Annotated in this window: 56 protein-coding genes; 35 read left to right on the forward strand and 21 right to left on the reverse strand. The window is 71.9% G+C overall.

Annotation, left to right across the window (positions count from 1 at the left end; genetic code table 11):
- Positions 1-354 precede the first annotated feature (354 nt).
- From VGX25_RS28820 to VGX25_RS28855, 8 genes are all read left to right on the forward strand, one after another.
- Positions 355-555 carry a hypothetical protein gene (locus VGX25_RS28820; protein ID WP_326921072.1) on the forward strand — a complete coding sequence of 67 codons (201 nt, stop codon included), beginning with the start codon at positions 355-357 and terminating at the stop codon, positions 553-555.
- A 22-nt stretch (positions 556-577) separates the two neighbouring features.
- Entirely contained in the window at positions 578-1,162 is a 585-nt protein-coding gene (locus VGX25_RS28825) for a TetR/AcrR family transcriptional regulator (RefSeq protein ID WP_326921073.1), read from the forward strand.
- A 54-nt stretch (positions 1,163-1,216) separates the two neighbouring features.
- A complete protein-coding gene (locus VGX25_RS28830; RefSeq protein WP_326921074.1) occupies positions 1,217-1,741 on the forward strand; it encodes a SigE family RNA polymerase sigma factor in 525 nt (174 codons plus the stop codon).
- Positions 1,738-2,742: a hypothetical protein gene (locus tag VGX25_RS28835; RefSeq protein ID WP_326921075.1), complete on the forward strand. Its 1,005-nt coding sequence runs from the start codon at positions 1,738-1,740 to the stop codon at positions 2,740-2,742. The genes VGX25_RS28830 and VGX25_RS28835 overlap by 4 nt, the downstream gene beginning before the upstream one ends.
- Positions 2,743-2,908: 166 nt before the next feature.
- Positions 2,909-3,049, forward strand: coding sequence for a hypothetical protein (locus tag VGX25_RS28840; protein ID WP_326921076.1), 141 nt, complete (start codon positions 2,909-2,911; stop codon positions 3,047-3,049).
- A 48-nt stretch (positions 3,050-3,097) separates the two neighbouring features.
- A complete protein-coding gene (locus VGX25_RS28845; RefSeq protein ID WP_326921077.1) occupies positions 3,098-3,739 on the forward strand; it encodes a hypothetical protein in 642 nt (213 codons plus the stop codon).
- 21 nt (positions 3,740-3,760) lie between these two features.
- Positions 3,761-5,188, forward strand: coding sequence for an adenylosuccinate lyase (gene purB, locus VGX25_RS28850; protein ID WP_326921078.1), 1,428 nt, complete (start codon positions 3,761-3,763; stop codon positions 5,186-5,188).
- Positions 5,189-5,206: 18 nt separating this feature from the next.
- A complete protein-coding gene (locus VGX25_RS28855) occupies positions 5,207-6,028 on the forward strand; it encodes an MOSC domain-containing protein (RefSeq protein WP_326921079.1) in 822 nt (273 codons plus the stop codon).
- A gap of 50 nt (positions 6,029-6,078) precedes the next feature.
- Here VGX25_RS28855 and VGX25_RS28860 read toward each other — a convergent pair whose 3' ends face one another.
- A complete protein-coding gene (locus VGX25_RS28860; protein WP_326921080.1) occupies positions 6,079-6,912 on the reverse strand; it encodes an SAM-dependent chlorinase/fluorinase in 834 nt (277 codons plus the stop codon).
- Positions 6,913-7,089: 177 nt separating this feature from the next.
- On the opposite strand from VGX25_RS28860, the gene VGX25_RS28865 reads away from it, so the two are divergent.
- Complete coding sequence (locus VGX25_RS28865) at positions 7,090-7,794, forward strand: DUF2334 domain-containing protein (protein WP_326921081.1); 705 nt, start codon at positions 7,090-7,092, stop codon at positions 7,792-7,794.
- On the opposite strand, the gene VGX25_RS28870 is transcribed toward VGX25_RS28865, so the two are convergent.
- Complete coding sequence (locus tag VGX25_RS28870; RefSeq protein ID WP_326921120.1) at positions 7,766-8,410, reverse strand: MBL fold metallo-hydrolase; 645 nt, start codon at positions 8,408-8,410, stop codon at positions 7,766-7,768. The two genes, VGX25_RS28865 and VGX25_RS28870, sit on opposite strands and share 29 nt — an antisense overlap.
- 60 nt (positions 8,411-8,470) lie before the next feature.
- Between VGX25_RS28870 and VGX25_RS28875 the strand changes: the two genes are divergently transcribed.
- Positions 8,471-9,982 carry an aldehyde dehydrogenase family protein gene (locus VGX25_RS28875; RefSeq protein ID WP_326921082.1) on the forward strand — a complete coding sequence of 504 codons (1,512 nt, stop codon included), beginning with the start codon at positions 8,471-8,473 and terminating at the stop codon, positions 9,980-9,982.
- A 20-nt stretch (positions 9,983-10,002) separates the two neighbouring features.
- Here VGX25_RS28875 and VGX25_RS28880 read toward each other — a convergent pair whose 3' ends face one another.
- Together VGX25_RS28880 and VGX25_RS28885 are read right to left on the reverse strand one after the other, a co-directional pair.
- On the reverse strand, positions 10,003-10,170 hold the full coding sequence (locus tag VGX25_RS28880) for a hypothetical protein (RefSeq protein WP_326921083.1): 168 nt from the start codon (positions 10,168-10,170) through the stop codon (positions 10,003-10,005).
- Between the two features lie 59 nt (positions 10,171-10,229).
- Positions 10,230-13,232: an AfsR/SARP family transcriptional regulator gene (locus VGX25_RS28885; protein WP_326921084.1), complete on the reverse strand. Its 3,003-nt coding sequence runs from the start codon at positions 13,230-13,232 to the stop codon at positions 10,230-10,232.
- A gap of 233 nt (positions 13,233-13,465) precedes the next feature.
- On the opposite strand from VGX25_RS28885, the gene VGX25_RS28890 reads away from it, so the two are divergent.
- Positions 13,466-13,882: a peptidase inhibitor family I36 protein gene (locus VGX25_RS28890; protein ID WP_326921085.1), complete on the forward strand. Its 417-nt coding sequence runs from the start codon at positions 13,466-13,468 to the stop codon at positions 13,880-13,882.
- A gap of 69 nt (positions 13,883-13,951) precedes the next feature.
- Here VGX25_RS28890 and VGX25_RS28895 read toward each other — a convergent pair whose 3' ends face one another.
- Positions 13,952-15,535, reverse strand: coding sequence for a GMC family oxidoreductase (locus VGX25_RS28895; protein WP_326921086.1), 1,584 nt, complete (start codon positions 15,533-15,535; stop codon positions 13,952-13,954).
- 656 nt (positions 15,536-16,191) lie between these two features.
- Positions 16,192-17,193 (reverse strand): NAD-dependent epimerase/dehydratase family protein, encoded by a 1,002-nt coding sequence (locus VGX25_RS28900; protein ID WP_326921087.1) that lies wholly within the window; start codon positions 17,191-17,193, stop codon positions 16,192-16,194.
- Positions 17,194-17,274: 81 nt separating this feature from the next.
- Here VGX25_RS28900 and purS point away from each other — a divergent pair, with 81 nt between their 5' ends.
- Both purS and purQ read left to right on the forward strand, forming a co-directional pair.
- Complete coding sequence (purS, locus tag VGX25_RS28905) at positions 17,275-17,514, forward strand: phosphoribosylformylglycinamidine synthase subunit PurS (protein ID WP_326921088.1); 240 nt, start codon at positions 17,275-17,277, stop codon at positions 17,512-17,514.
- Positions 17,511-18,191 carry a phosphoribosylformylglycinamidine synthase subunit PurQ gene (purQ, locus tag VGX25_RS28910; protein WP_326921089.1) on the forward strand — a complete coding sequence of 227 codons (681 nt, stop codon included), beginning with the start codon at positions 17,511-17,513 and terminating at the stop codon, positions 18,189-18,191. The genes purS and purQ overlap by 4 nt, the downstream gene beginning before the upstream one ends.
- Here purQ and VGX25_RS28915 read toward each other — a convergent pair.
- Positions 18,152-19,168 (reverse strand): methyltransferase, encoded by a 1,017-nt coding sequence (locus VGX25_RS28915; RefSeq protein WP_326921090.1) that lies wholly within the window; start codon positions 19,166-19,168, stop codon positions 18,152-18,154. The two genes, purQ and VGX25_RS28915, sit on opposite strands and share 40 nt — an antisense overlap.
- A 31-nt stretch (positions 19,169-19,199) precedes the next feature.
- Between VGX25_RS28915 and purL the strand changes: the two genes are divergently transcribed.
- Together purL and VGX25_RS28925 are read left to right on the forward strand one after the other, a co-directional pair.
- Entirely contained in the window at positions 19,200-21,485 is a 2,286-nt protein-coding gene (purL, locus tag VGX25_RS28920; protein WP_326921121.1) for a phosphoribosylformylglycinamidine synthase subunit PurL, read from the forward strand.
- A 216-nt stretch (positions 21,486-21,701) separates the two neighbouring features.
- On the forward strand, positions 21,702-22,409 hold the full coding sequence (locus VGX25_RS28925; RefSeq protein ID WP_326921091.1) for an MscL family protein: 708 nt from the start codon (positions 21,702-21,704) through the stop codon (positions 22,407-22,409).
- Between the two features lie 119 nt (positions 22,410-22,528).
- On the opposite strand, the gene VGX25_RS28930 is transcribed toward VGX25_RS28925, so the two are convergent.
- Together VGX25_RS28930 and VGX25_RS28935 are read right to left on the reverse strand one after the other, a co-directional pair.
- Positions 22,529-22,798: an Os1348 family NHLP clan protein gene (locus VGX25_RS28930; protein WP_326921092.1), complete on the reverse strand. Its 270-nt coding sequence runs from the start codon at positions 22,796-22,798 to the stop codon at positions 22,529-22,531.
- A 76-nt stretch (positions 22,799-22,874) separates the two neighbouring features.
- Positions 22,875-25,472 (reverse strand): LuxR C-terminal-related transcriptional regulator, encoded by a 2,598-nt coding sequence (locus VGX25_RS28935; RefSeq protein WP_326921093.1) that lies wholly within the window; start codon positions 25,470-25,472, stop codon positions 22,875-22,877.
- A gap of 95 nt (positions 25,473-25,567) precedes the next feature.
- Between VGX25_RS28935 and VGX25_RS28940 the strand changes: the two genes are divergently transcribed.
- Positions 25,568-26,329 carry a class I SAM-dependent methyltransferase gene (locus VGX25_RS28940; RefSeq protein ID WP_326921094.1) on the forward strand — a complete coding sequence of 254 codons (762 nt, stop codon included), beginning with the start codon at positions 25,568-25,570 and terminating at the stop codon, positions 26,327-26,329.
- Between the two features lie 294 nt (positions 26,330-26,623).
- Here VGX25_RS28940 and VGX25_RS28945 read toward each other — a convergent pair whose 3' ends face one another.
- From VGX25_RS28945 to VGX25_RS28980, 8 genes are read right to left on the reverse strand one after another with little or no spacing between them, the layout of a single operon-like run.
- Positions 26,624-27,400, reverse strand: coding sequence for an IclR family transcriptional regulator (locus VGX25_RS28945; protein ID WP_326921095.1), 777 nt, complete (start codon positions 27,398-27,400; stop codon positions 26,624-26,626).
- Complete coding sequence (pcaC, locus tag VGX25_RS28950) at positions 27,397-27,777, reverse strand: 4-carboxymuconolactone decarboxylase (protein WP_326921096.1); 381 nt, start codon at positions 27,775-27,777, stop codon at positions 27,397-27,399. The genes VGX25_RS28945 and pcaC overlap by 4 nt, the downstream gene beginning before the upstream one ends.
- Entirely contained in the window at positions 27,774-28,544 is a 771-nt protein-coding gene (pcaD, locus tag VGX25_RS28955) for a 3-oxoadipate enol-lactonase (RefSeq protein ID WP_326921097.1), read from the reverse strand. Before pcaD ends, pcaC begins: the two co-directional genes overlap by 4 nt.
- Positions 28,541-29,659 (reverse strand): 3-carboxy-cis,cis-muconate cycloisomerase, encoded by a 1,119-nt coding sequence (pcaB, locus tag VGX25_RS28960; RefSeq protein WP_326921098.1) that lies wholly within the window; start codon positions 29,657-29,659, stop codon positions 28,541-28,543. The genes pcaD and pcaB overlap by 4 nt, the downstream gene beginning before the upstream one ends.
- Positions 29,652-30,200 (reverse strand): protocatechuate 3,4-dioxygenase subunit alpha, encoded by a 549-nt coding sequence (gene pcaG / locus VGX25_RS28965; RefSeq protein WP_326921099.1) that lies wholly within the window; start codon positions 30,198-30,200, stop codon positions 29,652-29,654. Before pcaG ends, pcaB begins: the two co-directional genes overlap by 8 nt.
- Complete coding sequence (pcaH, locus tag VGX25_RS28970) at positions 30,197-30,907, reverse strand: protocatechuate 3,4-dioxygenase subunit beta (RefSeq protein ID WP_326921100.1); 711 nt, start codon at positions 30,905-30,907, stop codon at positions 30,197-30,199. Before pcaH ends, pcaG begins: the two co-directional genes overlap by 4 nt.
- The gene (locus VGX25_RS28975; RefSeq protein ID WP_414636015.1) at positions 30,904-31,638 is read right to left on the reverse strand and encodes a CoA-transferase subunit beta; all 735 of its coding nucleotides are present in this window, start codon (positions 31,636-31,638) and stop codon (positions 30,904-30,906) included. Before VGX25_RS28975 ends, pcaH begins: the two co-directional genes overlap by 4 nt.
- Before the next feature lie 23 nt (positions 31,639-31,661).
- Positions 31,662-32,477 (reverse strand): CoA transferase subunit A, encoded by an 816-nt coding sequence (locus VGX25_RS28980; RefSeq protein WP_326921102.1) that lies wholly within the window; start codon positions 32,475-32,477, stop codon positions 31,662-31,664.
- A gap of 161 nt (positions 32,478-32,638) precedes the next feature.
- Here VGX25_RS28980 and VGX25_RS28985 point away from each other — a divergent pair, with 161 nt between their 5' ends.
- The 8 genes from VGX25_RS28985 (at position 32,639) to VGX25_RS29020 (ending at position 40,499) form a co-directional block, all read left to right on the forward strand.
- Positions 32,639-33,598, forward strand: a complete 960-nt coding sequence (locus VGX25_RS28985) for an ABC transporter substrate-binding protein (RefSeq protein WP_326921103.1) — start codon at positions 32,639-32,641, stop codon at positions 33,596-33,598.
- Positions 33,595-34,359, forward strand: coding sequence for an ABC transporter permease (locus VGX25_RS28990; RefSeq protein WP_326921104.1), 765 nt, complete (start codon positions 33,595-33,597; stop codon positions 34,357-34,359). Before VGX25_RS28985 ends, VGX25_RS28990 begins: the two co-directional genes overlap by 4 nt.
- Positions 34,356-35,129: an ABC transporter permease gene (locus VGX25_RS28995; protein ID WP_326921105.1), complete on the forward strand. Its 774-nt coding sequence runs from the start codon at positions 34,356-34,358 to the stop codon at positions 35,127-35,129. The genes VGX25_RS28990 and VGX25_RS28995 overlap by 4 nt, the downstream gene beginning before the upstream one ends.
- A 41-nt stretch (positions 35,130-35,170) precedes the next feature.
- A complete protein-coding gene (locus VGX25_RS29000; protein ID WP_326921106.1) occupies positions 35,171-35,956 on the forward strand; it encodes an ABC transporter ATP-binding protein in 786 nt (261 codons plus the stop codon).
- A gap of 8 nt (positions 35,957-35,964) precedes the next feature.
- Entirely contained in the window at positions 35,965-37,422 is a 1,458-nt protein-coding gene (locus VGX25_RS29005; RefSeq protein WP_326921122.1) for an aldehyde dehydrogenase family protein, read from the forward strand.
- Entirely contained in the window at positions 37,422-38,594 is a 1,173-nt protein-coding gene (locus VGX25_RS29010) for a 4-hydroxybenzoate 3-monooxygenase (protein ID WP_414636012.1), read from the forward strand. Before VGX25_RS29005 ends, VGX25_RS29010 begins: the two co-directional genes overlap by 1 nt.
- Positions 38,591-39,712 (forward strand): 5-methyltetrahydropteroyltriglutamate--homocysteine S-methyltransferase, encoded by a 1,122-nt coding sequence (locus VGX25_RS29015; protein WP_326921107.1) that lies wholly within the window; start codon positions 38,591-38,593, stop codon positions 39,710-39,712. The genes VGX25_RS29010 and VGX25_RS29015 overlap by 4 nt, the downstream gene beginning before the upstream one ends.
- 160 nt (positions 39,713-39,872) lie before the next feature.
- Positions 39,873-40,499 (forward strand): LPXTG cell wall anchor domain-containing protein, encoded by a 627-nt coding sequence (locus VGX25_RS29020; RefSeq protein WP_326921108.1) that lies wholly within the window; start codon positions 39,873-39,875, stop codon positions 40,497-40,499.
- Between the two features lie 248 nt (positions 40,500-40,747).
- Here VGX25_RS29020 and VGX25_RS29025 read toward each other — a convergent pair whose 3' ends face one another.
- The 3 genes from VGX25_RS29025 to VGX25_RS29035 all read right to left on the reverse strand — a co-directional run bounded on the left by VGX25_RS29025 (position 40,748) and on the right by VGX25_RS29035 (position 43,408).
- A complete protein-coding gene (locus VGX25_RS29025) occupies positions 40,748-41,440 on the reverse strand; it encodes a response regulator transcription factor (RefSeq protein WP_326921109.1) in 693 nt (230 codons plus the stop codon).
- Positions 41,441-41,521: 81 nt separating this feature from the next.
- The gene (locus tag VGX25_RS29030) at positions 41,522-42,514 is read right to left on the reverse strand and encodes a pentapeptide repeat-containing protein (RefSeq protein ID WP_414636013.1); all 993 of its coding nucleotides are present in this window, start codon (positions 42,512-42,514) and stop codon (positions 41,522-41,524) included.
- A 36-nt stretch (positions 42,515-42,550) separates the two neighbouring features.
- Positions 42,551-43,408 carry a lysozyme gene (locus tag VGX25_RS29035; RefSeq protein ID WP_326921110.1) on the reverse strand — a complete coding sequence of 286 codons (858 nt, stop codon included), beginning with the start codon at positions 43,406-43,408 and terminating at the stop codon, positions 42,551-42,553.
- A gap of 261 nt (positions 43,409-43,669) precedes the next feature.
- Here VGX25_RS29035 and VGX25_RS29040 point away from each other — a divergent pair, with 261 nt between their 5' ends.
- A complete protein-coding gene (locus VGX25_RS29040; protein ID WP_326921111.1) occupies positions 43,670-45,793 on the forward strand; it encodes a putative bifunctional diguanylate cyclase/phosphodiesterase in 2,124 nt (707 codons plus the stop codon).
- Positions 45,794-45,885: 92 nt separating this feature from the next.
- Entirely contained in the window at positions 45,886-46,674 is a 789-nt protein-coding gene (locus VGX25_RS29045; RefSeq protein ID WP_326921112.1) for a M15 family metallopeptidase, read from the forward strand.
- A gap of 7 nt (positions 46,675-46,681) precedes the next feature.
- Here the strand turns inward: VGX25_RS29045 and VGX25_RS29050 are convergent, their stop codons facing one another.
- On the reverse strand, positions 46,682-47,254 hold the full coding sequence (locus VGX25_RS29050; protein WP_326921113.1) for a type VII secretion system-associated protein: 573 nt from the start codon (positions 47,252-47,254) through the stop codon (positions 46,682-46,684).
- Positions 47,255-47,470: 216 nt separating this feature from the next.
- On the opposite strand from VGX25_RS29050, the gene VGX25_RS29055 reads away from it, so the two are divergent.
- The 9 genes from VGX25_RS29055 to arfB all read left to right on the forward strand — a co-directional run.
- Positions 47,471-47,782, forward strand: coding sequence for a hypothetical protein (locus VGX25_RS29055; protein ID WP_326921114.1), 312 nt, complete (start codon positions 47,471-47,473; stop codon positions 47,780-47,782).
- A 34-nt stretch (positions 47,783-47,816) separates the two neighbouring features.
- Entirely contained in the window at positions 47,817-49,184 is a 1,368-nt protein-coding gene (locus tag VGX25_RS29060) for a PPE domain-containing protein (RefSeq protein WP_326921115.1), read from the forward strand.
- Entirely contained in the window at positions 49,181-49,996 is an 816-nt protein-coding gene (locus VGX25_RS29065; protein ID WP_326921116.1) for an ESX secretion-associated protein EspG, read from the forward strand. The genes VGX25_RS29060 and VGX25_RS29065 overlap by 4 nt, the downstream gene beginning before the upstream one ends.
- 49 nt (positions 49,997-50,045) lie before the next feature.
- Positions 50,046-50,378 carry a sterol carrier family protein gene (locus VGX25_RS29070; protein WP_326921125.1) on the forward strand — a complete coding sequence of 111 codons (333 nt, stop codon included), beginning with the start codon at positions 50,046-50,048 and terminating at the stop codon, positions 50,376-50,378.
- Between the two features lie 99 nt (positions 50,379-50,477).
- A complete protein-coding gene (gene purF, locus VGX25_RS29075) occupies positions 50,478-52,007 on the forward strand; it encodes an amidophosphoribosyltransferase (RefSeq protein WP_414636014.1) in 1,530 nt (509 codons plus the stop codon).
- An 18-nt stretch (positions 52,008-52,025) separates the two neighbouring features.
- On the forward strand, positions 52,026-53,099 hold the full coding sequence (gene purM / locus VGX25_RS29080; RefSeq protein ID WP_326921127.1) for a phosphoribosylformylglycinamidine cyclo-ligase: 1,074 nt from the start codon (positions 52,026-52,028) through the stop codon (positions 53,097-53,099).
- A gap of 87 nt (positions 53,100-53,186) precedes the next feature.
- Positions 53,187-53,696, forward strand: coding sequence for a SigE family RNA polymerase sigma factor (locus tag VGX25_RS29085; RefSeq protein ID WP_326921117.1), 510 nt, complete (start codon positions 53,187-53,189; stop codon positions 53,694-53,696).
- Positions 53,693-54,517, forward strand: coding sequence for a hypothetical protein (locus tag VGX25_RS29090; protein ID WP_326921118.1), 825 nt, complete (start codon positions 53,693-53,695; stop codon positions 54,515-54,517). The genes VGX25_RS29085 and VGX25_RS29090 overlap by 4 nt, the downstream gene beginning before the upstream one ends.
- A gap of 16 nt (positions 54,518-54,533) precedes the next feature.
- A partial coding sequence (gene arfB, locus VGX25_RS29095; RefSeq protein ID WP_326921119.1) for an alternative ribosome rescue aminoacyl-tRNA hydrolase ArfB occupies positions 54,534-54,860 on the forward strand: 327 nt, incomplete at its 3' end.

The raw sequence follows: 54,860 nt of genomic DNA on the forward strand, positions 1-54,860 counted from the left end.
GGGGGGCCGACGCCCTCTCAGGTAACAAGTGCAGAAGGCGGCACTTACGACAGTAACGAAACCGCTGCTCCATACGAGTTACCAGACGAAGACGCTGCCGCGGCCGCACCAACGGAGCGTGGCGAACAAGAGAACTTCCCGCCAGAGGGGTCCAAGCAGGGGGACTCCTCGGTTGGGAACGGCGGACCTGCGGGGTCCGCCAGCACTCCTCGTGGGTGCGAACAGGCGGACCGGGAGCTCGCTGCTGCCCTCGCGGGCGAGCTCCCGTCCGCCGCTATATCCGACCGGCTTCCCGCCGACATCCGGTGCGCGACCGGCTCGCGCGGCGTCGCCTACCGCGTCCCCGGCGGGATAGTGTCCCTCGTCGTCAGCCCCAAGGGCTCCGAGCTCCCCAGCCCGGTGGCCGGCCAGCCGGACAACACGGCGGTGCGCGGCGCGTCGACGCCGGACGGCCGGCATGTGCTCCTGGTCAGCGAGCCCGACATCGACGGCGGGGATCCGCCGTACGAAAGCGATCTGCAGCGCATGGTGGACGAGCTGAAGAACCGGGTCTGACCTCTGGCACGATTTGCCGGTCATGACAACCGCAAGTACGCCCAAGGGCGAGCGACGCCGGCAGGCCCTGGTCGAGGCCGCGGCCGCGCTGCTCGTCGAGGGCGGCTTCGACGCGGTCCGGCACCGGGCGGTCGCCGAGCGGGCCGGGCTGCCGCTGGCCTCCACCACGTACTACTTCGAGTCGCTCGACGAGCTGGTCACCGCGGCCGTCGAGCACCACGGCCGCGGCGAGCTGGCCCGCGGCCGGCAGTGCCTCGCCGACCTGGTCACCCGGCAGCGCAGCCCGGGCACCCTGGTCGAGTTGGTGCTGGAGCTGCTGCTCGGGCCGGAGTCCGAGCACGACGCGGAGTCGGTGCTGCTGCGTTACGAGCGGCTGGTCGCCACCGGCCGGCGGCCGTACCTGCGCGCGCTGATGCGTGACCTCGGCGCCGAGTTGCGCGGCCTGCTCAAGGAGATTTTCGTCCGGTCCGGCGCCGACGTGGACGACCACCGCGTCGAGCAGCTCATCTCGCTGGTCGACGGCGCCGTGGTGAACGCCCTGATCGAGGTCAACCCGGACCCGCGCGGCCGGGCGCGGGCGATGCTGGCCGACGCGCTGAAGACCTGACGCGTGCAACCCCGGACCGCCTTCCGTCGTGAGCTATAGGCGGAAGGGAGCCTCATGCGCGAGCGCGACGACGACAGCTTCAAGGAGTTCGCGGTCGGCCACGCGGGCACGTTGCGCCGCACCGCGTTCCTGTTCTGCGGCGACTGGCACCTGGCGGAAGACCTGATGCAGACCACGCTCGTCAAGATCTACCGGTCCTGGTCGAAGGTGCACAAGCAGGAGAGCCTGAGCAACTACGCCCGCACGGTGCTGCTGCGTACCTGGCTGGACGAGCGCCGCCGGCCGTTCCGCCGGTCGGAGCTGTCCGGGGCCGAGTTGCCCGACATGGCCGACGTCGCGGCGGATCCGGAGGTCAGCGCCGGCCGGATGTGGGCGAAGCACCTGGTGCACCAGGCCATGCTGCGGCTGCCGAAGGGGCAGCGCGCGGTCCTGGTGCTGCGGTACTTCGACGACCTCACGGTCGCCGAGACGGCCAGGGTCATGCGGTGCGCGGAAGGCACGGTCAAGAGCCAGGCGGCGCGCGGGCTGGAGACGCTGCGCGCCCTCGTGGCGCGGATGGAAGCCGAGGTGACGTTGTGAGCGAGCAGGAGTTGCGGGAGGGTCTGCGGGCCGCGCTGGTCGACGAGCCGGCGCTGTCGTTCGACCCGGACATGCTGATCACCAGGGCGCGCCGGGAGAGCGCGCGGCGCCGCACCCTGGTCGCGGCCGGGGTGGCCACGACGGCCGTGGCCGTGGCGGCGGTGGCCGTGCCGACGATCATCGGCGTGCCCCGCGCGGTCGGGCCCGCCGGTCCGGGGCCGGACGATCCCGTGCCGGCCACGCCGTGCGCCACGGTCCCCAAGCCCACGATGCCGTTGGAGAAGCTGACGAAGACGCCGCTGCCCACGGACTCCAAGAAGGTGGAGCCGGGCAAGGCGCCCAAGACCGTGGTGCCGCCGGCCGAGCCCAAGGAGCCGGCGCCGTTCGACTGCGTGCCGCTGACCGGGAAGCCGACCCCGCCGTCGGGCGTGGAGCCGCCCAAGCCGGTGCTCGATCTTGACTGGCCGCCGGCCGGCGTCACGCCCGCGCACTACACGGCCGAGCAGCTCCGGCAGCGCGGCACGGAGATGTGGGAGTACTTGAGCAAGCGGTTCGCCGAGGTGGTTCCGGATGCCACCCAGATCGCGCCCGGCGAGTTCGGGGGCGAGGCCGCCGGCGCGGTCGCCGACGGCCAGACCTACCTCGAGGCGTTCACCGGTTTCACGTTGAACAACGCCCGGTCGGCGGTCGACATCTGGATCTCGGCGCCCGGCGCCGAGGGGGTGTCCCCGGTTGAGAACTGCCCGGCGGATGTGCCGCCCGGATGCAAGGTGGACAAGCGCGCGGACGGCAGCTTCCTGGTGATCAAGGAAGAGTCGGGCGGTGCGCGGGAGGCGTCGATCCTGTCGGTCACCCATTACCGCGCCAACGGCACGGCCGTGCGGGCGACGGGCTACAACTACGACCCGACCGCCCACTCGGCGCCGACCTACCTCGAGGACATCCCGGTGACCGTCGACCAGCTGGTCGCCCTGGCCACGGATCCCGCCCTGTCGCTGTAGCCGCCCGTGCCACCTTCGCGATCCGCTTGGCGTAAGTAGCCGCGGTGCGAAGGGAGTGCCCATGCGGAAGGCGGACGAGGACCGGTTCCGGCAGTTCGCCAGGAGCCGGGCCGCGGCCCTGCGGCGCAGCGCGTACCTACTTTGCGGTGACTGACACTCGGGCGGCTTGGCGGTGACGCACCACCGCACCGATGGCGTCGTGGTGCTGGTCCGCACGGCCGTCAAGTCCGTGCACGGGCAGAACGAAACGGTCGTGTCCCAGGAGCGGCTCACCGCGATCGCCACGGATCGCCGGCTGACGTTCTGACCAGCCGATGGTGTGGCGCTGTAGAAACACCTGCCAGTCTTGTCGGCCATGCGGAAGGCAGTAGCCGGCGCGTCCGCCGCCGTGTCCGCGACCGTGTTCCTCGGCGCGGTCGCGGTCCTGCAGGTGGCGCGGGTCGATGACGGTCCGGTGGGGGCCGGATCACCGGTCGGGCCGACGTCGACGCCCACCTCGACGGCGCCCGCCGAGCCGTGCGGGCCGCCGTTGCCCACGCGCACGGTGGATCCGCGCAACAGCACCAAGCGCCCGGAGCCGGCGCTGTTCCCCGGGGCGGTGGAGATCATCGTGCGGCTCGAGCGGACCGTGCCCGAGGTCCTCGCGAGCCATGTGCCCGGTGCGCGGCTCCGGTCGATGGCCTGGATGGCACCGGCCGAGGCCCGCCTGACGAGCGTCTACTGCCTCGTCGGCACCGAGCGCTTCGTCCGGCTGGCGGTCATGCGCGAGCGCGGCACCGACCCCGGCGTCCGGATGGCCGGCCCCGGCCGGCTGCTGCGGAGCACAACCAGGTCCGACGGTTCCCAGGTGCGGGTGTACCGGGTCGACGCCGGGTACGACGAGGGTCAGCTCCTCGTGGCGCACCACCGCACCGACGGGGTGGTCGTCCAGGTGTCCCGGGACCTGCCCGAGGAGCAGCTGGTCGCGCTGGCCACCGACCCACGGTTGACCTTCTGACCGACGGATACCCTTCGGAGTGTGAAGGCCCGGATCGACAACGTGCTCGCGGCCCGGTACGCGTCGGCGGAGCTGGTGGCGCTGTGGGCGCCGGAGCACAAGGTGGTGCTTGAGCGGCTGCTCTGGCTGGCCGTGCTGCGCGCGCAGGCCGAGCTGGGGGTGGAGGTTCCGGACGAGGTGCTCGCGGACTATGAGCGGGCCGTGGACATCGTCGACCTGGCGTCCATCGCGGCCCGGGAGCGGGTCACGCTGCACGACGTCAAGGCGCGGATCGAGGAGTTCAACGCGCTGGCCGGGCACGAGCACATCCACAAGGGGATGACCTCGCGGGACGTGACCGAGAACGTCGAGCAGCTGCAGGTCCGCCGGTCGCTGGAGCTCGTTCGGGGGAGGGTGGCGGCGACGCTTGCCAGGCTGGCAAGGCTGGCCACGGAGTACTCCGATCTGGTGATGGCCGGCCGGTCGCACAACGTGGCCGCGCAGGCGACCACCCTCGGCAAGCGGTTCGCCTCCGCGGCCGACGAGCTGCTGGTGGCCTTCGAGCGGCTGGAGAACCTGATCGAGCGCTACCCGTTGCGGGGAGTCAAGGGCCCGGTGGGCACCGGTCAGGACATGCTCGACCTGCTCGGCGGCGATCGGTCCAAAGTGGAGGAACTGGAGCGGAGGGTGGCCGAGCACCTGGGTTTCGAGCGGGTGCTCACCAGCGTGGGTCAGGTGTACCCGCGCTCGCTCGACTTCGACGTGCTGTCCACTTTGGTGCAACTGGCCGCGGCGCCGGCCAGCCTGGCCAAGACGATCCGCCTGATGGCCGGGCACGAGCTGGCCACCGAGGGTTTCCGGCCGGGCCAGGTCGGCTCGTCGGCCATGCCGCACAAGATGAACGCCCGGTCCTGCGAGCGGGTGAACGGCCTGGCCGTGGTGCTGCGCGGGTACGCGTCGATGGCCGGCGAGCTGGCCGGGGACCAGTGGAACGAGGGCGACGTGTCCTGCTCGGTGGTGCGCAGGGTCGCGCTGCCGGACGCGTTCTTCGCGCTGGACGGGCTGCTCGAGACGTTCATGAGCGTGCTCGACGGGTTCGGCGCCTACCCCGCGGTGATCGCCCGCGAGCTGGACCGCTACCTGCCGTTCCTGGCCACCACTCGCGTGTTGATCGCGGCGGTACGGGCAGGGGTCGGCCGGGAGACCGCGCACGAGGTGATCAAGGAGCATGCCGTGGGGGTGGCGCTGGCCATGCGGGAGCGCGGGACCGAGCGCAACGACCTGCTCGACCGGCTCGCCGCCGACGACCGGATCCCGCTGGACCGGGCCGCGCTCGATGAGCTGCTTTCCGACCGGCTCGGTTTCACCGGCGTGGCCGGCGACCAGGTCGCGGCCGTGGTCAAACGGGTGTCCGACGTGCTGTCGGGGTTCGGCGAGGAGATCGGATATTCACCGGCGCCGATCCTGTAGCGCGGCTAGCCTGACGGTATGGCGACCGTCTCCGCGCTGGCGTACTACCCGATCAAGGGATGCGCCGGGGTTGCCGTCGACTTCGCCACGGTCACCGGGACCGGGCTCGAGCACGACCGCAGCTTCATGGTGACCGATCCGAACGGCACGCTGATCAGCCAGCGCGAGATCGCCCGGCTGGCCGTCGTGCGGGCCCAGGTCCTGCACGAGGGCACCAAGCTGGCGCTGGCCGCGCCCGGGGCCGAGGACGTGGTGCTCGAGGTGCGCGCCGAGGGCGCCACGCGGCCGGTCACCGTGCACCGGTGGGCCGGCACGGGAATCGACCAGGGTGATGACGCGGCGGAGTGGTTCTCCGCGGTGCTCGGCGCGCCGGCCCGCCTTGTCCGGGTGCCGCCGGATCATGACCGGGCGGGGTCGGGGGAGACGCCGGGCCGGACCGGCTTCGCCGACTCGAACGCGCTGCTCGTCCTCTCACCGTCCTCTTTAGACGAACTGAACGCGCGCATCCTGGAGCGTGGCGCGGATCCCGTGCCGATGAACCGGTTCCGGCCGAACGTCGTGGTGTCCGGGTGGCCGGAGCCGCACACCGAGGACCGGGTGCGCCGGATGTCCATCGGCACGGTCGAGATCGCCTACGCCAAGCGGAACACCCGGTGCGTGGTGACCACGGTCGACCAGCTCGCCGGCGAGCGGGCCGGCCCCGAGCCGCTGCGCACCCTTGCCGGCTACCGGCGCGAGCCGGACGGCGGCGTCAGCTTCGGCATGAAGGCGTCCGTCCTCCGCGGCGGCGAGATCTTCGTCGGCGACGAGGTCACCGTGACCGCGTGGGCCGCCGCCTGAGCCCGCGGATCTCCTCCGCGCCCGCCGACGCCCGGGAGCGACACGACGCATCATGTTCCGCTCCGCGCCGGCCATGAGGCCGGGCACAGGGTGACGAGGGCGCCGGGAGCGAGGCCGAGGGTGGCCGCGGCGGAGCCGCCGTTGACGGCGATGGCGACGTGGCCGGCGGAGTCGACGAAGGTGGCCATGGTTCCCGGCGGGGTGTCGGCGAAGGTGCGGGTGACGGTGGCCTTCGCGGTGTGGTCGTCGCCGAACTCGATCCGGATCGAAGAGCCGGGGGCGGCGCCGATGGCGTCGAGGTGCGACCGGCGGGCGGCCAGTTGGAGGTTGCCGAAGCGGTCGGCGGTGAGCACCTCGGTGCTGAGCTTTCCTTGGTGGACAAGGGTTCCCTGGTCGGGGAGGCGGACCAGCGTCGCGGGGTCGACGGCCGGGCCGAGCTGGGCGGGCCGGATGCCGGCGGCGAGGTGGGCGGCGGCGGGGGCGAAGATGTCGCGGCCGTGGAAGGTGGCGGAGACGTCGGGGAGGCGGTAGGCGGGGTCGGTGAGCTGATGGGCGGTGTCGATGCCGCCCAGGGCCTCGGCGGCGGGGACGAGCAGGCCGTTGTCGGGGCCGACGAGCAGGGCGTTCGGGGTGACGATGACGAGGGGGCGGCGGGTGGTGCCGACGCCGGGGTCGACCACGGCGAGGTGGACGGCCGGGGGAAGGTAGGGCGCGGTCTGGGCCAGGACGTGCGCGGCGCGGCGGATGTCCTGCGGCGGGATCGTGTGGGTGACGTGCAGGACCCGGACCGCGGGGGCGATGCGGGCGATAACCCCGGCGCAGGCGGCGACGAAGCCGTCGTCGAGGCCGTAGTCGGTGGTGAAGGAGATCCAGTCGTAGGTCACGGGTGGTGATCCGTTCGGGTGATTCCGGCTGGGACAGTATGTGGCCGACGGGAGCGGGCCCGGCGTGTGCTGGAGTTTGCCTCGAGTGGATGGCGAGCCTTCCTGATTTCGCTCGGCCGATCCCCGGTGCCATCTTCATTTGAGCATTTCTTCATCGGCGTTTGGGCTAATGAGCGCATGGCCGCACGCCTGGTGGTCTCCCTGTCCGGGGTCAGCGCCCGGATGCTGGACCGCTGTGCCGAGCTGTCCGCGGAGCTGACGCGCCGTGGGGTTCCGCTGTCCCTGCTGTTCGCGCCTGGATTCGCCGAACCGGAGACGGTGGACTGGCTGCGGGGACGGCAGAGCCGGGGAGATGCGCTGCTGCTGCACGGCTTCAACCACGCGGCCGAGCCGCGCGGGCGCACGATCGCGCTCGGGCGCAAGGCCGAGTTCGCCGCACTGCCGGCCCACGAGGCCAACCTGCGGTTGACCGCGGCCATCGCGGCGCTGGAACGTGTCGGGCTGGTCGCCGACGGGTTCGCGCCACCGCGCTGGCTGGTCTCGCCGGGCACGCTGATCGCGTTGCGGCACAAGGGGTTTGCGCTGTGCGCCGACGTTACCGGAGTGCGGGACCTGCGCCGGGGCACCGTCCACAGGGGACGGGTGCAGGGCTTCGGCCGCGGCGACCGGACCGAGCCGTGGTGGTGCTACGCCCTGGTGCTTGGCGCGGCCCGCCAGGCCCGCAAGGGCGGGCTGGTCCGGCTCGCCGCGGACGCGATGGACCTGGTCCGCTCGGGTTCCCGGCAGGCGCTGCTGGACGCCGTCGACATCGCGTTGCACCACGGCGCCGGCGGCGTCACCTACCCCGAGGTGATCACACCTCGGCAGGCTCGCGCTGCGTGAGCACCCGCACCTGGGTGCCCTCCGGGGCCAGCTCGGTGTACCAGGTCACCCTGCCACTCATCCCGAGCTCGGACAGCAGGGCGTTGTGGATCGGCACACAGACCCGCGGGGACACCGCGCGCAGGAAGTCGATGCCCTCGCCCACCTTCATCCACGGTGCGTCGGCCGGTTGCGCGAGCACGTCGATCCGCTGCTCGGGCACGAACAGCGAGTCGCCGGGGTGGTAGAAGGCGCCGTGGTCGACGACGTATCCGAGGTTGGGCGGCATCCGGTGGTCGCGGTGGGTCACGGCATGCTCCCCGCCGACGGCGTGGATCACCGCGTCGCCGACCTCAAGGGCATCGCCCGGCCGGGCGACGGTCACGGTGAGTGCCAGCTTGGCGATCTGCTCCTCCGCCGAGGCCGGATCGGCCACCAGCGTGACCCCCGGATTGGCCTCGACCAGGGCGGGCAGCCGGTCGACGTCGAGATGGTCCGGGTGCTGGTGGGTGATCAGGATGGCATCCAGGTCGCGCAGCTCCTCGAAGCCGGCGGAGAGGGTGCCGGGGTCGAACAGCAGCCGGGCCGACCCGCTGTCGACGAGCACGCACGAATGTCCATAGTGGACGAGCCGCAGTCGCTTGGTCACGGTCGCCAGGCTATCGCGGAGGTGGCTACTCAGGGGTAACGTGGCCGCATGACCAGCGTGCAGAGCAAGCCGGCCATGGCCGAGCCGGTCGCCAGGGACACCTTCGACTCCCTCGACCCCGCCACCGACGAGGTCGTCGGCACCTACCCGATCCACACCGACGACGACGTGCGGGCCGCCGTCGAGCGGGCAAGGGAGGCCGCCGCCTGGTGGGCCGGGCTGGGCTTCGCCGAACGAGCGGAGCGGCTGCGGCGCTGGAAGGGCTACCTCACCCGGCGGATCGCTCAGCTCGCCGAGGTCGTGCACGCCGAGACCGGCAAGCCGCACAGCGACGCGATGGTCGAGATCATCCCGGCCATCGACCACCTCGCCTGGGCCGCCAAGCACGCCCGCAAGGTCCTCGGCGAGCAGAAGCGCCCGAGCGGCATGCTGATGTCCAACCAGCGGGCGACCGTGGAGTACCAACCGCTCGGCGTGATCGGCGTGATCGGCCCGTGGAACTACCCGGTGTTCACCCCGATGGGCTCGATCATCTACGCGCTGGCGGCCGGCAACGCCGTGGTCTTCAAGCCGAGCGAGTACACCCCCGGCGTCGGCAAGTGGCTGGTCGACAGCTTCGCCGAGGTCGTGCCCGAGCACCCGGTGCTGCAGCTGGTCACCGGCTACGGGGCGACCGGCTCGGCGCTGTGCCGGTCCGGTGTGGACAAGGTGGCCTTCACCGGTTCCCCGGCCACCGGTCGCAAGATCATGGCGGCCTGCGCGGAGACCCTCACCCCGGTGCTGATCGAGGCCGGCGGCAAGGACGCGCTGCTGGTCGACGCCGACGCCGACCTCGAAGCGGCCGCGGACGCCGCGGTGTGGGGCGGCATGTCCAACGCCGGTCAGACCTGCGTCGGGGTGGAGCGGGTGTACGTCCACGAGCGGGTCTACGACGACTTCGTGGCCAAGGTCGTCGAGACCGCGAAGTCCGTCCGGGCCGGCTCCGACCCCGCGGCCAAGATCGGCCCGATCACCATGCCGGCCCAGCTCGAGGTGATCCGCCGGCACATCGCCGACGCCCTGGCCCGCGGCGGCCGGGCGCTGGTCGGCGGCGCGGAGGCGGTCGGCGACCGCTACGTCCAGCCGACCGTGCTGGTCGACGTCCCCGAGGACTCCGAGGCCGTGCGCGAGGAGACCTTCGGCCCGACCCTGACCATCGCCAAGGTCCGCGACATGGACGAGGCCGTCGCCAAGGCCAACGACACCAGGTACGGCCTCGGCGCCAGCGTGTTCGCCAAGAAGCGCGGCATGGAGCTGGCTCGCCGCCTGCGCTCCGGCATGACCGCGGTGAACTCCGTGATCGCCTTCGCCGCCATCCCCAGCCTCCCCTTCGGCGGCATCGGCGAGTCCGGCTTCGGCCGCATCCACGGCCCGGAGGGGCTGAGGGAGTTCGCCCGTCCCAAAGCCATCGCCCGCCAACGCTTCCGCCCGCCGATGGTGCTCACCTCATTCAGCCGCACCGCCCAAACCGACGCCCGGGTGGCCAAGCTGATCACCCTCCTGCACGGCAAGCGCACCTGAGGAACGCACGCAGACCCGCGTCACTGGCAGTCCTCGCACCAACCCGGAGGAAGGTCGTCGGGGTCACCGGGGATCGTGACGGTCTGTGCGGCGGGTTCCGCCAGGGCGATGCCGGCGTTCCAGCCGAGGGCGCCGACGGTCAACGCCAGCACGGTCAGCGCTCCGGTCAGCGTCCGGCGAGCGGACATGGATACCTCCTCATGGGTGCGCAGGTGTCCGGACACTGCAACGGTCCGCTAAGAAGCCGCTAACAACCACCCTCGGCGGGCAGATACGGCGGGAGGCGAAGGCAGGCCCGGTCAAGCTGGAGGTCGGCGAGGATGGCCTCCCATTCCTCGCGACAGACCGCACGATCCTTGCCGGCACGGTGGATCCGTTCGAGGTGGGCGAGCGTCCTGGCCTGTTCCAGCCGATTGCCGAGGCGGCGCCAGATCGTCAGGGACCGCTGCAGCATGGTGACCGCGTCCCGCGGTCTGCCCTGGACCGCGGCGAGGTCGCCGAGCGACCGCAGCACCTCGGCGGTGCCCTCCTGGTCGCCCACCTTCTCCTGGACCTGTAGCGACGAGTTCAGCCGGGACGCGACCGAGCTCCACGTCCCGAGCCGCATCTCCAGGTCCGCCTGAGCGTGCTCGACCCAGGCCGCACCGCGATCGTCGCCGATGTCCCGCGCGGTCGCCAGCGCCTCGTCGAGCGTGCGTACCGCGTCGGTCAGGCGGCCCATCTCGATCAGGCAGCGGCCGTAACTGTGCAGGTAGATCGCGGTGGTGCGGGCGCCGGTCGCGGCCCTGGAGATTTCGAGCGCCTCCTCCAGCAGCGGCAGGGCCGCCTCCGGCCGGCCGCGATCGGTGTGCACACTGGCCAGGTAGTGCAGGGCGCGGGAGATCGCCACGCCGGTCAGGCCGGTGCGGCGCGCGGTCGCCAGCGCCTCCTCGAGCCAGCGGGCAGCGTCGGCGAACCGGCCGAGCATGCGGGCCGTGCGGCCGGCGTGGGTCAACGCGTTGAACTCGCTGCGCGGGTCGCCGAGCCGGCGGGCGACCGCGAGCTCCTCAGCGATGATCTCGGGCAGCTCGGCGTACCGGTCCCGCTGGGCGCGCACCGCGAACTGCGCGCCCAGCAGGCGGATCAGGAGACGGTCGTCGTGCGACCGGGCGAGCGGGATCGCCTGGCTCAGCGTGCGGTCCCGGTCGTCGTCGTAGGAACGCACGGTGAGGAAGCCGGCCATGCGCAGCGCGAGCCCGCCCGCCAGGTCGGCGCGCCCGATCCGGCAGGCCTGGTCGACCGCGGTCACGAGGTTGACGCGCTCGGTCTCGAACCACCTCGCCGGCGCCTGGACGACCTCCGGCGCCGGCTCGGGGGCCGCACGCGGGCAGTCCAGCCCGGCCGCGAACATCATGCCGTGATCGATGCGCTCGTCGGCCTCGGTGGCGAGGGCCAGCCAGCCGGTCAGCACCCGGGACAGCGCCGCGACCCGCTCCGGCTCGGCATCCTCGGCCAGGGCGCGCTCGCGGGCGAAGTCCGCGACGAGGTCGTGCAGCCGGTAGCGAGGCTGGCCCAGCTCGTCGCGGCCACGTGCCTCGATGAGGTGGGTGTCGGCCAGCTGGTCGAGCATCCGCTCCACCGGCGATCGTGGGGTCTCGCCCAGGAGCTCGACGGCCACCCAGGTTGGCCAGTCCGGCGCGGTGATCAGCCCAAGGCGCCGGAAGAGCAGGCGCGGCAACGGGTCCAGGGCCTCGTAGCTGAGCCCGATGCTGGCCCGCACGTCCAGATCTCCCACGGCGAGCTCGTCCAGCCGCCGGCGCTGCTCGGCAAGGAGCAGGCGGAACTCCTCCAACGTCCACTCCGGACGAACCGCGAGCCGGGCGGCGGCGACGCAGACCGCCAGCGGAAGGTGACCGCACAGGTCGACGATCGCGGCGGCCGCGTCCGGCTCCCGGATGGCTCGCTCGGCGCCGACCACGGTGGACAGCAGCCCGGTCGCGGCATCGGGCGCGAGCATCGGGACCGTCCACCGTGCCGCCCCCACCAGCGCGGCCAGCTGGCGCCGGGAGGTGATCAGCGTGGCGCAGCCGGGCGTGCCGGGGAGCAGCGGCCGGATCTGCTCCTCGCTCGCCGCGTCGTCCAGCACGATCAGCATCCGCCGGCCGGCGACGCTGCTCCGGTACAGCGCGACCCGCAGCTCGGGGTCGTCGGGCAGGTTGGCCCCGGTCACCCCCAGCGCCCGCAGGAACCTGCCGAGCACGCCGTGCCCGTCGGCGGGTTCGTCCTGGGTGCCGCGCAGGTTCGCGTACAGCTGCCCGTCCGGAAACGAGCCGCTGACCTGGTGCGCGACCGCGAGCGCCAGGGTCGTCTTGCCCACCCCGCCCGGGCCGACCAGGAGAACCATCGACCGGGGTGGCTGGTCCCGCGGTCCGAGCTCGGCACACAGCTCGCCGATCAGCTTTTCCCGTCCGGTCAGGACGGTCGTGACCGGGGGAAGCTGCCGGGGTGTCGGCAGCTGCACGACGGGCTCCGGGATCACGGTCTCCTCGCGGAGGATGCGCTGCTCGAGCTCCTTGAGGCGCGGTCCCGGCTCGACTCCGAGGTCGTCGACAAACCGCCGGTACGTCTCCCGGTACGCGGCCAGGCCGTCCGCGCGGCGTCCGGCGCCGACCAGGGCCACCATTCGGGCCTCGTGCAGGCGTTCCCGGTACGGGTTCTCCTCGATCAGCACGGGAAGCGCGCGCAGCACGTCGTCATGCCGTCCCACCATCAGCGCCGCGTCCAGCCAGGCCTCGGTGGTGGCGAGCCGCTCCTCGTGCAACGCCTGGCGGGTCAGCTCGGCCCACTCGCCGGTGACATCGGTCAGCGCGGGGCCCCGCCACAGCGAGTTGGCCGTGTCGAGCAGGGACACGGCCAGCCGATGGTCGCCATCCGACGCGGCCTGCCGCGCGCGGTCGACGAGCCGGCGGAACTGCACCACATCCAGGTCGTGACCGCCGAGGCGGAGCTCGTAGCCCGCGGGGCGGGTCACGATCAGCTCGTCGGCGCCGCTCCCGAACCTGCGGCGCAGGCTGCTGATCATGTTGTGCAGCTGTGCCCTTGCCGAACGTGGCGGGTCGTCCCACAGCGCGTCGACCAGCCGGCTGACCTGCGTCAACCGGTCGGCGTTGAGCAGCAGCACGGCGAGCAGGAGCCGCTCCCGGCCGCTTCGGATCGTGAGGGAACGCCCGTTGTGCCGAACCTCGACGGGTCCGAGCAAGCCGAACTGCACCCGACCTCCCTGCGGGGAATTCGCCCCGGCGCCTCCCACCAGCTCCGAGGATCCATCGCACAGTGAGCCTAGTCGCGAGGGTAACGACCGCGGTCACAAGACGTAAGGGCCCGTGCGCGGTGCGTCGCAACTTCGCGGCTTAGCGGGTTGTTAGCGGGCTGTTGGCGCCCATTCGTAGCGTCCTGAACCGCGGGTGCATCGATTGTCCTGAGGGCAACTATTGGAGTGCGAAAATGACGACCAAAAGACGCCTCGTTCGCGCGGCGATCGCCGTGGCGGGTGCCACGATGCTGCTCGGGATCGCTCCGACGACGGCTTCGGCGGCAACGCCGCGCAACGGAGTCTGTGAGGTGGGGGAGATCTGTTTCTACTGGTTTATCGATCGTCAGGAGTCCCTGTCGGATTTCACCAGCTCGCTCGACAACTATGGCTCGTCGCTGCCGTCGTGCTACGTGTTCAAGTCCGACGGGCTAGGGCAGGGCGACTGCATGAAGAACAACGCCATGTCGGCCTGGAACCGCAGTTCCAGGATCGTACGCGTGTACTTCAACAGTTACTACGGCGGCCCCTATGACAACGTTGCGGCCGGCACCTGGCGCAACCTCAACGTGACGTCCAACGAAAACGCGTCACACAAGTTCCTCCTCTGACCGTACCTGGTCGACTTCCAAGCGATGTCACATTGCCTTCCTACGTAGGAGCGATGTGACATCGCTTTCCTACGAGGGGTTCCGGATAAGGTCGGCCGCCTTTTCCGCCACCATGATCGTGGGGGCGTTCGTATTGCCGCGGGGAACGGTGGGCATGATCGAGGCGTCGACCACGCGGAGGTTCTCGGTGCCGCGGACCCGAAGATCGGGGTCGACGACGGCCTGCTCGCCGGTGCCCATCGCGCAGGTGCCCACCGGGTGGTAGAGGGTTTGGGTGACCTCGGTGAGGTGGTCGGCCAGCTCCTCGTCGGTGGCGTCGTCGATTTTCGCCGGCTTGAACGGCTTGTCGAGGTAGCGGGAGATCGGGAGCTGGTGGGCGATTTCCCGCAGCGCACGCAGGCCGGCGAGCATGGCGTCGAAGTCGGCGCGGTCGGAGTAGTAGGCGGGATCGATGACCGGACGCCAGCGGGGGTCGGCCGAGCGGAGCCGCAGGCGGCCGCGGGAGGCCACGTCGATCAGGGTGGCGCCGGCGGTGAAGCCGCGCTCGGTGGGCTCGTGCAGGCCGTTGTCGTAGAACAGCGACGGCGCGACGTGGATCTGCATGTCCGGGGCGGGCAGGTCGTCGCGGGTGGCGAAGAACGCGCCGGCCTCGCCGATGTTGGAGGCGAACGGGCCGCGGCCGGTGACCTTCCAGCCGAGCAGGCGGCGGGTGGTGGCCAGGTCGACCAGGTCGGTGGTGTCCCGGGTGGTCCACAGCAGACCGGCCGCGGGGTGGTCGTGCAGGTTCTCCCCGACGCCGGGCAGGTTCACCGCGACGTCGATGTCCAGCTCGCGCAGGTGCTCGGCCGGGCCGATGCCGGACAGCAGCAGCAGTTGCGGGGAGTTGACCGCGCCGCCGGCCAGGATCACCTCGCCGTCGGCCCGCGCCGTGTGCTCCTCGCCGTGCCGCAGGTAGGCCACGCCTGTTGCCGTGGTGCCGTCGAGCACGACCCGGGTGGCCAGCGCGTGGGTGAGCACGGTCAGGTTGGGCCGGTCCAGCGCCGGCCGCAGGTACGCGTCCGCGGTCGACCAGCGGTGTCCCTTGTGGCAGGTCACCTGGTAGAGCCCGGCGCCCTCCTGCTCCGCGCCGTTGAAGTCGTCGGTCGGCTTGAGCCCCCAGGCCGTCGCCGACTCCACCCAGGCATGCGACAGCGGATGCGTGTAGCGGCGATCCTCGACGTGCAGCGGACCGTCGGTGCCGTGGTACGGCTGGTTGAGCCGGGAGTTGTTCTCCGCCTTGATGAAGTACGGCAGCACGTCGTCGTAGCCCCACCCGGTCGCCCCGTGCCGGTCCCGCCAGCCGTCGTAGTCGGCCCGGTTGCCCCTGATGTAGATCATCGCGTTCATCGACGAGCAGCCGCCCAGCGCCTTCATCCGCGGCCAGTACGCCGGCCGCCCGCCCAGGTGCTTCTGCTCGACCGTCTCGTAGTTCCAGTCCCACTTCGTCTTGAACAGCGCCGGGAACGCCGCCGGAATGCGGATCTCGTCCGCGTCGTCCTCCCCGCCGGCCTCCAGCAGGAGGACCGTCCGGCCCGGATCCTCGGACAGCCGGTTCGCCAGCACACACCCCGCGCTCCCGGCCCCCACCACCACGTAGTCGTACGAATCCGCCATCACGACCTCCTCGGCACCCAACCCACCGATCCTGCCCCCGCGCCCGAACCGCGACAAGACAACCCACTTGTCCACAGCACCCGACGTTGTCCACAGCCAAGATCATCTCCACGCCCCGCTGCGTTTCCGCTGGTAAACTGCCCACGAACCCACCCCCCACCCAACTGGGGTGGGGGCTGAGTGGCTATAGCGGCACGATTGCCAAGATCGCCGCGTGATAACCGACGGCTGCGCCGCGCGCAGCGCGCGGCGCAGCCGTCGTTTCTAGCTCCGCGACCTGCGGCGCACCGGCCCGCACGGGGCCGCCACTGCCGGCCACATGCTCCTTCTCGAACCCGACCTTCCGCACACCCCGGCTACCCCAACCCGGCGACCGGAACCTGGGCACAGACAGCGCCGGATGACTAACCCCACCCGAGACGGGCTGGTGATCTTTTGTCGTCACGTGGTGCCCACGCCACGCGCGCAGCGCGGCACCACATCACCACAGCGATCAACAGCCGCATCACCGCCATCGACGACTTTGCCGGAGCCTTGCCGGGAGCGGTGGGGGCTGAGTGGGTATAGCTGCAAGATCGCAGTGTGGGAACCGACGGCCGCGCGCCGCGCGCGGCGCGGCCGTCGGTTATGGCTATGCGATCTGTGGCGCACCGGCGTTACAGCGCGGCGATGATCTCCGCTTCCTCCGCCAGGGTCAGGCCTGCCTTGCGCTCCCGGTCCAGGCCGAGCGCCCGCTCGTGCTCCAGCGCCGCGCGCACCGCATCTTCGAGTGGCCGGATGTGCAGGCCGGCGTCGAGGGATGGTTGGGGGTCGCGGCCGGCCATGCCGAAGTGGGTCGGGGGGAGCCAGAACGGCAGGGACCGCGGGCCGGCCCAGGTGTCGACGTTGGCGGCGGTGAGTTGGTCGGGGGTGGCCCAGACGAACTCGACGTCCTCGCCGACGATGTCCGCCATGTCGCGGAGCAGCGTGGGAAGGGGCACGGAAGGGCCGATGGCGTCGAAGGTGCCGGCCAGGTCGTGCTCGGCGGCGTCGAGGATCCACGCGGCCAGGTCGCGCACGTCGATGTACTGCATCGGTTGGTCGGGCACGTCGGGCGCGAGCACCCGGCCGCCGCGGGAGAAGCGCGCCGGCCAGTAGCCGAAGCGGTCGTGGTCGTCGCCGGGGCCGGTGATCAGTCCGGGGCGGACGACGAAGGCGTGGTCGCCCATCGCCTCGCGGACCGCGTTCTCCGAGGCGACCTTGATTCCCCCGTACAGGCCGACCCCCTCCTCGGTCTCCATGTTCTCCCGGGTGGCGTGGCGCTGGATCGGCTCCAGCAGCTCGGCGTCGGGACGGCCGCCGGGTACGGCGCTGTCGGCGTAGACGTTGATCGTCGAGACGAACGTCCAGTGCCGCACCCGGTGCGCCAGCGCCCGCAGCGCCCGGTCCACCCAGGGGTAGGAGACGGTGGCGATGTCCACCACCGCGTCGAAGCTCTCCCCCGTCAGCGGCGCCAGGCCGTCCGGCCGGTCCCGGTCGACCTTGACCAGCTTCGCCCCGTCGGGCACCGGGCCGGACTCGCCCCGGGCGGCGCACACCACCTCGTGCCCGCGCCGCAGCCCCTCGGCGGCCACCGCGTGGCCCACGAACACCGTCCCACCGAGCACAAGTAGTCGCATGAGCTCCACCCTGGCGCGCCCGACACCCGGGCGCCAGGTGATCCGCGTAGGGCGAACACCCAGCTCAGGTACGCTCTGGCCGTGGTCAGAGTTGTTGTCGATGTCATGCCCAAGCCCGAGATCCTCGACCCGCAGGGGCAGGCGGTGGCCAAGGCGCTGCCCCGCCTGGGATTCGAGGGCGTGTCCGATGTCCGCCAGGGCAAGCACTTCGAGCTCGAGGTCGACGACTCGGTCGACGACGAGACCCTCGCCAAGATCGCCGAGGGGTTCCTGTCCAACCCGGTGATCGAGGACTTCGTCGTGCGCAGGGTGGACACATGAGCAGGATCGGGGTGATCACCTTCCCGGGCACGCTCGACGACGTCGACGCGGCCAGGGCGGTGCGCTACGCCGGCGCGGAGCCGGTGGCCCTGTGGCACGCCGACGAGGATCTGCGCGGCGTGGACGCGGTGATCGTGCCGGGCGGCTTCTCCTACGGCGACTACCTGCGGGCCGGCGCGATCGCCCGGTTCGCCCCGGTGATGGGCCCGGTGATCGAGGCGGCCGGCCGCGGCATGCCGGTGCTGGGCATCTGCAACGGTTTCCAGATTCTCTGCGAGGCGGGGCTGCTGCCCGGCGCGCTGGTGCGCAACGGCGGCCTGCACTTCGTCTGCCGGGACCAGCGCCTGCGGGTGGAGAACAGCACGACCGCGTGGACCAGCCGCTACGAGTTCGGGGCCGAGTTCGTCGTGCCGGTCAAGAACATGGACGGCCGGTGGGTGGCCGACAAGTCCACTGTGGACAAGCTGGAGTGGGACGGCCGGGTGGTGTTCCGGTACGCCGGCGGCAACCCCAACGGCTCGGTGCGCGACATCGCCGGCATCTGCTCGCCCAACGGCCGGGTGGTGGGGCTGATGCCGCACCCGGAGCACGCCATCGACCCGCTCACCGGCCCGTCCGCCGACGGCCTCGGCATGTTCTACTCCGTGCTCGACCTCGTGCCGACGATGACGAAGTAGTCGCCGAACGGGCCGGCCACCTCGGCCAGCTCGAGGCCGGCCGCGGCGTACAGGGCGCGGTACTGCGCCTCGGTGCGCTCCCGGCCGCCGGTGAACACCAGCATGTTGAGGTCGCTGAGCACCGCGCCCGTGTTGGCCGGGGACAACCGGTCGGGCAGCATCCGCTCCAGGACCAGCACGACCCCGCCGTCGGCCATGGCGGTGCGGCAGTTGCGCAGGATCACCGCCGACCGCTCGTCGTCCCAGTCGTGAACGATGCTCTTGAGCAGGTAGGCGTCGGCGCCCGGCGGCACCGAGTCGAAGAAGTCGCCGGTGACCACCTCGCACCGGCCGGCCACGCCGGCCTTCGCCAGCGTGGCGGCCGCGTGCTCGACGCCGTGGGGCAGGTCGAACAGCACGCCCCGCAGGCTCGGCACCGCGGACAGGATCGCCGCGAGCAGCGTCCCGTTGCCGCCGCCGACGTCGACCAGCGTGCCGAACCTGGCGAAGTCGTACCCGCCGATGACCGCGGGCGCGATCGACCGGGTGAACTCGGCCATCGCCGCGTTGAACTCCGCGCCCAGCTCCGGGTGCGCGGCGAAGTACTCGAACGCCGGCATCCCGGTCACGTGCTCCGCCGGGACCTTGCCGGTCCGGATGCCGTACTCGAGCGCACCCCAGCTGCGCCAGCCGCGCTCCGAGCAGTACAGCAGGACCAGCGACCGGATCGAGTCCGGGGCGTCGCTGCGCAGCGGCATCCCGCGGGGCGCAAGCGCGAACCGGTCCCCGTCGGCCTGCGTCACGACGCCGAGGCAGACCAGCGCGCGCAGCAACCGGTGCAGCGACGGGCCGTGGCTGCCGGTCGCGGTGGCCAGCTCGGCGCCGGTCTTCGGCCCGCCGGCCAGGTGGTCGGCAAGGCCAAGCCGGGCGGCGACGTGGATGATCTGCGCCGGCGCGAGGCCGAGCACCGTGTCCAGCAGGCTCGGGCCGTCGGTCATGACCTGCACCTTATAGGCTGCGAGCGTGCCAGTGACCGCCGTTTCCGTGGACACCGTCGAGCACGCCCGTGCCACGCCGGATGCTCCACAGCCGTACCGTGAGCTGGGGCTGCGTGACGACGAGTACGCCCGGATCCGGGAGATCCTCGGCCGCCGGCCCACCGACGCCGAGCTGGCCATGTACTCGGTGATGTGGAGCGAGCACTGCTCCTACAAGTCCTCCAAGGTGCACCTGCGCTACTTCGGTGAGACCACCACCGAACAGATGCGGGCCACGATGCTGGCCGGCATCGGGGAGAACGCCGGGGTGGTGGACATCGGCGACGGGTGGGCGGTCACCTTCAAGGTGGAGTCGCACAACCATCCGTCCTATGTGGAGCCGTACCAGGGCGCGGCCACCGGGATCGGCGGGATCGTGCGGGACATCCTTGCCATGGGCGCGCGGCCGCTTGCGGTGATGGACCCGCTGCGGTTCGGCGCCGCGGACGCGCAGGACACCAAGCGGGTGCTGCCCGGCGTGGTGGCCGGCATCGGCGGGTACGGCAACTGCCTCGGCCTGCCCAACATCGGCGGTGAGGTCGTCTTCGACCCGTCCTACCAGGGTAATCCGCTGGTCAACGCGCTGTGCGTGGGCGCGATGCGGGTCGAGGACCTGCACCTGGCGCACGCCTCGGGCACCGGCAACAAGGTCATCCTGTTCGGTGCGCGCACCGGGTTGGACGGCATCGGCGGGGTGTCCGTGCTGGCCTCGGACTCATTCAGCACGGCGGACGACGGGGATGGGCACAGCTCCGGTCGCAAGAAGCTGCCGAGCGTGCAGGTGGGCGACCCGTTCACGGAGAAGGTGCTCATCGAGTGCTGCCTCGAGCTGTTCGCCAAGGGGCTCGTCGTGGGCATCCAGGATCTCGGCGGCGCCGGGCTGTCCTGCGCCACCAGTGAGCTGGCCAGCGCGGGGGATGGCGGGATGCACGTCGTGCTGGACCGGGTTCCGTTGCGCGCGGCCGGGATGACGCCGGCGGAGATCCTGTCCAGCGAGTCGCAGGAGCGGATGTGCGCGGTCGTCCGTCCGTCCGATGTGGACGCGTTCATGGCGGTGTGCGCCAGGTGGGACGTGACCGCCACCGAGATCGGTGAGGTCACCGAGGGCGACCGGCTGGTGATCACCTGGCACGGGGAGACCGTGGTGGACGTGCCGCCGCGCACGGTCGCCCACCAGGGTCCGGTGTACGAGCGTCCGATCGAGCGGCCGGCCGACCAGGATGCCTTGCAGGCCAACGTTCCGGACGCGCTCGCCCGTCCATCCACTTCGGACGAGATCAGGCTGACGATCCTGCGCATGGCCGCCTCGCCCAACCTCGCCTCCCGGCGCTGGGTCACCGAGCAGTACGACCGGTACGTGCGCGGCGGCACCGTGCTGGCCCAGCCGCACGACGCCGGCATGATCCGCATCGACGAGGAGACCGGCCGCGGGGTGGCGCTGTCCTGTGACTGCAACGGCCGGTTCGTGCGGCTGGACCCGTACGCCGGGACCCAGCTGGCGCTGGCCGAGGCGTACCGGAACGTGGCGTGCAGCGGGGCGCGGCCGGTGGCGGTGACGAACTGCCTCAACTTCGGCTCGCCGGAGGATCCGGGCGTGATGTGGCAGTTCCAGCAGGCGGTGCGCGGCCTCGCCGACGGGTGCGCGCTGCTCGGCATCCCGGTCACCGGCGGCAACGTGAGCTTCTACAACCAGACCGGGTCCACGGCCATCCTGCCCACGCCGGTGGTCGGCGTGCTCGGCGTGATCGAGGACGTGGCCCGGCGGATCCCCAGCGGGTTCGGCGAGGCCAACGGGCACACCCTGCTGCTGCTCGGCCAGACCCGGGAGGAGCTGGCCGGCTCGGAGTGGGCACACGTGGTGCACGGCCACCTCGGCGGGCGGCCGCCGGCGGTCGATCTGGCGCACGAGAAGCGGCTCGCCGAGGTCCTTGCGGCCGGTGCGCGGGCCGGCCTGGTCTCCGCCGCGCACGACCTTTCCGACGGCGGGCTGGCGCAGGCGCTTGTGGAGGCCTGCCTGATCGGCGACACCGGCTGCCGGGTGACCCTCGATGGCGACCCGTTCGTGCAGCTGTTCAGCGAGTCGGCGGGGCGGGTCGTGGTCGCCGTGCCGCCCGAGGCCGTGGACCGGTTCACCGCGCTGTGCGGCGAGGTTCCGGTGCGCACGCTGGGCGTGGTCGTGCCGACGTGGGGCACGCTGGAGATCGAGGGCCTGTGCACCCTGTGGCTCGACGAGCTGCGCGCCGTCTGGGAGAGCACCTTGCCGGCGCTGTTCGGTTGAGCCATTTAGGGGGATAGGGATCCGGCCCCTAATGTTACTTCTGGTAAGTAGGGGAATCGTATTAGGCACCCAAAAGTGGGAACATGTTATAGAATTTTGTTCATGTCGGGTCTTATGTAGACAGTGCGATGATCGATACTGTGCGTGCGAGGTGACTCACCGAACGATGTTCGAAGTTTCGAACACGGCCGGGTTCATATGGAGGGAGACGCACGCGTGTTCAGGGGTTTCAGAGATTTCTTCCTGCGGGGGAACGTGATCCATCTGTCGGTCGCCGTGACCATCGGCATGGCGTTCACCGCGTTGGTCACCACGCTCGTGAATAATTGGATTGGACCATTGTTCGCGGCCCTCGGCGGGTCGAATGCCACCGGTCTGTCCGTTTCTCTCGTGGAGGGGAACCTCAAGACCCAAATGGATTTCGGGGCGATCCTCACTGCGCTGGCCGGCTTCATGATCATCGCAACGGTGGTCTACTACCTCATTGTCCTGCCGGTCAAGGAGCTCCAGCTGCGGCGCGCGCTGACCGCGAAGGCCCTGCCGCGCGAGCCGACCGAGGTGGAGCTGCTCGCCGAGATCAGGGGACTGCTCAGCCAGCAGCAGCGGGCCGTTGGACCGGCCGTGGCCGAGGGCACCGGGCCGATCGAGACGAACTGGTTCGAGCGGACGAACGACCGCCGCAAGGTGACGATCGACGGGGACCGGGAGTTCTCCTCGCGGCTGGTCGTGCTGCGCCCCAACACCCCGGGACTGGTCATCGACTACGGCGGTGAACAACTCACGTTCACCGTGGGACAGGGCAAGGGCGGGGTCGCCAAGGCCCACGAGTTCGCCAGCGACCTGGCCTACGCCGCGCTGGCCTTCGCCCATCGCTGCCGGGTGGAGATGAGCCCCCGGCACGCGGCGCCGCCGGCCAGCGCCTAGTGCTTCGTGGTCGCTCCCCGCGAGGCCGGCCCACCCGTGGCCTTGCGTCCGCTCCTGGTGTCTCTGGTCGCTCCCGGCGAGGCCGGCCCACCCGCCCACCCCCGGCCTCGCGTCCGCTGCTAGTCCTCCCGGGTCTCCGAGGATGCCGGGCCGCGGATCACCACGCCGGCGTCCTCGGTGATCTGGGCGAACAGACCGAAGAAGCCGGCCTTGCTGGTGCGCTGCTCGACGGCGCTCGCTCCGTTGGCGCCGACCCGCTTGGCCAGCACGCTCAGGTCGTCGGCGGACAGCTCGTAGCCGGCCAGCGCGGCCCGCGGATCGGTCGCAAGCTGCGCCTTGAACGCCGGATCGGTGGCCAACCGCTCCAAGGCGTCCTCGAGACCTGCCATGACCCGTTCCCGTCGATCGTCGCACTGCCGGCGATTTAGCACACCACACCAGGTTCGCCGGCGGCGTCCGCGCGGACTACGTAGCTTTCCGCGGGCGGCTACGTAGGACGGCCGCGAGCCCGGTCCGGCTGGTCACACCCAGCTTGGTGTAGGCGCGCTGCAGATGTGTCTCCACCGTACGCACCGAGACGGTCAGCGCGTCGGCGATCTCCCTGTTGGAGTTGCCCCGCGCGGCCAGGGTGGCGATCTCCCGCTCCCGGCTGGTCAGCTCCGCCACCGGGCCGGCGAGGTCCAGCCCGGGGGTGTGCGCCCGGTCGCAGCGGTCGCTCAGGGCGTGGGCCCGGTCCGCCATCCGCTCGGCCGCCCGGGCGTCCTGTCTTCGCCGGTACTCGGCGGCGGCCGCGGCGCTGGACTCGGCGGCCAGCAGCAGCGCGCCCATCGCCTCGAACCGCTCGCTCGCGGCGGCCAGCCCGTCCGGGTCGTGGCCGATCATCGCGGCCACCGTGTCCGCCCGCGCGGCGACCAGCGGGTTGTCCGTGCCGGCGGCCAGCTCGAGCAGCGGTGCGGCGGCGTCAAGCGCGCCGAGCCGGGCCAGGTTGTGCCAGGCGGACGCGGCCAGCGCCACCGCCCCGGCCTGCTGCGCCACCTCGGCCCCCTCGCGCAGCAGGTCCTTGGCCCGCACCGGGTTTCCGCCGAGCTGGGCGGTCCACGCCCTGGCCCGCAGCTCGTCGGACTGCAGCAGGTGCAGGTCGGTCCCGGGCAGCGCGTTCAGCTCGGCGACCGCGGCTGCGGCCCGGACACCGTCCCCGCGCTGCGCGGCCGCCAGCGCGATGCCGGCGGCGCACCAGCGGCGCAGCGCGAGCTGGCCGATCTGCGCGCCGATCGCCATGCCCTCGGCGAACGCGTGCTCGGCCCGGCCGAGCTGCCCGGTCAGCAGCTCCAGCCGGCCGCGCAGCATGGCCACCCAGGCCTGCCCGGTTCGGCTGTGCAACCGCAGGGACCGGTCGTACAGCGCGGTCGCCGCGGTGTCCGCCTCGGCCAGCCGTCCCGCCTCGATCAAGGCCACGACCTGCGCCAACCGGGCCCGCCCCGGCTCCGACCCGCGCTCGGCCCGCCGCACGTACTCCATCGCCATGCCGGCCTGTCCGGACAGCGCGGCGGCCACGGCCGCGGTGGCCGCGCCGGTGGCCAGCCCCTGCCCGGGGGCGGCGGCGCCGACGACCTCGGCCGCGCTCAACGCGTCGGACAGGTGGCCCCGCATCAGCGCGACCAGCGCCCGGTGCGCGGTGACCCGGTCGAGCAGCGCGCCGTTGAGGCTCTTGGCGATGGTCTCCAACGTCTCGGCCGCCTCGGCGCCGCGGCCGAGCCAGTACAGCAGCGCGCGGGACCGCTCGATCGCGACGGCGACCCGCTCCTGCTCGGTACCGGCCTGCTCGGACAGCTCGGCGAGCAGCGCCTGGGCCCGGTCGTGCCAACCTCGCTCGCCGAGCACCCTGGCGTGCAGCAAGCCGGCGGCCGGCCCGGCGCCGGCGTCCACCGCGGCCACCGCGAGCCGCTCGGCCAGCGGCAGGTTGCCGGCCCGGCGGGCGCCGCGGGCCGCGTCGACCATGATCGCCGGATCGATGTCGCCGCCGCCGTCGAGCTGCCACACCGCCAGCGGCAGCGCGCCGACCCGCTCGACACCCACCCCGGCCGCGGCCTCGGCGAGCCGTCTGCTGGCCGCCATCCGGCCGAGCGCGGTCAGCTGACCGCGCAGCACCTCGCCGTACAGCGGATGCGCCAGCCCGACCTGCAGGCCGCTGCGCTGCTGCACGGTCTGCACGAGCTCGTGCCGCTCAAGGCTCTCCACGGTCTCCGGCGAGGCGAACTGCGCGACGATCTCCCAGGGCAGCGGTTCGCCGAGGGCCACGAGCTCCAGCAGCTCCCGCTCGGTCCGGTCGAGGTCGACCAGCCGCGCCTGCACCAGCTCCACCAGCCGCGGCGACGTCGCGAGCCTCCTGGTGAGCCGCCAGACGCCCTGCTCGCGACGCAGGATGTCGGTGTCCAGCGCGCCGAGCACCAGCTCGTGCAGGAACAGCGCGTTGCCCTGGCTGGCCTGGAACAGCTCCAGCCGGGCGGCCCCGTCGATCGCGCCGCCGAGCACCGTGTCGAGGATCCGGTCGACGTCCCTGACGGTCAGCGGCGCCAGGTCGAGCCGCTCGACGATGGCGTCCTTCCACAGCGCAAGCAACGGCTCCGGCACCGGCAGCCCGGCCCTGGTCGTGAGCACCACGAACGCCCGGTCCGGCGCCGCGAGCTGCTGCACGACCGTCGCCGACGCGTTGTCCAGCAGGTGCGCGTCGTCCACGACCAGCAACAACGGCCCCGGCCCGCTGGCGATCGCGTCCGCGGCGGCCCGCAGCCAGTTGCCCCGCGGCCCGCTGCGCCGCGAGTCCGCCGGAAGCAGCGGAGCCAACGCCCCCAGCGGCACGTCCGCCGCCGCCCTCGTGGCCAGCACCCGCGCACACCGGAACCCCACCCGCTCGGCGATCGCCGCACACTCGGTGGCCAGCCTGGTCTTGCCCACCCCGGCCGGCCCGGCCAGCAACAACCCCGCCGCATCCGCCCGGCCGAGGGCGGCCGCCACCCGCGCAAGCTCACGCTCGCGACCGACGAACGGCCACGGTCGTTCCACTGTCTGCATAGGCTGGCCCTCGCGTGCCTGAACGCTGTGCATATGTCATCGCTTGTGCAGTGCCCCGCGCTACGCGCCCGCCTAAAGTGACGATCATGAGCCGGACCAGACGGTTCTACGACGAGCTGGCCGAGGACTACCACCTGATCTACGCCGACTGGGAGGCCAGCATCGGCCGCCAGGCCGCCGCCCTCGACGGCCTCATCGGCCCCGCCCGGCGCCGGGTCCTCGACTGCGCCTGCGGCATCGGCACCCAGGCCATCGGCCTTGCCGGGCGCGGCCACACCGTGATCGGCACCGACCTCAGCCCGGTCGCCGCCGCCCGCGCCGCCACCGAGGCCACCCGCCGCGGCCTCACCGTCCCCGTCGCCGCCGCCGACATGCGCGCCCTCCCCTTCCCCGACGCCACCTTCGACGTCGCCATCTGCGCCGACAACGCCCTGCCCCACTTCCTCACCCCCCAGGACATGCACGCCGGCCTGACCGGAATCCGCCGCGTGCTCGCCGACGGCGGCCTGCTCATCACCAGCACCCGGCCCTACGACGAGCTCCGCGAGCAGCGCCCCGGCTACTCCCCACCATGGAAGTCGACCACCCCCACCGGCCGGTCGATCTCCTTCCAACTCTGGGACTGGCACCCCGACGGCGAACGCTACGACCTCGAGCACTTCACCCTCGTCCCCGACGGAGAAGGCTGGCGCGTCGCCGTCCGCAGGGCCACCTACTGGGCCATCACCCGCCGCGAGCTGGCCACCCTCGTCGCCGCGGCCGGCTTCACGGACGTCACCTGGCACGAACCCGAAGACTGCGGCTTCTTCCAACCCGTCCTCACCGCCATCGCCAAGATCGCCGTGTGAGAACTGATGGCCGCAACTCCGCGGCGTGTCCGCGCTCGGGTAGCCGCATGACGCGTTCGTGCAGGTGAGTGACGCGCCCCGGCACCACCACGGGGCATCCGGCCCGCACCGGACTCCGCCGCCCTTTCACCACTCAGCCCCCACCCCGTCTGGGGTGGGGAGGTGGGTTCGTGGGCAGTTTATCCGGGATTCGCAGCTGAAAGATCAAAGTCGGGTGGGTTGTGGACAGGTGGGGGAGATGTGGACAACTCCACGTTGGGGAGTCGGCCGGGCTTGACAACGCGGAGCCGAGGCTCAGCGCCGTTGCCGGCCGAAGAAGTCGGCCTCGATCCGAGCGGCGGTCTTGAGCAGCGGGGGGAGCAGATCCCGGCGCATGACCTCCAGCGAGGTCCGGCTGGCGTGCGCGGAGACGTTGAGCGCGGCGATGACCCGGCCGGTGCGGTCCCGGATGGGTGCGGCGATCGCGCGCAGGCCGTCCTCGAGCTCCTGGTTAACCAGCGCGTAGCCCTGGGCGCGGACCTTGGCCAGCTCGCCGCGCAGTGCGGCCACCGAGGACACCGTGCGCGCGGTGAGCGGCTCGAGCCGCACACCGTCGAGATAGGACTCCAACTCGCCGTCCGGCAGGCCGGCGAGCAGGACCCGGCCCATCGAGGTGGCGTAGGCCGGGAACCGGGTGCCGACGCTGATCACCACGGTCATGATCCGGCTGGTCGGGACGCGGGCGACGTACACGACGTCCTGCCCGTCCAGCACGGACACCGACGAGGACTCGTTGACCTCGGCGACCAGCGCCTCCAGGTGCGGCTCGGCCACCTCGGGCAGCGACAGGCTGGACAGGTAGGCGTAGCCGAGCTCGAGCACCCTGGCGGTGAGCGAGAAGAACCGGCCCTCCGCGCGCACATAGCCCAGCTCGGCCAGGGTGAGCAGGAACCGCCGGGCGGCCGCCCTTGTCACCCCGGTGGCCGCGGCGACCTCGCTGAGCGTCAGCTCCGCGTGATCGCGGTCGAACGCCCGGATCACCGCGAGCCCGCGCTCGAGCGACTGCACGAAGTCCGGCCCGCGGGGGCTCATGTCGACACCCCCAGCTCCGCCAGGACCCGGGCGGCGACCGCGAAGGCGGAGTTGGCGGCCGGCGCGCCGGCGTAGACGGCGGTGTGCAGCAGCGCCTCCCGGATCTCCACCGGGGTGACTCCATTGCGGACCGCCGCGCGGACGTGCATCGCCAGCTCTTCCTCGCAGCGCAGCGCGGCGAGCAGGGCCAGCGTGAGCAGGCTGCGGGTGCGCCGGTCCAGCTCGGGCCGGGCCCACACCTGCCCCCAGGCGGTGCGGGTCACGTACTCGTAGAACGGCGCGGTGAACGGCGTCGCGTTCGCGGCGGTCCGATCGACGTGCTCGTCGCCGAGCACCGCCCGGCGCACCTCGTCGCCCACCCGGTCCGGCTCGGTCATCGGTCACCTCCGAGGAAGTCGAGCAGCAGCCGGGTCACGGCCTCCGGCTGCTCGACGTTGGCCAGGTGCGCGGCGTCCGGCAGGATCTCAAGGCGCGCCTCGGGAATGCCGTCGGCGAGGCGGCGCGCGTGGTCCGGCGGGGTGGCCGGATCCTGTGCGCCGGCGATCACCAGCGTGGGCGCGGTGATCGAGCCGAGGAGGGGCGCCAGGTCCATCACCTGGATGGCCCCGCAGCAGCCCGCGTAGCCCGCCGCGGGCGTGCCGGTGAGCTGATCCTTCGCCCAGGCGACGACGTCCGGGTGCTCGGCGGCGAACCGCGGGGTGAACCACCGGCCCACCATCACGTCGGCGATCGCCGCCATCCCGTGCTCCCGCACGGTTCGCGCCCGCTCGGCCCACATCTCCGGCGGCGCGATCCGGGCCGACGTGCACAGCAGCACCAGCCGGTCCACCCGCTCCGGCGCGTGCGCCGCCACCCACATGGCGACCATGCCGCCGAGGGACAGCCCGCCGAGATGCACCCGGTCGAGGCCGAGGACGTCCAGCATGGCCAGCACATCGCCGCCGAGGTCCTCGAGCTGGCAAGGGTTTTCGTCGAGGGGTGACGCCCCGTGCCCGCGATGGTCGTAGCGGACCACCCGGAACCGCTCGGTGAGCGCCGCCAGCTGCGGCTCCCACATGGCGACGGTGGTGCCGAGCGAGTTGCCGAGCACCAGCACCGGAGCATCTTCCGGTCCGTCCACTGTGTACCGTAGCTCGACGCTCATCGCTCCTCCCGCGCGGCAAGGGCCCGGTCCACCAGCTCGGCCGACGCGCCCACTCCGGCGTCCACATGGGACACCAGGCGCGCCAGGTTCCGCGCGAGCGCGTCGGAGTCGACGACCAGCCCGGACAGGCACTGCCGCAGCCAGGCCGCCGCCGACCCGACCGCGGTGAGCAGCTCCCGCAGCGGCCGCCACTCGGCCTGCCACGCGCCCGCGGCCCGCTCGTGCTCCTGCACCATCGCGGCGAGCAGCGTGGCGACCAGCCCCGGCGCCTGGCTCGCGCAGGCCAGCGCGGACACCGCGGCGACCGGATTCCGCTTGTGCGCCATGGAGGACGAGCCGCCCGGCGCGGCCTCGGCCACCTCGCCCACCTCGGGCTGGGACAGCAGGGTCACGTCCCGCGCGATCTTGCCGATCGTCCCCGCGGCCGTGCCGAGCGCCCCGGCCAGGTCGGCGATCCGGGTGCGGTCGGTGTGCCAGGGCAGCGTCGGCACGGCCAGCTCCAGCTCGGCGGCGAACGCCTCGACGACGTCGAACGCACCAAGGGTTCCGGCCGGGCCGCCGAGCTGAACCGCCAGCCGGGAACGCACCCGGCCGAGCCGGTCGGCCGCCTCGTCCAGCGCCACCAGCCACCGGGCCGCCTTGAGCCCGAACGTGATCGGAACGGCCTGCTGCAAAAGGGTCCGCCCGGCCATCGCCGTGTCGCGGTGCTCCCGGGCCAGGCCCGCCGCCGCGTCGGCCGCCCCGGCCAGATCATCCAGCAGCACGTCAAGGGCGCGGCGCGCGACGAGCATGGCCGCGGTGTCCAGCACGTCCTGGCTCGTCGCTCCCATGTGGACAGATCCTCCGGCGACCTCGCGCAGCGACGCCACCAGCGCCACCACCGGGTTGCCGGACTCGGCCGCCCGCCCGGCCAGTTCGCCGGCGTCGATCCGGTCGGGCCGGCAGGCGGCCGCCACGGTCGCGGCGTCCTCGGCGGACAGCAGGCCGACCTTCGCCTGCGCCCGAGCCAGCGCGGCCTCCACCTCGAGCAGCGCTCGCAGCCAGGACGGATCGCTCACCGCCGCGCGCACCCCGCCGCGGGCGAGCACCTCGTCGAACAATCCCGGCTCAGACACTGAAGAAGACCGTCTCGCGCTCGCCCTGCAGCCGGATGTCGAACCGGAACCCGTCCCCGTCCGGCTCTGCCACCAGCGTCGCCCGCCGCACATCGTCTACGGTGGACAGCACGGGATCCTCCGCGTTGGCCGCCGCCTCGTCCGGCAGGTACACCCGGGTCACCACCCGGTCCAGCAGCCCCCGCGCGAAGATCGACAGATCGATGTGCGGCGCCTGCAGCCGTCCCGCCGTGTCGGGCACCCGGCCCGGCCGCACGGTCAGGATCGCCCAGTTGCCGTCCACATCGGACGGGCAGCGCCCGAAGCCCCGGAAGTCCGAGCCGCGCGGATCGTCGGGATGGTTGAACCGCCCGGCCGGATCCGCCTGCCAGCTCTCCACCAGAGCGTCCGGCACCGGCTCGCCGTCCCCGTCGAACACCCGCCCGCGCAACCAGAACGCCCCGGCCGTGCCCTCCGGCACGACGTACGGACCCTCCGGCCAGGGCAGCGCGTGCGAGAAGAACGGCCCCACCGTCTGCGAAGGAGTAAGACCCAGGCTCATGACCTCTCCATCGGGGTGGCTTCCCGGCCGCGCAGCACGATGTCGAACCGGTAGGCCAGCGCCCACTCCGGCACCGTGTGGGACAGGTCGAAGCTGGAGATCATCCGAGACCGCGCCGCCTCGGGCACCGCGTTGAAGATCGGGTCCTGGTAGAACAGCGGATCCCCGGGGAAGTACATCTGGGTCACGAGCCGTTGCGTGAACGACCGGCCGAACAGCGAGAAGTGGATGTGCTGCGCGCGCCAGGCGTTGTCGTGGTTGCGCCACGGGTAGGCGCCCGGCTTGACGGTCACGATCCGGTACGCGCCGTCGGCATCGGTCAGGCAGCGCCCGACCCCGGTGAAGTTCGGGTCGAGCGGCGCCGGATGCCGGTCGGAGTCGTGGTGGTAGCGCCCGGCCGCGTTGGCCTGCCACACCTCGAGCAGCGTGTTCGGCACCGGCCGGCCGTCGGAGTCGAGCACCCGGCCGTGCACGATGATCCGCTCGCCGAGGGGTTCCCCGTCGTGCTGCCGGGTGAGGTCCGCGTCGTCCGGGTGCACGAACCCCTCGCCGAGCAGCGGCCCGGTGATCTCGGTCAGCGAGTGCGGCAGGTACAGCGGCGGCAGCTTCGGCGCCCGCCGCACGGTCGACCGGTACTCCGGGCTGTACAGCGGCGGGTGCACGTCATCACCGGGCCGCTGGTACCCGCGCAGCACGAGGTCCGTCACGACGAGCTCCTCTCCACCAGGCGCCGCAACACCTTCAGCTCCTCGTCCGTTGGTGGCTCGGTCTCGGTCAGCGACTCGGAGACCGTCAGCGACCAGCCGGTCGCGGCCCGCGCGTCGTCCGGGCTGCCGCCGGGGTGGACCTTCGTCAGGGTCAGCTCGCAGGTGATCGGATCCGGCTCAAGCACGCCGAGATCGGTCACCACCAGGACCGGACCCTTGCCGCGCAGCCCGAGCGACTCGCGGCTGCCGGCACCCTCGCCGTAGCCGACCGAGGTGATGAAGTCGACCTTCTCCACGAACGCGCGCCGGGTGTGCCGCAGCATCAGGAACACCTCACGGCAGGACGCCGCGATCTCCGGCGCCCCGCCCGCGCCGGGCAGCCGCACGCCCGGCCGCCGGTAGTCGGCGCCGATCACCGTGGTGTTGAGGTTGGCGTACTTGTCGAGCTGGGCGGCGGACAGGAAGCCGACGTCGATCCGGCCGGGCTGCAGCCAGTAGTTGAACACCTCGGGCACATTCACCACCGAGTCCGCCGTCTCGGCCAGCTCACCGTCCCCAATGGACAGCGGCAGCCGCTCGGGCTTCGCCCCGATGGCGCCGGATTCGTAGATCAGCACCAGGTCCGGCGCGTGCACCCGGCGGGCCAGGTTCGCCGCCGTGCTGGGCAGGCCGATGCCGACGAAGCAGGACGTGCGCCCGGCCAGCGCGCGCGCCGCGATGACCGTCATCATCTCCTCGGCCGTGTAGTCCGCGGTCACGACGGCACCGGATCCAGCACGTTCTCGCTCAACCAGGCCGTGAACGTGGCGCGATCGCGGCTGATCGCGTCCCACTCCTGGTAGGCGCGGTTGTCCCGGTCGTAGTAGCCGGCCGCGTAGGACGGGCGCGCGCCGCCGGGCACCACGGCGACCGCGGTGACCACCCAGCTCGGCAGCACCACCGCGTTCGGCCGCGGATCGAGCGCGTCGACGACCTCCTCGACGGTGACCAGCGACCGCCGGGCGGCCAGCACCGCCTCCTTCTGCACCCCGGTGAGCCCCCAGAGCTGGACGTTGCCGCGGCGATCGGCGCGCTGGGCGTGGATGATCGTGACGTCCGGCCGCAGCGCGGGCACGGCGGTGAGCACCTCCCCGGTGAACGGGCAGGCGATCGTGGCGAGGGTCTCGGTGTGCCGCATGAGATCCGTGCCGGCGTACCCGCGTAGCACGGCGAACGGCAGGTCCGACGCGCCGGCGACGTACCGGTTGGCCATGCCGGCGTGGCTGTGCTCCTCCAGCTCGAGCGGGCCGGGCCAGCCGTTCTCCACCGCGTCCCGCAGCCGGTGCAGCGAGCCGACGCCGGGATTGCCACCCCAGGAGAACACCAGCCGGCTCGCGCATCCGGCGCCGATGAGCTGGTCGTAGACGATGTCCGGGGTCATCCTGACCAGCGTGAGCCCGCGCCGGCCCAGCCGGATGATCTCCTGGCCGGCCCGCACCGGGATCAGGTGCGTGAACCCCTCGAGCGCCACCGTGTCGCCGTCGTTCACGAGCGAGGCGACGCCCTCGGCCAGACCGACCAGCTCGGCCATGGACCCCTCCGCGTGCGCTATGCGAACGAACGTTCTTCCATCGCACCTTAGGGAGCCGAATCGAAACAAGTCAAGGTTGACGGTGCCCGGTCCGGGTCCTACGTTCTTTAGCTGAACACCCGTGCGCTCTGCGAACAACGGTTCCCCATATGGAGTCCACGATGCGACGAAACCTTGCTGCACTGCTGTTCGCGACGGTCATGGTGACCGGCGCCGCGTGCGGCTCGAACGATCCGGCGCCACCGTCCACGCCCGGCCAGCCGGATCAGGTCAAGGTCGGGGTGATCCCGATCCTCGACGTGGCGCCGATCTACCTCGGCAAGCAGAAGGGCTTCTTCAGCAACCGCAACATCGAGCTGACCCTCGAGCAGGCCCAGGGCGGCGCGGCGATCGTCCCGGCGGTGGCCAGCGGCCAGTACCAGTTCGGCTTCAGCAACGTGGTCTCGCTGCTGCTCGCCCAGTCCCGCAACCTGCCGCTCAAGATCGTCTGCAACGGGAACAACTCCACCGGTGAGGACGGCAAGGACTTCGCCGGGCTGTTCGTGAAGGCCGACAGTCCCATCCAGACAGCCAAGGACCTGGCCGGCAAGAAGGTCGCGGCCAACACGCTGAAGAACATTGTGGACACCTCGGTGCGTGCCTCGGTGCGCAAGGCCGGTGGCGACCCGGCGTCGGTCCAGTTCGCCGAGCTGCCGTTCCCGCAGCAGCCGGCCGCGCTGGAGTCGGGGCAGGTCGACGCGATCTTCGTGGTGGAGCCGTTCCAGCAGCAGGTCGTGGCCCAGGGTGCGCGCAAGATCGCCTCCAGCTACGTCGACACCGCGCCGAACCTGACCGTGGCCACCTACTTCGCCTCCACCCAGCTGATCGGCCAGAACCCCGACCTGGTCAAGCGGTTCGTCGAGGCGATGAAGGAGTCGCTGGCCTACGCCGACTCCCACCCCGACGAGGCCCGGCAGATCATCGGCACCTACACCCAGATCCCGGCGGACGTGATCGCCAAGGTGACGCTGCCGAAGTGGCCGGCAGAGGTGAACCGGGAGTCCGTGCAGAAGCTGTCCGAGCTCGCCGTCGGTGACGGCCTGCTGTCCAAACCGGCCGACCTGAACGCCTTGTTCCAGTGAGATTTCTGCTCGGCCTGATCGGGCTGATCGGTTTCGGCGCCCTGCTCGAGCTGGTGCCGGCCACCGGCCTGATCCCCGATCGCTACCTCCCGCCGACCAGCCGCATCCTGGCGACCGCGGCGGACGAGGTGGCCGACGCCCGGTTCTGGAACGCGCTGCTGGACACCCTGATCACCTGGGGCCTCGGCCTGGGGATCGCGGTGGCCGGCGGCGTGGCGGTCGGGGTGCTGATCGGCTCGGTGCCGCTGCTGCGCGCGGCCACCGCGTCGACCATCGAGTTCCTCCGGCCGATCCCGTCGGTGGCGCTGATCCCGCTGGCCGTGCTGCTCTACGGCTCCACGATCACCTCGACGCTGATCCTGGTGGTGTACGCGTCGTTCTGGCAGGTGCTGGTGCAGGTGCTGCACGGTGTCGCCGACGTCGACCCGGTGGCACGGGACACCGCGGCGGTCTACCGGCTCGGCCGGTGGGCCACCGTGCGCTACCTGATCTGGCCGACCACCCTGCCGTACGCGGTCACCGGGTTCCGGCTGGCCGCGTCGGTCGCGCTGATCCTGGCCATCACCGGCGAGCTGATCATCGGCTCGCCCGGGCTGGGCAAGGAGATCGCGGTCGCCCAGGAGAGCGGCGCGGTGCCGCAGATGTACGCCCTGGTGGTGGTGACCGGCCTGATCGGGGTGGCGGCCAACCTGCTCACCCGGACCGCCGAGCGCCGGGTCCTTGCCTGGCACCCGTCGGTGCGCGGGGAGGTGCCCGCATGAGGATCGCCGAGCGCGTCGTCCTGGCGTTGGCGCTGCCGGTCGTGCTCGTCACGATCTGGTGGTTCGCCAGCGCCGGCAGCACCAACTTCTACGTCCCGCCGCTGGCGACGATCCTGACGGCCTTCAACGACACCTGGCTCGGCCCGCTGATCGTCACCGACGTGCTGCCCAGCCTCGGCCGGCTCGGCCTCGGCTACGCCGCCGCCCTCCTGGTCGGGATCGCGCTGGGCGTCGCGATCGGCCGGCGCAGGACCCTGCGCGCGCTGCTCGAGCCGGTGCTGGAGTTCCTGCGGGCGATCCCGCCGCCGGTGCTGGTGCCGATCCTCATCCTGTTCGCCGGCATCGGCGGCGGGATGAAGGTGCTGGTGATCGTGTCCGGCTGCGTGTGGCCGATCCTGCTGAACACCGTCGAGGGCGTGCGCGCCATCGACGACGTGCTCGCCGACACCTGCCGCAGCTACCGCATCGGTGGCCGACTTCGCCTGTGGCACCTGGTGTTGCGCTCGGCAAGCCCGCAGATCATGACCGGCGCCCGGCAGGCCCTGTCCATCGGGATCATCCTCATGGTGATCAGCGAGATGTTCGCGGCCAGCAGCGGCTTCGGCTTCACGATCGTCCAGTTCCAGCGCGGCTTCCAGATCCCCGAGATGTGGAGCGGCGTGATCCTGCTCGGCATCACCGGCGTCGTGCTGTCCCTGCTGTTCCGCCTTGCGGAGCGCGCCGTTCTGGGTTGGTATCACGGTCTGCGGACCATGGACAGGAGGCGGTAGCCGATGATCTCGCGGCCGCCAAGGCGAGTGCTGGGGCGCTGATGCTGGCTATCGATGGGCTGCGCAAGGTCTACGACGGTCACGGCCGGCGGGTTGAGGCCATCGCCGACATCACGCTGACGGTCGAGGACGGCGAGTTCGTGTGCATCGTCGGGCCGTCCGGGTGCGGCAAGACGACGCTGCTGCGCTGCATCGCCGGGCTGCTGCGCCCGACCTCGGGCGAGGTGCTGCTGGACGGCAAGCGGGTGACCGGCCCGCCGCCCGGCCTCGCCGTGGTGTTCCAGGAGTACGGCCGCAGCCTGTTCCCCTGGTTGCGGGTGGCCGACAACGTGGAGCTGCCGCTGCGCGCCGCGGGCGTTGCCAGGGAGAAGCGGCGGCGGCTGGTCGCCGCGGCGCTGGAGGCGGTGGGGCTCGACGACGCGCACGGCGCGTACCCGTGGCAGCTGTCCGGCGGCATGCAGCAGCGGGTCGCCATCGCCCGCGCGATCGCCTCCGACGAGCAGCGGGTGCTGCTGATGGACGAGCCGTTCGCCGCCGTCGACGCGCAGACCAGGGCGGACCTGGAGGACCTGATCCGCAGGGTGTGGGCGCTGACCGGGTTCACCGTGCTGTTCGTCACGCATGACATCGACGAGTCCGTCTACTTGGGACAGCGGGTGGTGATGCTCGGCTCCCCGCCGACCCAGGTGGTCGAGGAGCTGGCGGTCGACCTGCCGCTCGATCGCGACCAGCTCACCACCCGCAGCGACCCCCGGTTCGCCGAGCTGCGCGGCCGGGTGTATGCCCAGATCCAGAAGGCCAAGCTGGAGAAGCTGGAGAAGACATGACGGCGGTGCTGACCCTGTTGGACACCAACGATTTCGACGGCCGGATCTACGGCGGGAGCTGGCTGGAGTCGCGCGGCGGGGTGGCCGCCATCGTCGAGCCGGCCACCGGCGCCGAGCTCGGCCGGACCGGGGTGGCCGACGCCGAGGACGTGGCCCGGGCCTGCGCCGCCGCGGCCGCCGCCCAGCGGGACTGGGCAGGGGCCGGCTTCGAGCACCGGGCCGCGGTGCTGCGCCGGGCCGGCGCGCTGGTCGAGCAGCACGCCGAGGAGCTGCAGCGCTGGGTCGTGCGGGAGACCGGCGCCGTGCCCGGCCTCGCCGAGTTCGCGGTCGGCGTCGCCGCCCAGGAGTGCTACGAGGCCGCGGCGCTCGCCTCCCGGCCGCCCGGCGAGATCCTGCCCACCGCGCAGCCGCGGCTGTCGCTGCTGCGCCGGGTCCCGGTCGGGGTGGTCGGCGTGATCTCCCCGTTCAACGTGCCGCTGATCCTGTCCATCCGCTCGGTCGCGCCGGCGCTGGCGCTCGGCAACGCGGTCGTGCTCAAACCGGACCTGCGCACCCCGGTCAGCGGCGGGTTCGCGATCGCCAGGATCCTGGAGAACGCCGGCCTGCCACCGGGTCTGCTGCACGTGCTGCCCGGCGGCGCGGAGGCCGGCACCGCCCTGATCACCGACCCGCACGTGCGGGTGGTCTCGTTCACCGGATCCACCGCCACCGGGCGCAGGGTGGCCGAGCTGGCCGGGCAGCACCTCAAGCGGGTGCACCTGGAGCTTGGCGGCAACTCCGCGCTGATCGTCATGGACGACGCCGACCTCGAGCGCGCGGTGTCCGCCGGAGCCTGGGGCTCCTTCCTGCACCAGGGGCAGATCTGCATGACCGCCGGCCGGCACCTGGTGCACGAGCGGGTCGTCGGCGGCTACCTCGACGCGCTGGCCGCGCACGCCGACGCCCTGCCGGTCGGCGACCCGGCCAGCGAGCAGGTCGCCCTCGGCCCGCTGATCGACGAGGCCCAGCGGGACAAGGTGCACACGCTCGTGATGTCCACTGTGGATGCTGGAGCGAAGCTCGCGGCCGGCGGCACCTTCCAGAACCTCTTCTACCGGCCGACCGTGCTGGCCGACGTCACGCAGGACATGCCCGCCTACGCCCAGGAGGTGTTCGGGCCGGTGGCGCCCGTGATGCCGTTCGCCACCGAGGAGGAGGCGGTGCGCCTGGCGGCCGGCAGCGGCTACGGCCTGTCGCTGTCGATCCTCACCCGGGACGTGATGCGCGGCCTTGCGCTCGCCGAGCGGATCCCCACCGGCATCGTGCACGTCAACGACCAGACCGTGAACGACGAGGCGGTCGCGCCGTTCGGCGGCGTGCTCGACTCCGGCACCGGCGCCCGCTTCGGCGGCGCCGCCAACGTGGACGCCTTCACCGAGCAGCGATGGATCACGCTGCGCGGCGAGATCCCGGCGTACCCGTTCTGATGCGTACCCAGGTGGCGATCATCGGGGCCGGCCCGGCCGGGCTGCTGCTCGCCCACCTGCTGCACCTGCGCGGGATCGACTCGGTGGTGCTGGAACGGCAGTCCCGGGAGCACATCGAGAGGCGGATCCGGGCCGGCGTGCTCGAGCAGGGCACGGTCGACCTGCTCGACGAGATCGGCCTCGCCGACCGGATGCTGCGCCAACGCCTTGTGCACCAAGGACTCGAGCTGCTGTTCGACGGCGCCGGGCACCGCATCCCGCTGACCGACCTGACCGGCCGCGAGCTGACCATCTACGCCCAGCACGAGCTGGTCAAGGACCTCGTCGCAGCCCGCCTCGGGACCGGCCGCCCGCTGCTGTTCGAGGCGCCGGCAACCCGGATCACCGGCCTGGACACCTCCTCACCCACCGTCCACTACGGACATGACGGCGAGCTCACGGCCGACTTCGTCGCCGGCTGCGACGGGTTCCACGGTGTGAGCCGACAGTCCATTCCGGACAGCGCGGTGACCGCGTACGACCACGTGTACCCGTACTCCTGGCTCGGCATCCTGGCCGAGGCGCCGCCGTCGTCCGAGGAGCTGATCTACGCCTCGCACGACCGGGGCTTCGCGCTGCACAGCATGCGCTCGCCGCGGATCACCCGGCTCTACCTCCAGGTGGCGCCGGACGAGAAGCTCGAGGAGTGGCCGGACCGCCGGATCTGGGCGGAGCTGTCCACCCGCCTCGCCCGCGACTCCGGGTTCGAGCTGGCCGAAGGGCCGATCCTGGACAGGAGCATCGCCGCGTTGCGCAGCCACGTGATCGAGCCGATGCGCTACGGCCGGCTCTTCCTCGCCGGTGACTCGGCGCACATCGTGCCGGCCACCGGGGCCAAGGGCCTCAACCTCGCCGTCGCCGACGTCTCCGTGCTGGCCGCGGCGATCGATCAGTGGTACACCACCGGCCGGGAGACCGGGCTGGACGCCTACTCGGCCACGTGCCTGTCGCGGGTCTGGCGGGTGCAGCACTTCTCCTGGTGGATGACCACGATGCTGCACCGCCCGCCGGACTCCGACCCGTTCACCCGGCAGCTGCAGCTGTCCCAGCTTCGCTACCTGACCACCTCGACCGCGGCAGCCACCTCCTTCGCGGAGAACTACGTGGGACTGCCGCTGCCCAAAGGAGGATGACCGTGCGCACGACCCCGCCGTTCCGAGCCGACCACGTCGGAAGCCTGCTCCGGCCAGCCGCCCTGCACGCCGCCCGCGCGGACCGGGCGGCCGGGCGCATCTCCGCCGAGGAGCTACGCAAGGTCGAGGACGAGGCGATCCGCGACGTGGTCGCCATGCAGCGCGCGGTCGGGCTGCAGTCGGCGACCGACGGCGAGTTCCGCCGCACCGCGTGGCACATGGACTTCATCTACCGGCTCGGCGGCATCGCCCAGTCCGACGAGAAGATCAAGGTCCACTTCCGCAACGCCAACGGTGACCTGGAGTTCACCAGCGCGGCGCTGGTGGTCAACGGCCGGATCCGGTTGCCGGAGACCATCTTCGGCGACCACTTCACGTTCCTGAAGTCCATAGTGGAGCCCGGTGTGACGCCGAAGCTGACCATCCCGTCGCCGAGCATGGTCCACTACCGGGGCGGCCGGGCGGCCATCGATCCGACCGTCTACCCCGACGAGGAGGAGTTCTGGGCCGACCTGTCCGCGGCCTACGCCAAGCAGATCGCCGGCGTGGCCGAGCTGGGCGGCACCTACCTGCAGCTCGACGACACCAGCCTGGCCTACCTCAACGATCCCGAGCAGCGTGCCGAGCTGGCCGCCCGCGGCGACGACGCCGAGCACCAGCATCTGCGCTACATCAAGCAGATCAACGCGGCGCTGGCCGACAAGCCGGCCGGGTTGACCGTGACCACGCACATGTGCCGCGGGAACTTCCGCTCGTCCTGGGTCGCGGAGGGCGGCTACGATTTTGTTGCCGAAGCGTTATTCTCCGAGCTGGCCGTGGACGGGTTCTTCCTCGAGTACGACGACCCGCGCTCCGGCGGGTTCGCCCCGCTCCGGTTCGTGCCGCCCGGAAAACTCGTGGTCCTGGGCTTGATCACGACCAAGCGCGGCGAGTTGGAGAGCAAGGACATGATCAAGCGGCGGATCGAGGAGGCGGCGAAGTACGTCCCGATCGAACAGTTGTGCCTCTCTCCGCAGTGCGGTTTCTCGTCCACAGTGGAAGGAAATACGCTGACCTATGACGAGCAAGTGGCGAAGCTCACACTAATCGTCGAGCTGGCGGCCGAAATTTGGGGCTAAGCTCCATCCCGATTGGACTCGAAGTGGTCAGGGGGCCCGCGCGCGCCTTCGCGGCGTCCGCTAGATTGCGGTGCCAAGCCTGTTTGACCACTTTGGAGCCCAGATGATTCGCCGGGTCGGCATCGCATGCAGCACAGCCCTCGTTGCCACTGCCATCTCCTTGGCCGTCGCCCTTCCCACGAGCGCGCAGCCCTCTGCCGACCCCCCGGTCTCCGGAGACCCCCGGGCCACCGCCCATTCCGGCAACGCGACCACCTGCGAGCAGGCCGGGCTGTCCGGTAGCAAGGTCACCGTCGGGTTCGTCATCGACCCAACCAACCGCTTCGTGACGATCACCTCGGTGCCCTCCGACATCGAGCTCACCGGCACGGTCGTCAAGGGCGGTGACGGCTACAACGTCTACGGGCCGCAACACCTGGTGCTGCTGCACTCGCCGCTGGTCGGCGCCAACAACCAGAACATCCCCCAGATCAGCCACTGGTTCGCGTGCGGCACCAAGAAGGACACGTCGACCACCACCACGACGACGACCACGACCACGACGACCACCACGACCACCGGCTCGTCGTCCTCGACGACCACGACCACCACGTCCGGCGGCGCCGGCGGCGGGACGACCACGACCACCGCGCCGGCCGGCCAGGGCAGCGGCGGCGCCGCGAGCGGTGACCTCGCCTCCACCGGCGTCTCCGCGGTGACCCCGATGCTGATGGCCGGCGGTGCGCTCGTGCTCATCGGCGGCGCGCTGCTGTACTTCCTGCGCCGCACCCGTGGTCAGCGCCGCTGACCCTCCGCCGGCCCGGAAGCGAACCGCCCCCGCTCGCGCAGTGCGAGTCGCGGGGCGGTCGCCGTCCGTCCACAAGGAACCGAGTGCCCCGCGCGTCCCCCGCAGGCTGTCCAGCACGGACCACGCGCCGGTTGGCCGGATTCGGGCTCGGCACTCGCCCCAGGGGACCGACGGCTCGGCAATTGCTTGCGGCGTAAGAACAAGGTGAAGCTCGTAGCGAGAATGACCGCATCCGTCTGGCAGCCGGATCAGCGGCAGTCGCCGACCGTGCGCATCCGGGAGATGGCGGCCTTGCGGTCGGTGACGCCGAGCTTGGTCTGCAGCGCGGAGACCAGGTTGCTGACCGTCTTGGGCGCCAGCCGCAACCGCGCGGCGATGGCGGCGTTGCCGTGCCCCGCCGCCAGCAGGTCGAGCAGCTGCCGCTCGCGCATGGTCAGGCTCGGCAGCGGCCGGGTGTCCCGCGGCCGGGCCAGCAGGTCGAGCACCCTGGCCGCGACGTTCTGGCCGAAGATCGCCTCGCCGGCGGCGACCCCGCGCACCGCGCGCACGATGTCCTCGTCCGAGGCGCACTTGAGGAGGTAGCCCCGCGCGCCGGCCCGCATGGCGGTCAGCACCGACTCGTCGTCCTCGCACGCGGTGAACACCAGCACCGCCGTGCCCGGCAGGGCCCGGCGCACGGCACGGATCGCCTCGACGCCGTCGCCCCCGCTCATCCGCAGGTCCAGCACGAGCACATCGGGGTTGTGCCGCAACGCAAGCGAGATCGCCTCGCGCCCGTCGGCCGCCTCCGCGACCACGGTCATCCCCGCCGCCGCGGTCAGCAGACCGCGAAGGTGGCCGACGACCCCGGGGTGGTCGTCGGCCACCAACACGCTCAGCCGCGCCGGTCCCGGCCGCGATGCCGGGGGCCGCTCACTGAGGCTGACGCGGTGCTCGAGCACATCCGGAATCCTGCTCGGCGGGCGCCCGGCGGCACATCAGTGGCCGCTACGTAACTGTCGGCCGGCCGACTACGTAGTCGCTTAATTTCCGCCCGGACCAGCCCGAACGCCGCGATCCCTCCAGCCGTCCGGCAGATTGTGCTCCTGCTCGACCGGCACCGTCAGGCCCGTCGTGTCCACCGACGCACCGCCGGCGAACCGAGCATTCCGAAACGAGACCGGCCCGTGGAACACCGCGTGGGCGAACCTCGTGTCGTGGTGGAACTCGGCGCGCGTGAAATCGATCTTGCCAAGCGCCTCGAGCTTGTTGAACCAGGAACGATCATGGAAGACCGTGTCGTTGGCGTAGAGCCGACCCCAGCAGCGAGCGCGGGTGAACCAGACGGGACCGCGAACCACCGCGCCGCTGAGCCTCGTCGCCTCGTAGAGCTTGGTCTCGCGCGCTCGGATCTGGCCGACCACCCGGTTCTCGATGCTGAAGAACTCCAGGGTCGCGCCGTGCAGGTCGAGGTCGTAGATCGGAGAGTCCTCATCGGACACCGCAGGGAGCAGGTCGGCGATCAGCCGCTGCGCGGTCATTCGGACCTGCAGCTCGCGATCTGCCGCCCGCGTCTCCTCGGCGTCCCAGGTGCGTGCCTTGTCCCCGCGGACCTCGGCGTACCGGTAGTGATCGAAGGGTCTACGCAGGTATGCGCACAGCACGTCGAGCACGGTCTGCGTGTAGCCCGGCCGGCTGCGGGCCAGCCCGGCCAGTGCGTGCATCGCGCCGACCCGAACCTGGTCGGCCTCGTTGCCGAGCAGCTCCACCGCACGAGCGAACCGCTCGTCGGCGACCCGTTCCCGATCGTGCTGGGCTCGCTGAGTTTCCAGGCTGTGCCGGTTCTCCTCCACCCGGCGTCGACGGTCGTTGAGCCACAAGGCGTAGAGCGCGACCATCGCACCTGCCGCGAGCCCGCCGGTCTTCAGCGCTTCGCTGAGATCGGACCCGTCGATCCGCACCAGGACGACCACCAGCACTCCGATGCCGATGGCCGACGCGACGACTAGCCAGAACCAGAGTGGGCGGGCGCGCACGGCGACATCGTGGCACGCCCGCCCCACCGGGATGGATCAGTCGTGGGCGGTGGCGAACACCACCAGCCGGTCGTAGCTTCCGTTGAACGTGTTCTGGTCGATCGGCGAGGAGCTGTACTGCCACACGGTGTAGAAGCTCCAGTTGTACGGCAGCGTGCCGACCGTCGAGGAGTACCTGGCGACCCACAGCGGGTTGGTGCTGCTGAAGTCGCCGCTGACGCACTGGCTCCACCAGCTGGTCGACGTGTAGATCGCCGGGTACTTGTTCCAGCGCGCCTTGTACCGGTTGCTGAAGTCCAGGATCCACTGGGTCATCGCGGCCTTGGTCTTGCCGTAGCAGGTGGATCCGTACGGGTTGTACTCCATGTCGAGGGCGCCGGGCAGCGTCTTGCCGTCGGCCGACCAGCCGCCGCCGTTGTTGCTGAAGAAGTCGGCCTGCGCCGCGCCGCCGGACCGGTCCGGCAGCGCGAAGTGGTACGCGCCCCGGATAAAGCCCTGGTTGTAGGAACCGTTGTACTGCTGGGCGAAGTAGGGGTTCCGGTAGCCGGTGCCCTCGGTCGCCTTCACCCAGACGAACCGCTTGCCCTGGTTCCAGTAGTTCGCCCAGTTGACGTTGCCCTGGTGGCCGCTGACGTCGATGCCGGGCACCGACGCCATGATCCCGACGTCGGCCGGGTTGACCTCCTGGGGCATCTCCGCGGTGCCCTCGTGCAGGCGGATCTGCGAGCCCATCGGATGGTCTTGGGTTCTGATCAGCTCCTCGACCGACACCGCGTCGGCGGCGTCGTCCGGCCCGGCTTGCGCGGCGGGGCCGAACGTGACGATCAAGGCAGCGGTGGATAGCGCGACGACCGCGGCGTGCAGGGGGCGCCGCCTTCGTGTCTTGGACCTCATGGGTGGGTTGCCCTTTCCGAATTGCCCTCACGTTTGGCGACTCGCAGGGTTGAGTCGCCCAAAGCGGATTGTGGGCGGTAAACAACCCACTTGTCACTACTTCCCGTGAATTGATCACACATCTGGCCGAACATGTCAAATGGTCTAGACCAGATGAAGGATCCCTTGACGGCTCGGAACTGAACGTGGACGGAGGGTGAGAGCAGCCGTATCCTGCGCTTACCCCGAGGGGTCTACCTTGTGTGCCGGAGGGTTGTCCGCATGGCGAGTCCAGCATGGCGATCGGTCAAGGTGATCGCTGGTCGTGACTCGTTCGCCTCCGCGTGGGCCGCCGCGCTGTCCGGCACCGGCTACGTGCCGATGGAGCGCGCCCGCCTGGTGGCCAGGGTCCGCGATCTCGCCGACGTGCTCACCGCCGCGCTGCGCGCCGAGACGTTCGTCGCCGAGCCGGTCGAGCGGGTCGGCACCGCGCTGGTCGACATGCACATGACGGCGCCGGAGGCGTTGGCCTGCTCCATTCGGCTCATCGGCGAGGAGCTGCTGCGCTCCGCGGGGGCCGAGGGGGACCCGCGGGCGCGCGAGCGGGTCCCCGCGGTCCAGGCCGCGCTCGCCGCCGGCTTCGCCAAGGCCGTCCGCGAGTGGGTCTACCGCGAGCAGGAGGTGCTGCGCCGGGCCGCGCTCGACGCCCGCGACCGCGCGGAGGCCGCCGAGCGCGCCACCGAGGCCCGGTTCCGGGCCATGTTCGCCGATGCGGCGATCGGGATTGGGATCTCCGACATCGACGGCACGCTGCTCGAGGTCAACTCGCGGTTCGCGAGCATGCTCGGCTACCCGCCGGACCAGCTGCGCGGCACCGACATCAGCACGCTGTTCCACGCCGACGACCCGGTGGAGACGCGGCGCTACTTCGCCCAGACCGCGGCCGGGGAGCGCGACCACTACCGGATCGAGCGGCTGTTCCGGCGGCGCGACGGTAGTCCACTGTGGACGAATGTGACCGTGTCGCTGGTCCGCGACGACGCCGGCGCCCCGCAGTACCTGGTCGGCATGATCGAGGACATCACCGAGCGCCACCAGCTCCAGGAGCAGCTGCGCTACCAGGCCAACCACGACCCGCTGACCGGCCTCGGCAACCGCGCCCTGTTCACCGAGCGGCTGCACGCCATGTTCACCGGCGGCGGGGACGGCCGGATCGCCCTGTGCTATCTGGATCTCGACGGGTTCAAGGTGATCAACGACAGCCTCGGCCACGTGGTCGGCGACCAGCTGCTGGTCGCCGTGGCCAGCCGGCTGGACGGGCTGGTGTCGGCCAACGGCCGGCTGGTCGCCCGGATCGGCGGCGACGAGTTCGTGGTGCTGGTGGAGAACACCGCCGGGGTGGACGAGGTGATCATCCTCGCCGAGGACATCCTGCGCTGCCTGACCGAGCCGGTGCGCATCGGCGGGCACCGGCTGTCGGTGTCGGCCAGCATCGGCATCGTCGAGCGCTCGGTCGCCGAGTCCACGCCGGCCGAGACCATGCGGGACGCCGACATCACGCTGCACTGGGCCAAGGCCGACGGCAAGAACCGCTGGGCCTGCTTCGACAAGGAGCGCAACGCCAAGGAGATCGCCCGGTTCACGCTGTCGGCGACCATGCCGGCCGCGCTGGCCCGCGGCGAGTTCTACGTCGACTACCAGCCGCTGCTGCGGCTCGGCGACGGCAAGCTGTTCGGGGTCGAGGCCCTGGTCCGCTGGGCCCACCCGGAGTTCGGCCGGCTGCCGCCCGACCGGTTCATCGCACTGGCCGAGGAGACCGGCCTGATCGTCCCGCTCGGACGCTGGGTGCTCAACGAGGCCTGCGCCCAGGCCCGGGAGTGGCTGGACACTTACGCCGCCGCCGCGCCGCTGGTCAGCGTGAACCTGGCCGCGCGGCAGGTTACCGAGCCGACCCTGGTCGAGGACGTCCGGTCCATCCTGGACGGCACCGGCGTCCCACCGACCAAGCTGCAGCTCGAGCTCACCGAGAGCGCGATCATGGGCACCCCGGGCGAGCCGCTGTCCGCCCTGCGTGAGCTTGCCGACCTCGGCGTGCGGATCGCTATCGACGACTTCGGCACCGGATACTCGAACCTGGCCTACCTGCGCCACCTACCCGTGCACGCGCTCAAGGTCGCCGGCTCGTTCGTCGAGGGCCTGCGCGACGGCGCGGCCGGCTCGGTCGACACCCGGATCGTCACCGCGCTGGTGCAGCTCGCCCACACGCTCGGCCTCGAGGTGATCGCCGAGGGCGTGGAGACCCAGGCGCAGGTCGACGTGCTGCGCGAGATCGGCTGCGACTCGGCGCAGGGGTGGCTGTTCGCCAAGCCGGGCCAGCCCGAGGAGATCGAGCGCTGGCTGGTCTGATCGCGCTCGCATAAGGACACCCCTTGACGAGATCGTTTCTCGGGGAGTAAAGCCTGTGTGTGATTTTCCACCCTGCTAACACGGAGGCACACATGGCACGACCACGGCTGGCCCGCCCCGTAGTCCGGATCCTGTTAGCCCTTGCCCTGGTAGCAAGCGGTCTGGTGTTCGCGTCGGTGGCCAACCAGGCGGCCGCCGACGGCTGCTACACCTGGGGACGGACCCTGAGCCAGGGCGCGTCCGGCGATGACGTCCGCCAGCTCCAGATCCGGGTCGCCGGCTGGCCCGGCTTCGGCGGCCATCTCGCCATCGACGGCCAGTACGGCCCCGCGACGGCGGCCGCGGTCCAGCGCTTCCAGTCGGCCTACGGGCTCGGCGCCGACGGCGTTGCCGGACCCCAGACGTTCAGCAAGATCTACGAGCTGCAGGACGACGACTGCACCCCGATCCACTTCGCCTACTCCGAGATGGACGACGGCTGCGGCGGCTCCGGGTTCGACGGCGGCCCGCTGTCCGAGTCGGCCACCCGGTTCAACGCGTTGAAGACCATGTGGCAGCTCGAGGCGCTGCGGCACGCCCTCGGCGACCGGGCGCTGAACATCAGCAGCGCGTTCCGCAGCACCTCGTGCAACAGCGCGGTCGGCGGGGCGAGCAACAGCCAGCACCTCTACGGCAACGCGGCCGACCTGACCGGCACCCCCACCTTCTGCACGCTCGCCCAGCGGGCCCGCTACCACGGCTTCGGCGGGATCTTCGGTCCGGGCTACCCGGGCCACGACGACCACACCCACGTCGACATCCGCACGTCCAACGTCTGGTCCGCGCCCAACTGCGGCATCGGCTCCGCGGCCGCGCTGACCGACATCGAGCCGGACATCTAGACCCGCCCTACCCGGCGGCCGCCAGGTCTCCGGCCGGGATCAGCGCGGTGACCGGCCCACCCGGGTTGATCACCAGCGGGTGGCCGCGCAGCAGCGGCACCAGGTCCCGGCCGGAGATCTCCCGCCAGCCCGGCCAGGCCGGCGGCACGTGCGCGGGCGAGGTGCACACCGGCACCATCACCGTGCCGTGCCGCCGGTTCGGGAACCCGGTCACCGAGGTGTCCTCGGGGCTGGCGGCGTAGAGCAGCAGGCGCGCCGCCAGCACGGCGGGCGGCAGCACCTCCTGGTCCCGCTCGCCGGCCTTGACCAGCTCGAGCAGCCGCTCAAGGTCGGGCTCGGGATCCGGCTCCGGCTCGGCCACCGCGGTCGGGGACGGCCGGTACGCGGTGTTGGCGTGGAAGTTCTCCTCGATCTCCCCGTCGCCGTTGACGGGGTACGCGCCGATCACGCCCCACGGCGGCACCTCGTCGTCCGGGTCGAGCGCCGGGTCGATGACGTACAGCCAGGTGTTCGGGTTCTCCCGCGCGGCCTGCCGCATCTCCGCGGTGATCTCCGGCGCGACCTGCTCGGACGGTGACATGCCGGACATCGTAGGTTCCGTCATCGATCACCAGGTCAGGCGTCCCACAGAAAGTCACGGTCATGCCGATGCTGTGGGAACCACTCCACAGGGTCAGGCATCAGAGATAAAGTCGTCGCAAATGCACAGTACTGAGGGAGACGCGCCGTGTTCCTAGCAGACGGTGGTGGCTGGGGTAGTACCTCGTCCGCGCCCAGCTACAGCGGTACCCAGACGTTGCGCATCGAGCCGTCCGCGATCCCCGCCGCGCTGGTCGCGTTCCGCGCGGCGCACGAGCGGGTCCTGCGGAAGGTCCGCGAGCTCAACGGCCTGGACTTCAGGCCGTGGGCCGGCGACGAGGTCAGCAGGGAGACCGCGGTCCAGTTCGCCGATCGCTCCATCGGCGGCGGCGCAGAGTCGGCACGGGAATGCCTGCTCGGCTATGAGCAGCAGCTGCGCAACGCCGTCGAGTCGCTGGAGGCCGCGCAGGCCGACTACATCGCCATGGAAGGCGACAACTGCGCGCTATGGGGCAAGTACGACAACTAGGCCAGGCTTCTCAACACAGAGGGAATTGATTCGCATGACCGGCGCACGGTGGCGAGGACACTCACACCCCGAGCTCTACGACATGATCCACTCTGGTCCGGGGCCGAACGCGTCCGACGCGCAGACGCAGTACTGGAAGGCCCTCACCGACGAGCTGGCCGAGGTCGACGCCGAGCTCAACAAGGCGCTCAGCAACCTGAAGGCCACCTGGGAGGGCTCGGCGGCGCAGAACGCCAACGACGGCATGACCCCGCTGCAGGCCTGGGCCGAGGACGCGCAGCACGGCTCGAACGTCATGGGCACGTCCAGCCAGTTCCAGGCCGACTACATCGCGACCGCGCGGGCCGAGATGCCCAAGCCGGTCCCGGTCACCACGCCCGAGCCGTCCGCCTGGCAGATGGCCACCGCCGCCGGCGCCGCGGTGCTGGGCAATGCGGGTCCGGCCGCCGCCGTGGCCGCGCAGGCCGTCGACCACGAGCGGCAGGAGGCGGCCCAGAGCGCGGCCGCCGACAAGGCCGTCGACACGATGAACACCTACGAGGCCAACAGCACCTGGAACCGCAACACGCTCGGTGAGTTCGTCCGCCCGCCGGACGTGGTGGTCTCCACCCCGCCGCCGGCCGGGATGGGCTCGGTGTCCGGCGGCGCGATCGGCGGCTGGATGGCCGGCAGCGGCACCTACACCGGCTCCGGCACCACCACCACGCGCGGCAGCTACACCTTCTCCGGTAGCGGTGGTGGGGGTGGTGGCGGTGGCGCCGCGCCGCCGCTGCCCGGTGGCACAGCCGGCGCCGGCGGTGGCGGCGGCTCGTCCTCGCCTCCGCCCGGCACCACGCCGTCCGGCTGGACGCCACCGCTGCCCGCACCCGCGCCCACGCCGACCCCGCCGCCGTCGACGCTTCCGCCCGGTGGCCACCCGACTCCCGGCCCCTACCCGATGCCGGCCCCGACGACGTCGCTGCCCGGCGGGGGCGGGTCGGGTCCGGGTGGCGGCAAGCCCGGCGGCAACCTGCCGACCGGTCCCCGCGGTGGCGCGCCCGGGCTGGGCGGTCTCGGCGGGCCCGAGGGTCGCGGCGGTGCCGGTGGGGCCGGTGGCCTCGGGGGTGGCCTCGGCGGCGCCGACCCGGACGGGGCCAGGCAGCTGGGCCGCGGTGCGGTCACCGGCATGGGTGTCGCGGGTGAGGGCGTGATCGGCCGGGGTGGTCCCGGCGGCGGCGCGTCCGGCGCCAGGGGCGGCGCGATGGGCGGCGGCCCGATGGGCATGGGCGCCGGCGCCCAGGGCGACGAGGACGAGGAGCACTTCTCCCCCGACTACCTGCTGGAGACCACCGACGTGTTCGGCGACGAGCGTCTGGTGTCTCCCGCGGTGATCGGCGAGGACCCGACCGACGAGGAGAAGTGACGGTCTTGGGTCTGGGGCCGGTCCGGGCCGAGCAGGAACCGATCTCGCTGTCGGCCCTCGAGTTCGATGTGCTCTGGGAGCACCTGCAGCTCGGCGCGATGCCGCTGGTGGTCAAGGTGCCCTCGCCCGGCAAGACGTTCGAGGAGCGGGCCGAGCTCGAGCAGCGGGCCTGGGCCGACCTGGAGAGTCGCGGCCTCGGCCGGCCGGTCGAGGTGCACCCGGAGATCGAGCGTCTGCTCCGGGTGCTGGCCCGGCCCGAGCGCGAGGTGGACGGCCGTGCCTACGTGGACGGCAGCCTCCGGCTGATCGTGGCCTCGGTCGGGGACGAGGCCGCGCTCGCCGTGCTCGGCACGGATCGGGTGACCCTCCGTGGCGTGTCCGCGAACGCCATGGCCTCGACCGCGGTCGGGATGCTGCCGGACCGGCCGGCTGGTCCCGGCCAGTCGGTGAGCCTGCGCAGCGAGGACTTCGAGGCGGCGGCGAACGGCGCCGGCGGGACCCAGGCGGGGTTCCGCGCCGCGCTGCTGGACCGCGGCGTGCGCGAGGACGACGCCGACGCGCTCACCGGCATGATCAACGACGTGCTCGGCACCGGCAACTTCGGCGCGGCGGCCCGCGACCGCCTCGGCCGGCGGCAGCGGGCCGACCGGGTGGTGTCGTTCTTCGACACCGAGGAGGGCCGCTACCTGCAGATCCGCCGGCCCGCCCAGGACGGCACGCTGTGGACCACGATCTCGCCGACCGACTCCCGCAAGCTCGTCGCGCACGTCGAGACGCTGCTCGGCGAGATCGTCAGGGCAACCGAGGAGTGAGGTGACGACGGGGCGGCGGCAGGTCGACCCGCACGAGCTTCGCGAGCGGATGGCCGAGGTGGCGCCCTGGCTGGCCGGCGGTGTCGAGCCCGACCGGGCCACCGTGGCCGCGGCCGTTCGGTTGAGCCTGCGCACCCTGGCTCAGCTCGCCCCTGGCAACACCGTGGAGGTGCGGGTGCCGCCGTTCGCCGCGGTGCAGTGCGTCCCCGGCCCGCGACACACCCGGGGCACCCCGCCCAACGTGATCGAGACCGACCCGCGCACCTGGCTGGAGCTGGCCAGCGGCGCCATCGCCTGGTCCGAGGCGCTGACCTCCGGCCGGGTCACCGCATCGGGCACCCGAGCCGATCTTGCCGCGCTCCTCCCGATCGTCCGGCTGTAACACGATGTGGGGCGACCCACCCCCGGACTAGTCCGAACGGGCGTGCCCAGGACCTACACTGCAGATACAGCCCGAACCCGTTCGCAGGGAGACGCTCCGGTGGCTATCGACCAGTTGCCAGCTGGATCCGAGACCGAGACCGAGCCCCGCGAGGAGTGTGGCGTCTTCGGTGTCTGGGCCCCCGGCGACGAGGTGTCCAAGCTTGCCTACTACGGCCTCTACGCGCTGCAGCATCGCGGGCAGGAGGCGGCCGGGATCTCGGTGTCCGACGGCCAGCAGATCGTGGTGTTCAAGGATCTCGGCCTGGTCAGCCAGGTGTTCGACGAGCAGGTGCTGTCGTCGCTGCGCGGGCACATCGCGGTCGGGCACTGCCGCTACTCCACGACCGGCTCCACCACATGGGAAAACGCCCAGCCGACGTTCCGCACGACCGCGACCGGGAGCGGACTTTCGTTGGGGCACAACGGAAATCTCGTGAACACGGCCGAGCTGCACGACCGGGCGAGAGCGGCTGGGATCGCCACGAACGGCGCGGGGCTGGCCGCCACGACCGACTCCGACCTGCTGTGCGGGCTGCTCGCCGCGACGGCCGCCGACCGGGGGATCGAGCAGGCCGCGATGGAGCTGCTGCCGACCGTGCGCGGCGCGTTCTGCCTGGTGTTCTCCGACGAGTCCACGCTGTACGCGGCGCGCGATCCGCACGGGGTGCACCCGCTGGTGCTCGGCCGGCTGGCCCGCGGGTGGGTGGTGGCCAGCGAGACGGCGGCGCTGGACATCGTGGGCGCGTCGTTCGTCCGCGAGGTCGAGCCGGGTGAGCTGCTGGCCATCGACGCCGAGGGGCTGCGCTCCTCCCGGTTCGCCAACCCCGAGCCCAAGGGCTGCATCTTCGAGTTCGTGTACCTGGCCCGGCCGGACACCACGATCAGCGGGCGGTCGGTGCACGCCACCCGGGTGGATATCGGCCGCCGGCTCGCGCGGGAGGCGCCGGCCGAGGCCGACCTGGTCATCCCGGTGCCGGAGTCGGGCACGCCGGCGGCGATCGGCTACGCGCAGGAGTCCGGGATCCCGTACGGCTCCGGGCTGGTGAAGAACCCGTACGTGGGGCGCACGTTCATCCAGCCCTCGCAGACCATCCGCCAGCTCGGCATCCGGCTCAAGCTCAACCCGCTGCGCGAGGTGATCAGGGGCAAGCGGCTGGTCGTCGTGGACGACTCGATCGTGCGCGGCAACACCCAGCGCGCGCTGGTGCGGATGCTGCGCGAGTCCGGCGCGGTCGAGGTGCACGTGCGGATCGCCTCGCCGCCGGTGCGCTGGCCGTGCTTCTATGGCATCGACTTCGCCTCCCGCGCCGAGCTGATCGCCAACGGGCTGGAGACCGACGGGGTGCGCCGCTCGATCGGCGCGGACTCGCTTGGCTACGTGTCGCTCGAGGGCCTGATCGCCGCCAGCGAACAGCCCCGCAGCCGGCTCTGCTCGGCCTGCTTCGACGGGGTGTACCCGATCCCGCTGCCGGAGCAGGCCAAGATCGGCAAGCACCTGCTCGAGGACCTGGAGCGGGGCATCAGCGGTTCGGCCACCCCGGTGCTGCCGGCAGGGTACGGTGCCGAGGAAGCACTGCAACGACCGTGACTGGGATCCATGACCGAGATCAGCCAGAGCACCCCGGCCACCTATGCCGACGCGGGGGTGAGCATCGAGGCCGGTGAACAGGCCGTCGAGCAACTCAAACCCTGGGCCGAGAAGGCGACGCGGCCGGAAGTCATCGCGGGGATCGGGGGCTTCGCCGGGCTGTTCAAGCTGCGCCTCGACCGGTGGAAGGAACCGATCATCGCCTCGTCCACCGACGGCGTGGGCACCAAGATCGCGGTGGCCCAGGCGCTGGACATCCACGACACGGTGGGCATCGACCTGGTCGCGATGGTGGTCGACGACCTCGTCGTGTGCGGGGCCGAGCCGCTGTTCCTGCAGGATTACATCGCGGCCGGCAAGGTGCTGCCGGACCGGATCGCCGCGGTGGTCAAGGGCATCTCGATCGGCTGCGTGCAGGCCGGCTGCGCGCTGCTCGGCGGCGAGACGGCCGAGCATCCCGGGCTGATGGCCGACGGCGCGTACGACCTGTCGGCCACCGGGATCGGTGTGGTCGAGGCGGACAAGGTGCTCGGGCCCGAGCGGGTGCGGCCCGGCGACGTGGTGATCGGCATGGGCTCGTCCGGCCTGCACTCCAACGGCTACTCGCTGGCCAGGCACGTGCTGCTGGAGATCGGCCGGATGCCGCTGTCCGGTCACGTCGAGGAGTTCGGCCGCACGCTCGGCGAGGAGCTGCTCGAGCCGACCAGGATCTACGCCAAGGACTGCCTCGCGCTCATCGCCGAGACCGAGGTGCGCGCGTTCGCCCACGTGACCGGCGGTGGGCTGGTGGCCAACCTGGCCAGGGTCGTCCCGCCCGGTGTGCGGGCGGTGCTGGACCGCGGGACGTGGACGCCGGCCCCGGTGTTCTCGATGATCGCCCAGCGCGGCCGGGTCGAGCGGGCCGAGATGGAGCGCACGTTCAACATGGGGGTCGGCATGGTGGCCGTGGTGGCGCCGGAGGACGTGGACCGGGCGCTCGCCGTGCTCACCGCGCGGCACGTGCCGGCCTGGGTGCTCGGCGAGGTCGCCCGGCTCGGCGACGACCCGGACGCCCCCGGGGTGGAGCTGCGCGGCAACCACCCGCGCTTCTGAGGATCTCGTCAAGAATCCGTCGGATATCCGGGCAACCCCGCCCTCGACCACCCCGTACCACCGAGTGACCGAGAGGACCATGGGTTCGTGCCTGACCGCGACGCGGAGTTCGGGGAGTTCCTGGACAGCCGGGCCGTCGTCATGCGCCGGACCGCCTACCTGCTGTGCGGGGGTGACTGGCATCGGGCGGAGGATCTCGTGCAGACCACGCTGACCAAGATCTACGTCGCGTGGCCGCGCCTGCGCCGCGGTGGCAACGTCGACGCGTACTCCCGCAAGGTCATGGTGCGCTCCGCCATCGACGAGTCCCGGCGGGCGTGGCGCCGGCGGGAGAGCGTGGTCGACGAGCTGCCCGAGGTCGCCGGCCCGCCGGCCGGGGTGGACGACGCGATCGACGTGCGTCGGGCGCTGGCCCGGCTGCCGGCCGGGCAGCGCGCCGTGGTGGTGCTGCGGTACTGGGAGGACCTGTCGGTCACCGAGACGGCGCAGGCGCTCGGCAAGAGCGAGGGCACGATCAAGAGCCAGGCGGCCAAGGGCCTGGCCACCCTGCGCCGGCTGCTGGCCGAGGATCGGGACGTGGTCGGGGACCAGACGTGAACGCGGACGCTGAGGACGTCAAGCGGCTGCTCGGCCGGGCGTTCGGGCCCGAGCCGCCGCTGAGGCTGGATCGCGACGAGGTGTTCCGGCGGGGGCAGCGCCGGGTGCGCGCCCGGCGCATCGCCGCGTCCGGGGGCGTGGCCGCGAGCGTGATCGCGGTGATGGTCGGCGCGGCGGCGCTGTCCGGACTGGGCGGCGCCGAGCCGGTCGTCCCCGCGGCGAGCCCGCCTCCGGCGACGGTGGCCACCAGCACGTTCACCACCGGCGCGCCGCCGAGCCCGAGCCTGCCGGTCAGCGCCTCCCCACGGACGTTCCAGCGCGGTGCAGAGCCGACCACCGACGACCGGGCCGCCGCCCTGACCAAGGAGTTGACCGGCGCCGGGGTGATCCCGGCCGGGTTCGAGATCATCCCGGTGCCGGCCGACGCCAAGCCGGCGCTGGTCTTCCGGCACTTCCGCGGCTCGTACCACCTGACCGCCGACCTTGTGGACCGCATGGGTGACGGCAGCATCCAGGTGCAGGTCAGCTACTCATGGCCGGACGAGCCGCTGCCCAGCTGCGCCGGCATCCAGGGCGAGCCGAGCTGCTACGTCGCCGAGCGGCCCGGTGCCCGGCTGTGGGTGCGCACGGACAAGCAGCCGTCCGGCTACATCACGTACCGGGTGGAGGCGGTCCGGGCGGACCGCACCCGGGTGTACGTGACCGCCAGCAACGTCGCCGCCCGTGGCACCGACGGCAAGCCGCCCACCCGGCCGTACCCGCCGGTGGAGCCCGCCGTGCTGGAGCGCATCGCGGCCCTGCCGGGTCTGTCGTTCTTCTGACCGGCATCCTGGAGACGTGACCGAGGAGCTCGCGGTGACCCGCTCGCTGGTGATCCCCGCCGGCGAGCTGCGGGAACGGTTCTCCCGGTCGTCCGGTCCCGGCGGGCAGGGCGTCAACACCGCCGACAGCCGGGTGGAGCTGTCGTTCGACGTGGCCCGCTCGCCGTCGGTGCCGGAGTGGCTGCGCGCCCGGCTGCTTGAGCGGCTGGCCGGCCGGCTGGTGGACGGCGTTCTGACGATCGCCGCCAGCGAGCACCGCGCCCAGCTGGCCAACCGGGCCGCGGCCAGGGAGCGTCTGGTCGCCGTGCTGCGCGCCGCCGCCGCGCCGCCACCCCCGCCGCGC

The sequence above is a fragment of the Actinophytocola sp. genome (assembly GCF_035942955.1).
In the GTDB taxonomy this organism is placed as follows: domain Bacteria; phylum Actinomycetota; class Actinomycetes; order Mycobacteriales; family Pseudonocardiaceae; genus DASYTH01.

Coding starts and splice junctions, on each gene's coding strand:
- VGX25_RS28825 (WP_326921073.1), top strand. CDS start 578: ATGACAACCGCAAGTACGCCCAAGGGCGAGCGACGCCGGCAGGCCCTG.
- VGX25_RS28830 (WP_326921074.1), top strand. CDS start 1,217: ATGCGCGAGCGCGACGACGACAGCTTCAAGGAGTTCGCGGTCGGCCAC.
- VGX25_RS28845 (WP_326921077.1), top strand. CDS start 3,098: ATGCGGAAGGCAGTAGCCGGCGCGTCCGCCGCCGTGTCCGCGACCGTG.
- VGX25_RS28855 (WP_326921079.1), top strand. CDS start 5,207: ATGGCGACCGTCTCCGCGCTGGCGTACTACCCGATCAAGGGATGCGCC.
- VGX25_RS28865 (WP_326921081.1), top strand. CDS start 7,090: ATGGCCGCACGCCTGGTGGTCTCCCTGTCCGGGGTCAGCGCCCGGATG.
- VGX25_RS28875 (WP_326921082.1), top strand. CDS start 8,471: ATGACCAGCGTGCAGAGCAAGCCGGCCATGGCCGAGCCGGTCGCCAGG.
- VGX25_RS28880 (WP_326921083.1), bottom strand. CDS start 10,170: ATGTCCGCTCGCCGGACGCTGACCGGAGCGCTGACCGTGCTGGCGTTG.
- VGX25_RS28890 (WP_326921085.1), top strand. CDS start 13,466: ATGACGACCAAAAGACGCCTCGTTCGCGCGGCGATCGCCGTGGCGGGT.
- VGX25_RS28895 (WP_326921086.1), bottom strand. CDS start 15,535: ATGGCGGATTCGTACGACTACGTGGTGGTGGGGGCCGGGAGCGCGGGG.
- VGX25_RS28900 (WP_326921087.1), bottom strand. CDS start 17,193: ATGCGACTACTTGTGCTCGGTGGGACGGTGTTCGTGGGCCACGCGGTG.
- purQ (WP_326921089.1), top strand. CDS start 17,511: ATGAGCAGGATCGGGGTGATCACCTTCCCGGGCACGCTCGACGACGTC.
- VGX25_RS28915 (WP_326921090.1), bottom strand. CDS start 19,168: ATGACCGACGGCCCGAGCCTGCTGGACACGGTGCTCGGCCTCGCGCCG.
- VGX25_RS28930 (WP_326921092.1), bottom strand. CDS start 22,798: ATGGCAGGTCTCGAGGACGCCTTGGAGCGGTTGGCCACCGATCCGGCG.
- VGX25_RS28940 (WP_326921094.1), top strand. CDS start 25,568: ATGAGCCGGACCAGACGGTTCTACGACGAGCTGGCCGAGGACTACCAC.
- VGX25_RS28945 (WP_326921095.1), bottom strand. CDS start 27,400: ATGAGCCCCCGCGGGCCGGACTTCGTGCAGTCGCTCGAGCGCGGGCTC.
- pcaC (WP_326921096.1), bottom strand. CDS start 27,777: ATGACCGAGCCGGACCGGGTGGGCGACGAGGTGCGCCGGGCGGTGCTC.
- pcaD (WP_326921097.1), bottom strand. CDS start 28,544: ATGAGCGTCGAGCTACGGTACACAGTGGACGGACCGGAAGATGCTCCG.
- pcaG (WP_326921099.1), bottom strand. CDS start 30,200: ATGAGCCTGGGTCTTACTCCTTCGCAGACGGTGGGGCCGTTCTTCTCG.
- VGX25_RS28975 (WP_414636015.1), bottom strand. CDS start 31,638: ATGATGACGGTCATCGCGGCGCGCGCGCTGGCCGGGCGCACGTCCTGC.
- VGX25_RS28980 (WP_326921102.1), bottom strand. CDS start 32,477: ATGGCCGAGCTGGTCGGTCTGGCCGAGGGCGTCGCCTCGCTCGTGAAC.
- VGX25_RS28985 (WP_326921103.1), top strand. CDS start 32,639: ATGCGACGAAACCTTGCTGCACTGCTGTTCGCGACGGTCATGGTGACC.
- VGX25_RS28995 (WP_326921105.1), top strand. CDS start 34,356: ATGAGGATCGCCGAGCGCGTCGTCCTGGCGTTGGCGCTGCCGGTCGTG.
- VGX25_RS29000 (WP_326921106.1), top strand. CDS start 35,171: ATGCTGGCTATCGATGGGCTGCGCAAGGTCTACGACGGTCACGGCCGG.
- VGX25_RS29010 (WP_414636012.1), top strand. CDS start 37,422: ATGCGTACCCAGGTGGCGATCATCGGGGCCGGCCCGGCCGGGCTGCTG.
- VGX25_RS29015 (WP_326921107.1), top strand. CDS start 38,591: ATGACCGTGCGCACGACCCCGCCGTTCCGAGCCGACCACGTCGGAAGC.
- VGX25_RS29035 (WP_326921110.1), bottom strand. CDS start 43,408: ATGAGGTCCAAGACACGAAGGCGGCGCCCCCTGCACGCCGCGGTCGTC.
- VGX25_RS29040 (WP_326921111.1), top strand. CDS start 43,670: ATGGCGAGTCCAGCATGGCGATCGGTCAAGGTGATCGCTGGTCGTGAC.
- VGX25_RS29045 (WP_326921112.1), top strand. CDS start 45,886: ATGGCACGACCACGGCTGGCCCGCCCCGTAGTCCGGATCCTGTTAGCC.
- VGX25_RS29050 (WP_326921113.1), bottom strand. CDS start 47,254: ATGTCACCGTCCGAGCAGGTCGCGCCGGAGATCACCGCGGAGATGCGG.
- VGX25_RS29060 (WP_326921115.1), top strand. CDS start 47,817: ATGACCGGCGCACGGTGGCGAGGACACTCACACCCCGAGCTCTACGAC.
- VGX25_RS29070 (WP_326921125.1), top strand. CDS start 50,046: ATGGCCGAGGTGGCGCCCTGGCTGGCCGGCGGTGTCGAGCCCGACCGG.